The organism is Tamlana sp. I1, from assembly GCF_015355625.1.
Taxonomy (GTDB): Bacteria; Bacteroidota; Bacteroidia; order Flavobacteriales; family Flavobacteriaceae; genus Pseudotamlana.
On the sequence record NZ_JACLAF010000007.1, the window covers coordinates 173,015 to 230,685 of the forward strand.

Below are 57,671 nucleotides of genomic sequence, written 5' to 3' on the forward strand. Positions count from 1 at the left end.
AAAGCATCTTGAACCCCAGCGTACACCGAATAACTTTTCATGGCGCTTACTGGTAACTCTAAACTATTAAAAATATGAAGTACCGCTACGGTAACAAAAGTGGCAATGTAAAACCAAATAGCAACATATAAATGGCGCTGTCTACGTTTTAAAATCGTCCAAATCATATTGATACCAAAAACCACCCAAATCACAGCGATAGCAATATCGATTGGCCATTCCAGTTCGGCGTATTCTTTAGATGAGGTGTAACCTAACGGAAGTGAAATCGCGGCAGCAACAATAATAAGTTGCCAACCCCAAAAGTTAATGTTGCTAAGTAAATCACTTGCCATACGGGCTTTTAGTAAACGCTGAAGCGAATAATAAATTCCAGCAAACATGGCGTTTCCAACAAAGGCGAAAATTACGGCGTTTGTATGTAAAGGTCTTAACCGACCAAAACTAAGCCATGAAATGCCATCGGTAAGGTTTGGGAATAGAAACAAAAAAGCAAGTAGCAAACCTACTGCCATACCTACCACACCAAAAACTATTGTAGCGTAGATAAATTTGGTAACGATTTTGTTATCGTAATGAAACTGTTGCATCTCCATAGTGTAAATGTTATTCTTTTTTGGTTAGTATTGATTTTTTTGGTTTTTCTTTTACGAGTTCATCTTCAAATAACATGCGTACGGAAGGCGTATAGCTGTCATCGTATTGCCCGCTTTTTACGGCTACAACAAAGGCTATAAAGAAGCCAATGGCTACTATAATGCTGATAGCTAGTAGAATATATATTACGCTCATGCCGAGATGTCGAATTGTAGTTTATTTTTCAAATGTATTTTTATCTAGTACTCTAAAATATGACATTTATCATGTTTTTTCAACCTTCTGTTGAATTTTTTTTCCTACGAAGTTAGTGCTAATTGTTGTAAAAACTACAATACTTATAGAACTAAGTGGCATTAAAATAGCAGCGATAACAGGTGCTAATTGACCAGTAACCGCAAAATATAATCCTATGCAGTTATAGATTAACGATAAAGCAAAACTCCATTTTATAATCTTGATAGCCGATTTTGATGCTTTTATAAAGTTGAATAACTGGTTGAAATTGGAAGCATCTAAAATGGCATCGCAAGCCGGAGAAAAAACATTCACATTTTCTGAAATCGCAATACCTACATCACTTTGTGCCAAAGCGCCAGCATCATTCAACCCGTCACCAATCATTAAAACTTTAGCACCAGAATTTTGATGGTGTTTAATATAGTCTAGTTTATCTTCTGGCTTTTGGTTAAATAGTAATTTGGTTTTTGCGGGTAATAATTTGGTTAGATTTTCTTGTTCTCCAGAATTGTCGCCCGATAAAATCACCAAATCGTAATCTTTTTTCAACTGATTAAAAAGTTTTGAAAGTCCTTTGCGATAGCGGTTATAAAAAGTAAATTTCCCTCTGTACGTATTGTTTGTGCTTACATGCACCGCTGTATTTAAGGTTTCGGTTTCTTGGGAATAACCAACAAAAGGTGCAGAGCCAATTTTTATAGAATCTTGATGGTATTTAGCCTCAATCCCTTTGCCTATATGTTCTTCATAGTTTTCAATAGTGACAATATCGTGTTCATTTAACAACGCATATAAAGAACGGCTTAAAGGATGATTGGAATTTCGCAAGGTGCTTTTAAGAAAGGATTCTTCGGCTGTAGAAAGTTTAGAACCTTCATAAGCAATGGTGGTTTCTTTATTTGCTGTAATCGTACCCGTTTTATCGAAAATAATGGTATTTATTTCAGCTAGTTGTTCAATAACTGATGCGTTTTTGGCATAAAATTTCTGTTTTCCAAAAATACGTAGCATGTTTCCTAAAGTGAAAGGCGCAGCCAAAGCAATTGCACAAGGACAGGCAATTATAAGTACTGAAGTAAAAACATTTAGTGCTTTTGAAGCATCTGTAAAAAGCCAAAAGGCAGTCGCTATAAAGGCAATGCTTAAAATGGCAATGGTAAAGCGTTTACTTATCGCGTTTGTTAGGGTGGTAAAAGCATCTTCTTTATTTTTACTAAAAATATCGTTGCTCCAAAGTTGGGTTAAATAACTTTGTTCCACACTTTTTAAAACATCTACTTCGATACTGCCTTGAAGTTGTTTTCCGCCAGCATAAAGTTTATCGCCAGATTGTTTCGAAACCGCTTCAGATTCACCAGTTACAAAACTATAATCTATACGCGCTTTTCCTTTTATTAAAATACAATCAACCGGTATGAGTTCTTCATTTCTAATAAGCAATCGATCACCTTTTTGTATATCGTAAACTTGAATCGATTCCTCGGTTTCTTCCGAAGTTATTTTTGTAATTCCTATAGGAAAATACGATTTGTAATCGCGTTCAAAAGATAAAAAGCTATAGGTTTTTTGCTGAAAAAACTTCCCAAGCAATAAAAAGAAAATTAAACCCGCTAAGCTATCAAAAAAGCCAGTACCGATGTCTAAAATAATTTCGGCAGTACTCCTTATAAATAAAACGGCAGCACCTAAAGCAATAGGTACATCAATATTTAGAATTCGTGATTTTAACCCTTTGTAAGCCGAAATAAAATAATCTTGGGCTGAATAAAACACTACGGGCACCGAAAAACTAAACATCAACCATCTAAAAAGGTGTTTAAATTGTTCGAGCCAATATTCGTTAACTTGAAAATATTCAGGAAACGATAAAAACATAATGTTTCCAAAGGCAAAACCAGCAACACCTAATTTATAAATTAGCGAGCGGTCTACGTTCTTTTTTCCAACCGAATAATCGTCTAAACTAATAAATGGTTCGTAACCAATACTGCTTAGTAGTTTTACTAAATTTTTTAATGAAAGATTTTCAGGGTTATAAGATATACGAACCGTTTTCTTGCCAAAATTTACAATTGATGATGAAATGGAAGCATTTAATTTATTCAAGTTTTCAAGAATCCAAATACAGGAACTACAATGAATATGCGGGATGTAAAGTGTGATGATTTGAGTTTTTTCATCATCAAACTCAAGCAAACTTTCAACAATTTTAGCATTGTCTAAAAAGTTGTATTTGCCTTCAATTTCTTTAGGAGTTGCACCCGGAGCCTGTTGTAAATCGTAATAGGAAGTTAAATCGTTTGCAGAAAAAATCTCGTAAACGGTTTTACATCCCTGACAGCAAAACGATTTTTCATCATAAATAATTTCAACCGAAGAAGAATCTAAACCGCAGTGGAAACAGGTCCTATGTTCCATAAAATAATTGTTTGTTTAGCACGTTAACAAAAATGAAAAATCAGCCAAGCATTAAATATGATATTAGTCATGATTTAATTATTTTTACAAAATACAAAATTATAGGTATGGGCAAGTGTGAACAGTGCATAATTAAACAGTTTAATTCTTTAAAAGCATTAACAAAAGAGGAACTCGTGCGTATTTCGGCATGCAAAACATCACACACTATAAAAAAAGGTGAGGTTATTTTTGAAGAAGGCGAAGTTTTAAACGGTGTTTACTGCATAAAAGATGGTATTTGTAAATTATCTAAACTGAGTGAAAACGGTAAGGATCAAATTGTAAAAATGGTTGTTAAAGGTCAGCTTTTAGGGCAACGCTCGTTAATTAGCGAAGAGAGCTCTAATTTACAAGCAATTGCACTTAACGATATGGAAGTGTGTTTTATTCCTAAAAGTGAAATTATTGCCGATTTACAAAAGAATCCGAAATTTTCATTTGAAGTGCTTAAAGATATGGCACACGATTTAAGAGATTCTGATGACATTATTGTTAATATGGCTCAAAAATCGGTTCGTCAACGTTTGGCTGAAACCTTAATTTATATTCAAGATAATTTTGGCACCAATCCCGATGATACTTTAAGTGTATTGCTTTCTCGTGAAGATTATGCTGGCATCGTAGGAACCGCTACCGAATCTGCTATTCGTGTACTTTCACAATTCAAAAAAGAAGGTTTAATCGAATCGGTAGGTAAATATATTAGAATAATTGACTTGCCTGGTTTAGAGCGTGTAGAGTAAGGCTATAATTATTTTCTTCAAAGCTATATTCAAATCTAATTGCATCATTTTCATTATTCTATAAAAATATAGTATTTTTATAGGGCTATGAATGATAAAAAAACACCTAGAAAAGGTTTCGTATTTAAAGAATATGAAGCACCTTTTCAATCGCCATTCGATAAACTTTTTGATATCTTCAAAGAATTAATCACGCATACTTCGGGCGATTTTGATGAAGCCATAAGTTGGCTACGCGAATTGGATGTGGAATACAAATTAACAACTCCAGAATATACAGTTGATGATTTTATTGAAGACCTAAAAAAGAAAGGGTATATCAAAGAAGAAATCGATCCCGACGGAAAAAGCGGTGGTGTAAACATCACGGCAAAAACCGAACGCGCCATTAGGCAACAAGCCCTCGATCATATTTTTGGAAAAATAAAACGCAGCGGACAAGGCAATCATAAAAGTAAAAGCCCTGGCGTTGGTGACGAGCATACAGGCGATTTTCGAAACTATCAATTTGGTGATGCTTTAGATAAAGTGTCCATGACCGAAAGTTTAAAAAATGCGCAAATTAGTCACGGTATTGGTGATTTTACCTTATCGGAAGACGATTTAGTTGTTGAAGACACATTGCATAAATCGCAAATGAGCACCGTACTCATGATCGATATTAGCCACAGTATGATTTTATACGGTGAAGATCGTATTACTCCAGCCAAAAAAGTAGCGATGGCATTAGCCGAACTAATTACTACACGCTACCCAAAAGACACTTTGGATATTTTGGTTTTTGGAAACGATGCTTGGCAAATCGAAATTAAAGATTTACCCTATCTTAAAGTAGGACCGTATCACACCAACACTGTCGCCGGACTACAACTTGCTATGGATTTGTTACGACGAAAACGAAATACAAACAAACAAATTTTTATGATAACCGATGGGAAACCAAGTTGTTTAAGACTTCCCGATGGCGAGTATTATAAAAACAGCATGGGGTTAGATGGATATATTGTTAATAAATGTTACGCCATGGCGCAGCAAGCCAGACGTTTGCATATTCCCATAACCACTTTTATGATTGCTCAAGACCCGTATTTAATGCAATTTGTTAGAGAGTTTACCCATGCCAACCAAGGCAAAGCTTTTTATACAGGCATTAAAGGATTGGGGGAAATGATTTTTGAAGATTATGAAACGAATAGAAAGAAACGGATAAGGGGATAAGTTAGAAGTTAAAAGTTAGAAGTTGAAAGTTAAAAGTAGGCGATAGGCTTTAAGTTTTATGCTGTAAGCAATATTCGAAACCAAAAAAACAAAAACCAAAAACTAAATTGAACTTGTTCCTTCCTTATTTTAAGGGAGGTAGGTTCTGATGACAATCAGAAATCGGAGGGATAAAAGAAAACCGAAGGAATAAAAAACATATTAAATAAAACACCTCTTTCTTTTGATTTTTTGTTAAAATCAAAATTCATTCTCCTCTTAAATTTAAGAGGAGAGCAAGTAGAATAAAAAGAGTCAAATCTAAAGAGAATTATCGAAGGTAAACTATAATACAAATTGAACTTGTTCCTCCCTTATTTTAAGGGAGGTGGGTTCTGATGATAATCAGAATTCGGAGGGATAAAAGAAAATCGAAGGAATAAAAAACATATTAAATAAAACACCTCTTTCTTCTGATTTTTTGTAAAAATCAAAATTCATTCTCCTCTTAAATTTAAGAGGAGAGCAAGTAGAATCAAAAGAGAAAAAGCAAAAGAGAATTATCGAAGTTAAACTAAAATACAAATTGAACTTGTTCCTTCTTTATTTTATGTGAGGTGGATTCTGATGACAATCAGAATTCGGAGGGTTAAAACAGAATATATGAAGCAAAAAATACACACTTTAAAACATCTCAAAGAGAAACGTTCTGATTTAAGACAATCATTAACTCCAGCCGAAGCATATTTATGGAAACACTTAAAATCAAGACAGTTTGAAGGAAGAAGATTTAACCGGCAGCATAGTATAAAAAATTACATAGTTGATTTTTATTGTTCAAAAGAAAAATTAATAATAGAGTTAGACGGTGAAGTTCATAATAATGCGTTAGCTCTAGAAAAAGATAATGAGCGAACAAGGTTTTTAGAAGGGCTAGGATTTACAGTAATTAGATTTGAAAATAAAATGGTGTTTGAAAATTTAGCATCTGTTTTTATGGAGATAAAAGATAATTTTAAATAAAACACCTCTTTCTTTTGATTTTTTAGTTAAAATCAAAATTCATTCTCCTCTTAAATTTAAGAGGAGAGCGAGTAGAATCAAAAGAGTAAAATCAAAAGAGAAATACCGAAGTTAAACTAAAATACAAATTGAACTTGTTCCTCCCTTATTTTAAGGGAGGTGGATTCTGATGATAATCAGAATTCGGAGGGATAAAATAATATAAATGGTGTAAAACACACAAGAGTAAGCACTAAAGGCTAAAAGCAAACAGCCAAAAGCAAAAAAGAAAAACATGAAAATAGAAACTATAAAAACACTTGGGGATTTAAAAAAGTCAGGCTATCAGTCGAAGTCGATAAAGGACGAATTGAGGACTAATCTTATTCAGAAAATAAAAAACAAAGAAACCACTTTTGAAGGTGTTCACGGTTATGAAAACACCGTGATTCCTGAGTTGGAACGCGCTATTTTATCGCGACATAATATTAATTTATTAGGATTACGTGGTCAGGCAAAAACCAGATTGGCGCGTTTAATGTTAAATTTGTTAGACGAATACATTCCGTATGTTTCAGGTTCCGAAATTAATGACGACCCTCTAAAACCCATTTCCAGATTTGCTATAGAATTGATTAAAGAAAAAGGAGATGATACGCCCATTTCATGGTTGCATCGCAGTGAACGTTTTGCTGAAAAATTAGCCACTCCAGATGTTACTGTAGCCGATATTATTGGCGATGTAGACCCAATAAAGGCTGCCAATTTAAAATTGAGTTACGCCGATGATCGTGTGATTCATTACGGCATGATTCCTAGGGCGAACCGCTGCATATTTGTTATTAATGAGTTACCCGATTTACAAGCTAGAATTCAAGTGGCTTTATTTAATATTTTGCAAGAAGGCGATATTCAAATTCGCGGTTTTAAACTGCGATTGCCTTTAGATATTCAGTTTTTGTTTACCGCAAACCCTGAAGATTACACCAACAGAGGCAGTATTGTAACACCATTAAAAGATAGAATAGGTTCGCAAATTTTAACGCATTATCCTATAAATATTGAAACAGCAAGACAAATTACAGAGCAGGAAGCCAGGGTGGTTGAGAGTCAGAAATCCATGGTTGTTGTGCCAGATTTAGCAAGAGATTTGTTAGAGCAAATTGTTTTTGAGGCTAGAGAAAGCGAGTATATAGATGCTAAAAGCGGTGTAAGTGCACGTTTAAGTATTACAGCCTTAGAAAATTTATTAAGTACTGCCGAACGTCGGGCTTTAATGACTGAAGAAACACATACCACGGTGCGTTTATCAGATTTTGTAGGCATCATACCTTCAATTACAGGAAAGGTTGAATTGGTTTACGAAGGCGAGCAAGAAGGAGCAGCTTTGGTGGCTTATAATTTAATAGGAGAAGCTGTTAAAAGTTTGTTTCCAGAGTTTTTCCCTAATATAGAGAAACTTCAAAAACAAGAAGAAGAAGGCGAGTATGACGATATTGTGTCTTGGTTTTTCAATTTGAAGGAAGGTTTTGAATTGCTTGACGATTTAAGAGATAAAGAATACATGCGTTTACTCGATTCGGTTTCGCCTTTAGATGATTTATTAGCGAAATATCAACCTAATTTATCAAAAGAAGACAGCTATTTTGTGAAAGAATTTGTGCTTTGGGCTTTAGTTGAATTTAAACAATTAAGCAAACACAGATTTACCGAAGGACTTCAATTTAAAGATCCGTATGGAAGTTTTATTAGTGGAATTTAAGATGTTTTTCAATTTTCATATTCATGATGTTCTGGACTTAAATTTTTAAATACATATTTTCAAGTCTGTTATTTTTTTATTCTGATAAAATAAATTCAGAATTCCATATCATATTCCGTTTTGGGTGGTTTTTGGTGATTTTTTACGTAAATTAAGCAAATAACCTTGTTTTTTTGGTTGTTTTTAGTGAAAATCAATCAAAATCACTCAAAATGTTTTTTTGATATATGGATACAAATCGTATTAAAAAGAGTCCTATCAAGCTCTTGTCTTTCGATATTGATAACACTTTAATAGACTTCCATACCTATAAAAGTAATTTTCGGAAAATATGGAAAAAATATAAGCCGTCAGACCAAGTTATACTTACCTACAACACAGGACGCTTAATAAATGATGTTTTAAACCTTATTGAAACTCGTGTATTGCCAAAGCCAGATTATATTATTTCTGGGGTAGGCACACATATTTACAACTATAAAACCAAAAGTGTTGTAAAAGAATTTAGCGACGTTTTAGACGATGGGTGGAATTTAGATGCTGTAGAGGCTATTATAAAAGGCATAAAGCACCCAATAAGCGACCAACCAACAAAATTTCAGCACGCTTACAAAAGAAGTTACTTTTTACATGATGCTTCGCCAGTACTTATTGAAAGTATAGAACAGGATTTTATCACTGCGAAAATGGACATCAATGTGGTGTATTCTGGAGATAAATTCTTGGATATTCTGCCAAAATGGGCCAATAAAGGCAATGCTTTGCAATGGCTTTTACGAACGTTAAATATAAGCCCTTGTGATGTTATTGTGGCAGGCGATAGTGGTAACGATTCCGCCATGTTCGATTTAAAAGATGTTAAAGGCATTGTTGTTGCCAATGCTCACGAAGAACTTTATCATTATACAAAACACCGCCAGGTTTATCACGCCGAAAAATGTCAGGGTGATGGTATTATTGAAGGCTTAATTTTTTACGAGGTGTTGCCTAAGGAAGCTGAGATTGATAGTAATATTGATCATAAAGATGATTTTTTTATTCAGCAAGAATTAAATCATATTGCTTCAGAAGATGAAGATGAAAAAATCGCATTAATCCGCGAAGGCTATGAGAAAGCTGTTGAGGCCCTCAAAAAAAATATAACGCCGTTAGGGTTTTCAGCGTGTTCGATTGCAGATAATGTTGCGCATGGTACCGACGAGAATTATTATAGTGTTTGGGCAAGAGACGGAGCCATCACTGTAATTGGTTCATTGCCGCTAATACACGATGAAGAAATTCATAAATGCCAGCGTCAAACGCTTTTAACCTTATTTGAACACATTTCAAGAAACGGGCAAATTCCTTCAAACGTTCGCATAAAAGATAATGTTCCCGATTATTCAGGTGTTGGTGGTATTTGCTCTATTGATAGTGGTATTTGGGTGGTTATCGCATTTTACGAATATGTAAATGTGACAAAAGATATCGAGTTTCTTAGAACACACATCGACGACATTAAGAAAACCATGGTTTGGCTAGGTGCGCACGATAGTAACAACGATGCTTTATTGGAAATTCCAGAAGCGGGCGATTGGACCGATTTATTTGGAAGAAGTTATAATATTCTGTACGACGAAATTTTATGGTACCGTGCTAATGTCTGTTTTGGTCGTATGCTAGAAATGTTAGGAGACTCCGAGCAAGCAGGCGAGTATATTCGTTGGTCGCAGGTTATTAAAAAAGAAATCGTTCAAAATTTTTGGCCGTCAACAAAACAACAAATGTTTAACGCCATTTCGTTTGCCGAAAAACAATTTACGCTAGGCGATACCTCCTATTTAATCGCACAAATTACGCCTTTCGATTTTAGTTGGCGCTGCGATACTTTAGGTAATATTTTAGCTTTTTTACATGGTACTATCGATGCCGAAAAGGCACACCAAACCTTCCGTTTTATGCTGGGGGTTGGGGTAAACGATCCTTTTCCGGTGGCCAATGTGTACCCTGTAGTTACTCCTGGCGATCCCGATTGGCGCCCCTATTATACCGTGAATCTATTAAACCTACCTAACCATTATCACAACGGAGGTATTTGGCCTTTTGTGGGCGGTTTTTGGGTCAAGTTCGTCAACAAACTAGGGCTTAAAGAAATGGCGATTTCCGAATTGCACAAGCTTGCTTTAATTAATAAAGAAGGGATAAACGATGCTTGGGAATTTACCGAATGGGCACACGGAACCACAGGAAAACCCATGGGGAAAGCATATCAAGCCTGGTCGGCAGCACAGTACATTTCAGCTTGTCATGATTTAAAAATTATTAAAAAGTAACTAAAAATTTAAAAGGATGAATTGATAAATCAACATTAATAGAAATCACTTAATATTTAACCTAAAAATACAAACAGATGAAATCAATACTAATGATCTCGCTACATGGTTATGTAGCAGCAAACCCAGAACTAGGTAAACCCGATACAGGCGGACAAGTTGTTTATGTGTTAGAACTTGCCGATCGTTTTAGCCGATTAGGTAGAACGGTAGACTTGGTAACACGGCAATTTGAAGATCAGCCAGAATATGATCATGTAGATGAAAATTTTAGCGTTTGGCGCATCCCTTTTGGTGGTAAAAAGTTTATTAGAAAGGAAGATATGCACGATCATCTAAAAAAGTTTGTAACCAATACTTTAGCCGCTATAAAAAAAGAGCGCAAAAAATACGATATCGTTTATTCTCATTACTGGGATGCGGGTTGGGCAGGGCAGAAAATTGCCGAAGAACTTGGTATTTCTCATGTCCATACACCACATTCTTTAGGCTGGTGGAAGCAGCATTCTATGGGTAGCGATATGGATGAAAAGGAAATGGAGAAAACCTATCGTTTTAAAGAACGTATCAGGAAAGAGTATTTTGTGTATCAAATGTGTAATTATGTAATTGCTACAACATTGCCTCAAGTCGATTTGTTGGTGCAGCAATATGATATGCTAACGCGTAATTGTGGTATGATTCCTCCGGGGATTGATGAAAACCGTTTTTTTCCTGTACCGACTAAAGAAAATGATAAAATACGACAGAAATACGACATTCATCCCACAGATATTTTGGCCTTAGGACGTATGGCGCATAATAAGGGCTACGATTTGTTAATTCAGGCTTTGCCTACCGTTTTTGAACTTTGTCCAGAGGCTCGATTAGTTGCCGCAGTTGGTGGTGAATCTAAACAAGATGAACAGGGCATTGAAAAATTACAAAAGTTAGCGAATGAGTTAGGGGTAGCCGATAAAATTAAGTGGAAAAATTATATTGCAGATGAAGATTTAGCCAACGTGTACCGCTCGGCAAATATTTTCGCAATGCCTTCAAGATACGAGCCTTTTGGAATGGTTGCCATTGAGGCTATGGCCTGTGGAACGCCTAGTGTGGTAACGGTTCATGGTGGTTTATATGATTTGATAGATTTTGGAAATCAAGCGCTTTTTGCCGATCCACATCGTCCTATTGAGTTTGGTGCCATGCTATCTATGCCTTTGCTTTATCCGAATTTAAGAAATGAATTGTCGGTTGAAGGTGCGCGTTTTGCGCGTCGAAATTTTGGTTGGACAGGTATTGCAAAACGAATTTTGGAAATTTTTAAAAACTCTATAAATCAGCGTACTATGGAGTCGAATATCTATTAAAAAGGATTAATTTTATATGAAATTAGTATTCTAAAAATTAAAACTATGTCGCATATTGTTTGTTTTGGTGAAGTGCTTTGGGATGTTTTTCCGAAGCATAAAAAAATAGGAGGCGCTCCGTTAAATGTGGCGCTTCGGTTGGCTGCATTTGAACATAAAGTTGCAATGATTAGTGCTGTAGGAACTGATGAGTTAGGCGAAGTTTTGTTGAAGTATGTATCGGAAAATAATATCAACACGACTTACATTCAAAAGTTGGAAAGTTATAAAACAGGCGAGGTACAAGTCGTTTTAAACGCTAAAGGATCGGCAAGTTATAGCATAGAATATCCACGGGCATGGGATAAAATTAATTTAAAACAAGATGCTAAGTTAGCGGTTGAAGCTTCAGATGCTTTTGTTTTTGGAAGTTTAGTAACTCGCGATGAACTTTCAAAACAAACCTTATTTGACCTGATTGAAGTAGCCAAATTTAGAGTGTTCGACCTTAATTTAAGACCGCCTTTTTACAATAAAGAACTTTTAATTTATTTAATGAATAAGGCCAATTTTATAAAATTTAATGATGATGAACTCTATGAAGTTTGCCATTATTTAGGGTCTAAATATCATGGCTTAGAACAAAATTTAAGGTTTATAGCTCAAGAAACAAACACGAATCAAATTTGTGTTACTAAAGGGCAACATGGTGCCGTTTTATTGTATGAAAATCGTTTGTATTATAACAGTGGTTATCAAATTCAAGTTCAGGATACGGTAGGTGCTGGCGATTCTTTTTTAGCTTCATTACTTAGTAAATTATTGAATAAAGTAGCGCCACAAGACGCTGTAGATTTTGCTTGTGCGGTAGGGGCATTGGTTGCTCAGCGTGAAGGTGCAAACCCGCCATTATCTACTTTTGATATTGAAACTTTTATAAACCCAGAGTGAATTACCGCATTTTTTTATTGGCGGCACAAAGGTTTATAATCTCTGCGATTCTTTTTATTTGGGTTTCCTCACGTTTGGCACTTTGCAAATAGGTTAAATACGATTTTTGATACCCTTTTGCGAAGTTTTTAAAGTTTTCAAACGCTTGTTCATTTTCATTAAAAGCTTTTTGTAGCGCATCTGGAATGATGCCTTTTTCAACGGCATCCATGGCAGTCCATGTGCCTGTTTTTTTAGCAAAATTTACCATTTTTAAACCAGCTTCTTGCATTAAATTTTCAGCAATCAAGGTTTTAACATAGGTTTTGTTTAAGGCACTCCAATTGCTTTTTGGATTTCTCGGGCAGAAATATTGCCTGCGTTTACCATGGCCTAAACTTTTTACTGTAGAATCAATCCATCCAAAGCATAACGCTACTTTTACAGCTTCTTCCCAACGCATGGTTGGCATGTTTGTTTCTAGTTTGTAAAAAATCAAATAAACCCCGTTTACTTTATTGTGGTTTTTTAATAGCCAATCATACCAATCGGTATCGCGTTCAAAATATATTTCAGGATAGTCTTCCAAAGCCTATATTTTTTTTGATTTCACATAAAAGTTCTTATCTATTTTAAAAGTAGACATGTTGTTTTTTACTTTTAAAGTCTGCCATTCTTGTTTTGGATAAAGCCATTGTTCGGAAGCGTTTATTGCAATTTTTATAGGCATATCAAAATTCGAAACCGTATTAGTCCAACGGTATCTTAAAATATTGTTTTTAATAGAATATTCTAAAACTGGAATTTTGATAGTTCTTAGATATTGATTGAAAAATGCACTTAAATCAATTCCAGATTGTTTACTCAAATAATCTTCAATTTGCTGTGTGGTAACCGTTTGGTGGTAAAACGTTTTGTTTAGTCCTACTAGAATGTTGCGCCATTTTTCATCATCTTCAATAAGTTGTCTTAAAGTATGTAACATGTTGGCGCCTTTGTAATACATATCGCCAGAACCTTCATTGTTTACATCGTATTTTCCTATTATAGGTATGTCGTTTTTAATGGATTTTCTTGTGCCAATCACGTATTCCGAAGCTGCTTTTTTTCCATAGTAATAATCTAAAAATAAACTTTCTGAATATGCGGTAAAACTTTCATGAATCCACATATCAGCAATGTCTTTATTGGTAATGCTGTTTGCAAACCATTCGTGTCCAGATTCATGAATAATTAAAAAATCAAATTTCAAACCCCAGCCAGTTCCAGACAAATCGCTCCCTAAATACCCCTGTTTGTATTGGTTGCCATAAGTTACCGAGCTTTGGTGTTCCATACCTAAATAAGGAACTTCAACAAGTTTATAGCCGTCTTCATAAAAAGGATAAGGGCCAAACCAATGTTCGAAGGCTTTCATCATTTTTGATGCATCTTTAAAATGAATTTTGGCTTTTTCAAGATTGTCTTTAAGCACATAATAATCCATATCCAATTTTCCATTTAGACCGTTATAAACTTCCGAAAAGTGTACATAGTCGCCAATATTCACATTAACTCCGTAATTGTTAATGGGGTTTTTTACAAACCATGAATAGGTTTTTGTGTCGTCGTAATCTTTTACACTCCTCAGTCTGCCATTTGAAACATCCATAAGGTTTTTAGGAACATTTACGCTTACAAGCATGCTGTCTACTTCATCGTACATGTGGTCTTTGCAGGGCCACCAAACGCTCGCACCCAAACCTTGGCAGGATGTGGCTACAAAATCATTACCGTTTTTATCTTTTTTCCATGAAAATCCGCCATCCCATGGGGCGTTAACAGCTTCTTTTGGATGCCCACTGTAAAACACGTCTAAACTTTTAATACTTCCTGGTTTTTGCTTGTTTTTTAATGTAATGAAATGTGCATTGCCTTCCTTTTTAACTTGTAATTTTTCACCATTTTGAAGGGCTTTCGTAATTTTTAAAGGGGCTTGTAAATCAATTTGTAAGACTTTGTTACTTTTTAAAACTTTATATTGAATTGTGTTTTTTCCTGAAATAAATTTAGTTTCAGGATTAACCTTTATATCTAAATGGTAATAGGTTAAATCCCACCATACACGCTCTGGAGTAATGCTTCCTCGTAATGAATCTTGTCGGGTGAAGTTTGTGTTTTTAGAAAATACACCTTGCGCTTCCGCGGAAGAAAACGCTATTAGTATTGAAAAAATACAGATGAAGTATACACGTTTTATCATGTCTTAAAATTGATTCAAAATTATCGTAATAAATGGATTCTTTTAGTTTTTAATAATGCTATTAGGAAATGTAACCACGCTTTCAAAACCCTGATCATCAACTGAAGCAACGCCAAAATAAAAATTATCTATAACGATACCTTGAAGCATGAATTCTGAAACATCACCAACATATCGACTATAATCCCAGGTAGGCGAGGTGGTATCCCGCCAATATGTTTTATAACCTTTGGCGCCTTTAACTTTATCCCATTTTAATTTTACCGAGGCTTCTACAATACCGCCAATGGCAACCAATTTTGGTTCGGGTGGTGCAGTTGCTAAGCTTGCTAGGTTTATGGCGTTTACTGCAGTTAGTTTTTTTGCATATCCAAAATTAACGTGTTCAATAACATCTCCATATTTAATGCCATTTTCTTCTCTTATATCTTGATGCTGTTGGGTGTAGTTTTCATGAGCTTCCATAATTCTGATGCCCGGAAACCCTAAGTCGTTAAACGGACGATGGTGACCGCCACGACCAAACCGATCGAGTCTGTAAACCATCATCGGGTTCATTTCAGGCATGTATGTTTTGGTGGTTTTATAAATGTAACGTGCTAACTGGCGTGAAATACCATCTACTTCGCCACCGTAAAATCTTCGTAAGGTTCTTTCACGCTCTGTTTCAGTAGGAGGAACGGGTTCAGAAAATATTCTAAAAGTTCTGTTGTCTATGACGCCATCAACCCCTTTAATATTTCCAATCATGTCGTTATTTAAAACGCCAATAATTTCCCAATCTTTGTCTTTTGCATATTGCGCTAAACCTGCGCCACCAAATAAACCTTGCTCTTCGCCAGATAAACCAACATAAATAATGCTGCTTTCAAATTTATACTGACTTAAAACTCTGGCAGCTTCAATAGTTCCAGCCATTCCAGAAGCATTGTCGTTAGCACCAGGCGCATCAGTAGTAAAATCCATAGTATCGCTTGCTCGCGAGTCGATATCGCCACTCATTATAATATAGCGGTTAGGATATTTTGTGCCTTTTTGTATGGTGACAACATTTACAACCCAAGCATCATGAGGCACGCGGTTATTTCCTTTTTTGGTTACAAAATCTTTTTGATAGAAAACCTCTAAACAATTGTTGCAGGATTGCGAAATGTTTTCAAATTCAGATTTAATCCATCGTCTGGCAGCACCTATACCTCGTGTTTTAGAAATGGTATCGCTAAATGTATTTCGGGTGCCAAAATTAACAAGCGTTTGAATGTCTTTTTTAATGCGTTCTTCTGAAACTGCATCAATTATTTCATATATTTTTTCCGAAGTTTGAGAAAAACTTAGGTTTAAAATACAAAAGAAGGCTATGGATAGGAGTTGTTTCATTTTTCTTTAAAAATAATGAAAAAAAGCGCTCCGAAATAATTCGAAGCGCTTTTCATAATTGAGTTAGTCACTCTTCAACATTAATAAATTTTAAAAACAGTATTTGTTTTCGTTAATTACTTTTTCAGCGATAATATTTCGTAATTCGATAATGTTAGGCATGTTTACATATTTTATGTAGCGCTTTAAGCCCATAAGCATCATACGCTGTTCGTCGCCTGTCGAAAATGAAATAATTGAATGTTTTCCGGCGGTTTCAATCACATCTATGGCGTGAAATAAATTTAATTTAGCCATAGCAATTTGTTCTTTAACTTGTTCTTCACCTTGTTTTTTAGCCATTTTCTCAGCACGTAGAATAGCCGATTCTGCAAGGTAAATTTGAATTAAAATATCGGAAGCCGCCAACATAAGTTGCTGTTGTTGCTCTATTTTTTCACCATATTTTTGAAGCGTGGCACCAGCAACCATTAAAAATAATTTTTTAAGGTTTTTGATGATGTTTTTTTCTTCCGAAAACAATTCTGAATAATCTGGTGTTTCAAATGAAGGTATGCCCATTAATTCATCTTTAACAGCCATTGCAGGGGTTAATACATCTACATGGCCTTTCATGGCTTTTTTGATAAGCATGCCAATAGATAACATACGGTTTATCTCGTTAGTCCCTTCATATATACGCGAAATTCGAGCGTCTCTCCAAGCCGATTCAATAGGTGTTTCTTCCGAAAAGCCCATGCCTCCAAATATTTGTATGCCTTCATCTGTACATTTTTGGATGAATTCTGAAACTGCCACTTTCAAGATCGAACATTCGATAGCATACTCTTCAACGCCTTTTAATTCGGCTTCTTGATGGGTGTCCTTTCCGTTGTTTTTTCTAAGCTCAATGCGGTCTTCAATGTCTTTTGCAGCTCTATAACTTGCTGCTTCACCTACCCAACAGTTGGTTGCCATTTCGGCAATTTTCTGACGAATAGCTCCAAAACTAGAAATAGGGGTTTTAAATTGAACGCGTTCGTTAGCGTATTTTACAGATTCTGTAATCACACGGCGTTGCGCATCTAAACAGGCAGCTGCTAGTTTTATACGACCTACATTTAAAGCATTCATCGCGATTTTAAAACCATTACCTCGTGTAGAAAGCATGTTTTCAACAGGGACAACAGTATCATTAAAAAACACCTGTCTGGTTGAAGAAGCTCGAATACCGAGCTTGTGTTCTTCTTCGCCCATGGTAATGCCATTCGGATTTTCTGGGTCGTATTCTACAATAAAACCTGTAATGTTTTTATCGTCTTCAATACGCGCAAAAACAATCATTAAACTACAGAATCCCGCATTGGAAATCCACATTTTCTGCCCCGTAATTTTATAGGTTTTACCATCTTCCGATAGTACAGCTTTTGTTTTTCCAGAATTAGCATCACTTCCTGCACTAGGTTCTGTTAAACAATAGGCTCCAAACCATTGGCCAGAGGCTAATTTAGGCACATATTTTTGTTTTTGTTCTTCGGTGCCGTAAAGGGTGATTGGCATGGTTCCAATGCCTGTGTGGGCACCAAAAGCCGTGCTAAACGAGCCAGTTGCTCCCGAAATATAATCGCAAACCAACATGGTGTCTACAAAACCCATACCCATACCGCCGTATTCTTCTGGAACCGATATGCTTAAAAATCCAAGTTCGGCAGCTTTTCGCATGCAGGATTCTGTTAGGGCATAATCCTTTTTTTCAAATTGTGCCTTTTTTGGCCAAACTTCACGATCTATAAATTCGGTTACAGCCTCTTTCATCATCAGCTGGTCTTCATTAAAATCTTCTGGTGTGAATATGTCTTCGCAGTTAATCTCTTTTACTAGAAATTGTCCGCCACGTAAAATGTCTTTTTCTGTTCCTTCCATTTGTTTATTAGATTTATAGATTCAAGAATCAAGATGCTTGCAGCCTAGATTTAAAACTTGAGATCATTTTTTGTATTTCCTTTATTTTTTGTTCTAGTTCTTTAAATTTTTCTTCTGAAATATAATTTTCATTAAAAGCGACATTCAACTGAGTTTCCCATTCGAAAGCAGAACCTAAACTATGTTCTAAAAAATTAGCAAAATGTTTATTTGAACTTTTACTTGTTCCTTCTGAAATATTTGAAGGTATTGAAACAGCACATCTATTCATCTGGCTCATTAATCCATAAGTTTCAAACTTTGGAAATGTTCTCGTTATTTTATAAGATTCTGAAACGAGCATCATACTTTCATTCCAGATTTTTAATTTCTTGAAATTATGCATCGTCTTGTTTCTTGGTTCTTTCAGTCTGTTTTCTTACTTCAAAAACTCAAAAATCCCACAAGCACCTTGGCCTGTACCTACGCACATGGTAACGGCACCGTATTTTCCTGTCATATTTCTTTTGCGCATTTCATCAAATAACTGAACGGAAAGCTTAGCACCTGTACAGCCTAATGGATGTCCTAATGCAATGGCGCCACCATTAACATTTACCAAATCTGGGTTAAGGTCTAGTTCGCGAATTACAGCTATAGATTGCGATGCGAAAGCTTCGTTTAGCTCGATAAGTTCTAAATCCGATTGCTTTAATCCTGCTTGTTTTAAGGCTTTTGGAACAGCTTTTACAGGACCTATACCCATAATGCGTGGTTCAACACCAGCAGCGGCATAATTCACTAGTCTTGCAATGGGTTCAAGATTAAGTTCTTTTACCATGTCTTCACTCATAATCATAACAAAAGCAGCACCATCACTCATTTGCGACGAGTTTCCAGCTGTTACACTTCCGCCTTGAGCGAAAACAGGACGAAGTTTAGCAAGTGCTTCTAGACTGGTTCCTGCACGAGGTCCTTCATCTTTAGTAACTGTATATGATTTATTTGCTTTTTTTCCGTTGGCATCAATATATGTTTCATTAACTTCAATAGGCACAATTTGATCTTGAAAACGGTTTTCAGCTTGGGCTTTTAAGGCTTTCATATGTGAATTATAGGCAAACTCATCTTGGTCTTCACGAGAGACTTTAAACTGATTTGCTACGGCTTCAGCAGTATTTCCCATGCCCCAATAATAATCTTCGTGACCAGCTTTTACAATGTCGTAATTCAGTTCAGGTTTGTATCCTGTCATAGGAACGGCACTCATGCTTTCGGCCCCACCAGCAATAATACAATCGGCCATTCCGGATTGAATTTTAGCCGTTGCAATACCAATGGTTTCGATGCCTGAGGAACAAAAACGATTGACTGTAACACCAGGAACTTCAACAGAATTTAAACCCATAAGTGAAATTAAACGCGCCATATTTAGGCCTTGCGAACCTTCTGGCATGGCGTTACCAACAATAACATCGTCGATACGGTTTTTATCCAATTCAGGTAATTCCTTCATCATATACTGAATGGTTTCGGCAGCCAACTCATCGGTTCTTTTAAAACGAAAAACACCCTTTGGCGCTTTACCAACAGCAGTTCTGTATGCTTTTACTATATATGCTTGTTTCATCTGTTTTGCTTTTAGCTATTAGCTCTTGGCTTCTAGCATTTTAAATTATTGTCTGAAATTAACCAATAGCCAATGGCTAAAGGCAAATAGCTTCATGTTTTTAATTTCTAAGAGGTTTCCCTGTTTTTAGCATGTGTTGAATGCGTTCTAAGGTTTTACGTTCGGTACATAAACTTAAAAAGGCTTCACGTTCTAAATCCAATAAATATTGTTCGGTCACTAAAGTAGGTTCCGATAAATCGCCACCCGCCATTACATAGGCTAATTTATTGGCGATTTTTTGGTCGTGTTCACTTATAAAATTCGCAGCTTCCATTGAATCTGTGCCCACTAAAAACATACCAAGTGCTTGTTTGCCAAGTACTTTTACATCGCTGCGTTTTACTGGCATGGTGTATCCTGCATCGGCCATGAGTCTGGCATGTGCTTTTGCAGTTGCGATTTGGCGGTCTTTATTTGGAATTATGATGTCCTTTCCTTTTTGGAGTATGCCTAAATCGAAGGCTTCGTAAGCTGAGGTTGAGACTTTTGCCATACCAATGGTAAGGAAATATTCTTGTAAAATATTTAATTCTACATCACCTTTTCTAAAGGTGTCGGAAGCACGTAAGGCCATTTCTTTCGAGCCTGCACCGCCAGGAATGACGCCAACACCAAATTCGACTAAACCAATATAGGTTTCGGCGGCAGCCACGACTTTATCGGCGTGCATGGATAATTCGCAAGCCCCTCCCAAAGCCATGCCGTGTGGGGCAGAAACTGTTGGGATTGATGAGTAACGCATACGCATCATCGTGTCTTGAAAATATTTTATTGCCGCGTTTAATTCTTCATATTCTTGTTCGACAGCCATCATGAAAATCATACCAATATTGGCTCCTACAGAGAAATTAGCACCTTGGTTTCCAATAACGAGTCCGTCGAAATCTTTTTCAGCTAAATCCACAGCTTTATTGAGTCCTGCCAAAACATCGCCGCCAATGGTATTCATTTTAGATTGGAATTCACAATTTAGAATACCGTCGCCTAAATCTTCAATAACAACGCCTGAATTTTTAAAGACTTCATTAGATTTTCGGATGTTATCTAAAATAATAAAGGCATCTTGACCAGGGATTTTTTCTTGTGATTTCGTTGGAATATCATAAAAATAAGAAGCCCCTTCTTTTACGGTATAAAATGAAGTACTTCCTGAAGCGATCATGTCTTCCACCCAACTAGAAGGTTTTAAGCCTTCGGCTTTCATGAGTTCTATGCCTTTTTCAACGCCAATAGCATCCCAGATTTGAAAAGGACCATGTTCCCATCCGAAACCAGCCTTCATGGCGTCGTCTATTTTATATAATTCATCTGAAATTTCAGGGATTCTATACGATACATAAGCAAATAATGCCGCAAAAGTTTTTCTGTAAAATTCGCCTGCTTTGTCTTTTCCTGAAACCAAAACTTTAAAACGATCGACCACCTTATCGATGGTTTTAGTCAATTCTAAAGTTGCGAATTTCGCACGTTTTGCCGAGCGGTATTCTAAGGTGTTTAAGTCTAATGATAAAATTTCTTTTGATCCATCGGCTGCAACTTGTTTTTTGTAAAACCCTTGACCTGTTTTGCTTCCCAACCATTTGTTTTCCATCATGGTATCGATGAAATTTGGCAATTTGAACAATTCTAAACGTTCATCGTCTTTGCAGTTTTCGGCAATGCCATTTGCTACATGAACTAAAGTGTCTAAACCAACCACATCAACGGTTCTAAAAGTTGCCGATTTCGGTCTGCCAATTACGGGGCCTGTTAGTTTATCAACTTCTTCAATGGTTAAATCCATGTCTTTAACCGTATGAAATAAACTCATAATGCTAAAAATACCAATGCGGTTTCCAATAAAAGCTGGCGTATCTTTTGCGATTACCGATGTTTTTCCAAGAAATTGTTCGCCGTAACCGTTTAAAAAGTCTAAAACTGAAGCATCTGTTTTAGGGCCTGGAATAATTTCAAATAATTTAAGGTAACGCGCCGGATTGAAAAAGTGGGTTCCGCAGAAATGTTTCTGGAAATCTTCACTTCGGCCTTCGCTCATAAATTTTATAGGAATTCCGGAGGTGTTACTGGTAATAAGCGTTCCGGGTGTTCTGTATTTTTCAAGATTCTCAAAAACTTGTTTTTTAATATCAAGCCTTTCAATAACCACTTCCATAATCCAATCAACTTGCGCCACTTTAGCGATGTCATCTTCAATATTTCCAGTGGTAATTCTTTTAGCAAAATCTTTATGGTAAATGGGTGAGGGTTTCGATTTTAACGAAGCCGCTAAAGCCTCGTTAACCAATCTGTTTCTCACTACTTTATCATCAAGGCTTAGGCCTTGGGCTTTTTCTTTGGCATTTAGTTCTCTAGGAATAATGTCTAATAAAAGCACGTCAACGCCAATATTGGCAAAATGACACGCAATGTCACTTCCCATGATTCCAGAGCCTATTATGGCTACTTTTTTAATTCTTCGCTTGCTCATTTTAGTTTAGCTATTGGATTGATTGTAGATTTTTTTATTACAAACCATGTCGTTAATTACTTCGGACACTTCATAAAAGTGTTTTAATTGTTCCTCGGAGACATTTTTTTTAATGGCTTCATTAAAAAGGAGTACTTTTTCTTTTGAATAGTCTCTTTTTTCTCTTCCATTTTCGGTGAGTGAAATAATAACACCGCGACCATCTTCTGGATTTGGCTTTCGGTTTATTAGTCCTTTTATTTCCATGGATTTTAAAATTCGTGATAAACTTGTGGCTTCCATGCCCATTTTAGGCCCTAATGCGGTTGATGGTGTTCCTTTTTCTGGGTCGATACTAAGTAGGGTAAAACCAGTCGCCATGGTGCTGTCAAATTTGGCAGCTTCTTCGTTATACATTTTTTGAACCGCTAACCAGGTTGTCCTTAATATATAATCGATGGTTTTGTCTTTCATTTTTATATTTGGTTGGTTTTCCCAAATATATGAAATTTTATTATGCATGCATAATAAAGGCATGTGAAATTTATGCTGTTTTTTTATTAAAAAGTAAAGGTGTTAAGGATAGTTGTAGGTTTTGTTTGTTTTATGATCATACGTATTAAAAAGAGATTAGTTGTCCTTCATTTTAGTAAAATCTAAATCAGGGTAATTGTTGCTAGGGACTGTTATAGGTGAAATACCTTTCATTTTAAAACCTATAGCTTTACCTTCTTCATCCAATTGAAACATGACGAAGGCATCGGTGTCTGGCATACCAAAATCAGTCCATTTTACAGCAAAGGTGTTTGCTTTATAGAAGTACATGGGGCCAGATAATTTCGGAGAACGTAAGGATTCAAACCAGAGTTTATTTTCTTTATTTGAGATTTCTACGGTGCCTAGCCAAGGGTCCTTGTAGGAACCTATATAGTTTTTTAAATCGAGATGTTTGGTATCGGTTGTTTTAACCGTAGCCCATACTTTATCGACCACAGCATCAGCTTCAGTATTATCGAAATTTAGCCTGTCTTTATAAGTCTTTATCCAATCAAATTCATTCAAACCTAAATATTTATCTAAAATAGTTTGGGTAACGGCATTGATTAAGCCATAACCATCAAAGGCGGTGTTTGTTAGCACCATAATACCAAGGTTTAAGTCTGGAATTAAGGTAATTCTATTCTCCATAAAACCGCCTATATGTGAAGCCTGTAAATGACCGTTAATATCCTTTAATCCCCAGCCTAATCCAACTCCTGAGAAATTTGAATGGTATCTTGGGTTTTTAGATTGAGTTATTACCGTGTGGATTTTCCATATTTCTTGAAGATTTTTTTCAGAAAAAAGTTGCTGCTTCAAATCTGGGCCATATTTTCCTTTATTAAGATGAAGAAGCATCCAACTCATCATATCATGGGCATTAGAGTAAACGAAGTCAAGTTCAAGAGCATCTTTTACCTTTTTATTATCCCAATTAGGAGTTTCTTCAATGTTTAATTTGTTTTCCTTGCTGATATGAAATTTTGAGACATTGGGTTTATTTAAAGTTTTGGAATAGCCATAACAGGAATTGTTCATTTTAAGTGGTTCTAAAATTCGTTTCTGAATAAATGCTCCGTAAGAAATACCACTAATTCTGGTAATAATTTCCCTTGCTACCAAAAAGAGAACGGTATTGTAAGCGGCCTCTGTTCTAAAAGCTGATACAGGTTTAAAGTATTGGTAGTTCGTTAGAACATCATTCATTGTAAAATCTGAGCCTGTAGGCATCAGCACCAAGTCTCCAGCACCTTCTGCTAAACCACTACGATGCGTGATGAGGTCGATAATGTTGAAGTTGTTTGTAACGTAAGCATTATACATTTTAAATTCTGGAATATGCTTAATTACGGGGTCATTCCATGTTAGTTTACCTTCATCAACAAGAATAGCTAGGGCTGCTGCGGTAAATGCTTTTGTGTTTGAAGAGATGCCAAAATTGGTGTTTTCATCTACCTTCTTATGAGTTTCTATAGAGGTTACGCCGTATCCTTTTTGAATAATAACTTTGCCGTCTTTTACTACGGCAATAGCCGCACCAGCTACTGTGAAGTTATCCATGGATTTTTTAACAATGGCATCAATTTCCTTGGCAGAAACTTGTGAAAAAGAAAGCTGTGAAAAAAGCCCAAGCAAAAGTAATCGTACTAAAATTGTGTATTTTTTACTCATAGTCCTTAGTATTAAAGGTTTATGTAATAAATATACGAAAAATTAGTCCTGTTAATATGAAAAATAAAGTCTAGCTATTCCTGGTATTAAGGCCTATAAATTTTTTCAATAAGATCATGGTACATGTCTTTAATTACTGCTCTTCGCATTTTCATAGTAGGGGTAAGGTGTCCAGTTTTTATAGACCACACATCTGGGGTTAATCTAAAGGTTTTAATTTGTTCCCACTTACCAAATTTTTTGTTACAATGGTCTATTTCCTTTTGAATGCGTTTTTGAATAATTTCAGAGCTAGAAATAGCTTCATTTGTGTTTTCTAGGTTAAGCTTTTTTCTATTGGCCCATTCACGAATAAATTCAAAATTAGGTTGAATAAGTGCTGCTGGCATCTTTTCACCTTCACCAATCACCATAATTTGTTCAATAAATCGCGATTGTTTTAAATCGTTTTCAAGTAATGTAGGAATTACATATTTCCCTCCAGAAGTCTTAAACATTTCCTTTTTTCGGCCTGTAATTTTTAAAAAGCCATCACCATCAATTTCGCCTTTATCGCCTGTGTGAAAATAGTCGCCCGTCATAACACTGGCTGTTTTTTCAGGATCTTTATAGTAGCCCATCATTACATTTGGTCCCTTAATAAGGATTTCACCATCTTCGGCAATTTTTACTTCCACATTAGGGATAGGTTTTCCAACAGTACCTATTTTAAACATGTTATCGGCATATTTCCCAACGGAAACAACTGGCGAAGTTTCTGTTAGTCCGTAACCTTCCATAACTTGCATGCCAGCTGCTGAGAATATTCTAGCCAATCTGGGTTGTAAAGCAGCACTACCAGAAACCATGGTGTACAGTTCGCCCCCTAAAGCTTCGCGCCATTTGCTAAAAATAAGTTTATTGGCAAGGCTCAATTTTAATTCGTACCAAGCTCCGTTTTGTTTATAGGGTTCCCAAATTTCGCCTAAACCCACAGCCCAAAAGAAAAGCGCCTTTTTTATGCCAGTAAGTTCAGTGCCTTTTTCCATGATTTTATCGTAAACCTTTTCTAAAAGTCGCGGTACTACGCTCATGAGATTTGGGTTGATTTCTTTAGCGTTATCGGCTATTTTATCAAGACTTTCAGCATAATAAATCGAAGTTCCTGCGTGTTGGTAGATGTAAATTAAAACGCGTTCGAAAATATGACAAATGGGTAAAAAGCTTAAAACTTTGGTTTTTTCACCTCTTAAAGGTAATCTTGACATACTGCCTAATACATTGCTTGTAATGTTCCAATGTGAAAGCATAACGCCTTTAGGTTTTCCGGTGGTTCCAGAAGTGTAAATGATGGTTGCTAAATCGGATGGTTTTACAGCTGCTTTTCTAGCTTCTACATCGTTTTGATTTGAGGTGTCTGCACCAAGTTCTAACAATTCAGAATAGTGTTTGCAGCCTTTTATATGATTAAAGGAATAGATCTCCTTTAGTTTTGTTTGATCTTTAACTTGATTGACTTTTTCATAAACTTCTTCATCTGAAACAAAGCAATATGTCGATTCACTATGAATAAGGACATAGGCATAATCTTCAGCAGAAATAGTAGGGTAAATAGGAATGTTTTGTGCTCCAACTTGAAGCACCCCTATATCTACAATATTCCATTCGGTACGGTTAGAAGAGGAAATAACGGCAATTTTATCGTCCTTATTAACGCCAAGTTTTAATAATGCGCGACTCATCGCATTGGCTTTATCTACATAGTCTTGAGTAGAGGTTTTAACCCATTCGCCATCATATTTTGTTACAAAAGCGGCGTCTGTAGGCTTATTTTCAAGCTGATAATAAGGAAAATCAAATAGTCTAGTTATCTCAGTCATAATCTGTGTTATCGTGTGGTGTATTGCAAAGTATGAAATTAAATAAGATTTTCAAATAGGCGATAAAATATTAAATAAACATTTGTTAATTGTTCTTGAATGGTTCACACTGTAAAAAGCTCATTTTTATGAGTTTGCTAATGTTTAGTCTGTAAATCAATTAATTTATAATGTTTGGAATATTAATGATGCTTTTTATGAAGAAAAATGATGATAATTTTAGATAAAATGAGATTGATTTAGTCAATTTCAAACGTTTTCGTAAGTAGGAATATTTTTATTTAAATGGAAACTGATTTTTGTCAGTTTATTACTTTAATCGTGGTCATACCTTTGTATACATCAATCAAAACAAAGAATTTTTTTTCAAAAGATTAATATAAAACACATGGAAGTAAAACAGTTTAAAAACGGAATTTGGACGGAGAAGATTAATGTTAGAGATTTTGTATTTCAGAATATTACTCCTTACCATGGAACTCATGAATTTTTAGTTGGACCAAGCGAGAAAACTAACAAATTATGGGAAGTTTGTAAAGTTGCGACCCAAGAAGAGAGACAAAGAAACGGTGTACGTGCCGTAGATACAGAGGTAATTTCTTCAGTAAACGCTTTTGAAGCGGGATATATAGATAAAGACAATGAAGTTATTGTTGGTTTACAAACAGATGAGTTATTAAAGCGTGCTATGAAACCTTTTGGAGGTTTTAAAGTGGTTCAAAAAGCTTTACAGGAACAAGGTGTAAAACCTAATGATAATTTAACCGAATTATTTTCTAAATACGTTAAAACCCATAACGATGGTGTTTTTGATGCATATAATGCTGAAATTAGAAAATTCCGTTCTTTAGGATTTTTAACAGGGTTGCCAGATAATTATGCTAGAGGTAGAATAATTGGAGATTATCGTCGTGTGGCTCTTTACGGAATTAACGCTTTAATTGAAGCTAAAAAAGTAGACTTAAGCAACATCACTGGACCAATGACAGAAGCTGTTATTCGTTTACGTGAAGAAGTATCATCACAAATAAAAGCATTAAATGAAATGCTTGAGTTAGGTGCTAAATACGATTTAGATTTAGGTCGCCCAGCTGAAAACGCTCAAGAAGCGGTACAATGGACATACATGGCATATTTAGCAGCTGTAAAAGAGCAAGATGGTGCTGCGATGTCTTTAGGAAATGTATCAACGTTCTTAGATATTTATATCGAGAATGATTTACAAGAAGGTTTAATTACTGAGGAACAAGCTCAAGAATACATCGATCAATTCGTTATGAAATTACGTATGGTACGTCACTTAAGAATGGCGACTTACGATGAAATTTTTGCAGGCGATCCTACTTGGGTAACCGAGGCTATTGGTGGTATGTTTGAAGATGGCAGAACAAAAGTTACAAAAACATCGTTCCGTTTCTTAAATACCTTATATAATTTAGGGCCTTCACCAGAACCGAATATGACGATTTTATGGTCTCAAGAGTTACCACAAAATTTTAAAGATTATTGTGCTAAAGTATCGATTGATACTTCTTCAATTCAGTTTGAAAATGACAATTTAATGCGTGCACAACGTGGATCTGATGATTACGGAATTGCATGTTGTGTGTCTTACCAAAGCTTAGGGAAATCTATTCAGTTTTTTGGAGCACGTACCAACTTAGCTAAAACATTATTGTTGGCTGTTAATGGCGGACGTTGTGAAAATACTGGAAAACCTATGGTTGATGGTATTAAGGAATTGGATGGTGAGTATTTAGATTTTGATACTGTAATGACGAACTTTAAAATCGCTATGAAAGAAGTGGCTCGTGTGTATAACGATTCGATGAATATTATTCACTACATGCACGATAAGTACTATTACGAAAAAGCACAAATGGCTTTAATCGATACTAACCCAGGCATCAATATTGCCTATGGTATTGCGGGATTGTCTATTGTAGCCGATTCACTTTCAGCTATTAAATATGCGAAAGTAAAACCGATTAGAAATGAAGATGGTTTAACGGTTGATTTTAAAATTGAAGGTGAATTTCCAAAATACGGAAATGATGACGACCGCGTAGATACTTTAGCTGCTAATGCTGTAGCAGATTTTAATAACGAGTTAAAACAATTGCCAGTTTATAAAGATGCTGAGCCAACAATGTCTGTGTTAACCATCACATCAAACGTGTCTTACGGTAAGAAAACCGGAGCTACGCCAGATGGTAGACCAAGTGGTATTGCTTTTGCTCCTGGAGCAAATCCAATGCACGGTCGTGATTGTAACGGTGCTATTGCCTCTTTAAATTCAGTTTCAAAAATTGATTATAAAGATTCATTAGACGGTATTTCAAACACATTCTCAATGGTGCCAAAATCTTTAGGATCTTCAGAAACAGATCGTATCGACAATTTAGCAACTATTATAGATGGCTATTTCAGTAGAAATGCGCAGCACTTAAATGTGAATGTTTTAGACAGAGATATGTTAATGGATGCTATGGAGCACCCAGAGCAATATCCGCAATTAACTATTCGTGTATCTGGTTACGCTGTTAACTTTGTAAGATTAACAAGAGAGCAGCAATTGGAAGTGATTACACGTTCTTTCCACGAATCCATGTAGAGTTTTTTATATTTTGAGGAGCATCTGGAGGATAAGTTTAATAGCTTTGTCTTTCAGATGCTTATTTTTAATTTAAAACTTTAAGGTTATCAAAAATCAAGACAACATATTAAATGTCCATTCAATTGAGTCCTTCGGAACACATGATGGGCCCGGTATTCGTTTTGTAGTTTTTTTACAAGGCTGTAAGTTGAAGTGTCTATATTGTCATAATCCAGATACTATAGAAACGTCGGGAGGTCAACCATACGAGATTGAAGAACTGGTTGAAAAGGTATTAAAAGTGAAGCCTTACTTCGGAAAAAAAGGAGGTGTTACCGTTTCTGGCGGAGAACCTTTACTGCAATCGAAAGCCCTTGTTCCTTTTTTCAAAAGATTAAAAGAAGAGGGGATACATACTAATATTGATACTAACGGCCGATTATTAAACAACTTCGCAACAACCTTGTTAGACGATTATGCCGATTTAATCATGTTAGATATTAAGCACATGACCGAAGAAGGTTACGAAGCCTTAACTGGGCAACGTAATATGGAAACGGCTTTAACTTTCGCTAAACATCGTGAGGAATCTGGAAAAGCGATGTGGTTGCGATATGTTTTAATTCCTGGCATTACAAACAAACCCGAATTGCTTCATGCTCTTGGCGAACATTTTAAGGATTATAAAACCATTGAGAAAATTGAAATTCAGCCGTATCATAAATTAGGTATTCACAAATGGGAAGCCTTAGGATGGGAATATGAGTTGAAAGATGCTCGTGAAAATACGAAGGAGGAAATCGATGCTGCTGTGGAAATTTTAAATCAATATTTTAAAGAAGTTAAGGTGAACTAAAATTTTTATTTTCGTATAACTTTTGAATAAAAATTAACTTAAAGTTTACAATTAAAAAAGAATATGCACACCCCTAAAGAAGGTATAAAAATAGTGAATGAAATAGCCTTGAATAAAGAAGGTTATAAAGTTAGTAAAACATTAATTCTTGCATTTTTAGCGGGAGCTTACGTCGCTTTTGGAGGTTTATTAGCCATTATTATATCTGGTGGCTCTCCTGGAATAGCAGCAAATAATCCTGGGTTTGCAAAATTTTTGTTTGGCGCGGCGTTCCCACTCGGACTTATTTTGGTGGTTATTGTAGGCGCCGAACTTTTTACAGGAAATAATGCCTATTTCATTCCTAATATTTTAACCAAAAGACAGCGTGCATACGCCATGTTAAGAAATTGGGGGTTAGTGTACATAGGAAATTTTGTTGGGGCTTTGTTTGTGGCTTATGTCATCACTTATTTAACGCATCTTGTTACAGATGCACCGTATATTGATATGGTTCATAAAATAGCCAAAAGCAAAACAAGCAATACGTTTCTAGTGACTTTTATAAAAGGGATCGGAGCCAACTGGTTGGTGTGTTTAGCAATTTGGCAAGGTATTGCCGCTAAAAACACGATTGGAAAAATAGTAGCCATTTGGATTCCCGTTATGGCTTTCGTAACGATGGGATTTGAACACAGTATTGCCAATATGTACTTTATTCCGCTATCTATTTTTGAAGGTGCCGATATTACTTGGAGTACTTTCTTTATTAAAAATTTAATTCCTGCCACTTTAGGAAATATTGTTGGAGGCGCCTTATTTGTAGGGATGCCATATGGGTATTTGTTTGGGAAAGAAGATAATTAAGAGTTTTAAGCTTTAGTTAATATCTGAAATTATTATAATAAAAAAGGGTGTCTTTCATGTATTGAAAAACACCCTTTTTAGTTTCCTAACTTTAAGGGTTATTCTCGAATAACTCTAAAGGTTTCACTTTTATCCTTATGGATTATTTTAATAATATAAACGCCACTTGGTAATTCAGATAAATTAATGCCTGTATTCTTTTTGCCTTGTTTTACTTGTTTTCCGGCGTAATCAAACACCAAAAAAACATAATCTTCAAACAGCAGATTTTTAATGTTTACTTCACCTTTTGTTGGGTTAGGATATGCATATGGTTTTTCTGCGAGTTTTGGAGTTGTAAAAGTTTCAGTTATTGTTTCAGTTATTGTTTCAGTTGTTGTTTCTACTATTTGGTTTTCATCAACAACATGTTCACATGAATAATTAAGATAGTCTTGTAAATCGTCACGGTCGAATGTTTTTTCGTAGCCCAGTGTTTTAGCTTTGGTTAATAATTCACAAGCTTTATTGTAATTGCTTAGGTCGAAGTAAACTTCCCCTAAATTCCTATAGGCAAAAGAATTGTTGTTATTTATAATTAAGGCTTCTTCTAAATCGGCTATGCCTTTATCCGAATCGCCTAATTTATGATATAATAAACCTCGAATGGTTCTTAGGTCTCTTTCTGCATTTTTTTCACCTCGCTTATATAAATTCGCTTTATTCTTAAAAGCGGTATTTACACAAACCATGGCTTTATCGTATTCACCTAAATCGGTATAAGCAGCCGATAGTGCCCAATTGGCGAACGCATGGTTTGGCACCATCTCTATAGCTTTGTTTAAATATACTATGCCTAGTCGGTAAGATTTAATTGTTATAAGGTAAGACCCCAGATTATGGTAAAGCCTACTTTCTTTAGGCGAAGCTTTTATGGCTTTCAATTTGTATTGAATGCAGTAGTCGTGCATTTCATAATCGGCATAAATATTAGCCAAATTGTCGTAAAGACTTCCTAATATTTTCTCAGGAACTTTTTTGGTTTTTGAAATCTTTAATATGTGTTTTTCTGCTGTTTTAAAATCATTAAGAGCTAATGTGTTGTTGTCAAGATATTTTCTTATGCTTGCTCTTTGAAATCTTAATTTTAGACTTTTAGGTTCTTCCTTTATTTCAAGATTCAGTTCTTTAAGTCTAGCATGTGCTTTTAGTACTTTTTCTTCTGTTTTTTTATTGAATTCAATGATATGATCTGTTCTACTAATAAGTTCCCCATTGTCAAATTCCCAAGTGGTTATTTTTTCTCCAGAAGGGTTGTATTTAAATGATTTTCCTTGGTATCTGCCATTATGAAAATAAAAGCATTCGTCAAGTTTTCCAGATTTGTAATATGTTTTCAGGCTGTCTATTTTTTTGTTATCCCCATACCATTTTTCTATGGCTACAACTTGATCACGGTACAAATAGCGTTTCGTGGTATTCGATTTTTCAGATTGCGCAAATAAATTTACAAATGAAGCTAAAAGCAGCAGACCCGTTAGTAGTTTTTTCATAGCTTGAAAAGTACATCTTTTTTTAAACATAAAAAAAGCTCCAACTAACGTTAGAGCTTTTTAAATATATTAGAATCGATTTATTTCTTCTCTATCCAAAGTCTAGCATTCACAAATGCTTCCAGCCATGGCGTTACTTCGTCTTTTCTGTTGTCTGGATAGTTTGCCCAGTTCCATTGGAATGTAGAACGCTCAATATGTGGCATGGTTACTAAATGGCGGCCTGTTTTATCGCATAACATTGCGGTGTTAAAATCAGAGCCGTTCGGGTTATTAGGATACCCTTCATAACCGTATTTAGCAACAATTTGGTATTTGTCTTCAGAATAAGGTAAATTAAATTTTCCTTCACCATGCGAAATCCAAACCCCTAAAGTACTGCCTGCTAAAGTAGAAAGCATTACCGAATTATTCTCTTGAATGTTTACCGAAGTAAATGAACTTTCGTGTTTTTGCGAATCGTTATGCCCCATTTTTCCGTGAATCTCATGTTCTGGATTAATAAGATCTAATTCCATCCATAATTGGCAACCATTACAAATACCAACCGATAAAGTGTCTTCTCTAGCGAAGAAATCTTTAATTACTTTATTGGCTTTTTCGTTGTATTTAATAGCACCTGCCCAACCTTTTGCAGAGCCTAAAACATCTGAATTTGAGAAACCACCAACGGCACCTAAAAACTGAATATCTTCTAAGGTTTCACGACCAGAAATTAAATCGGTCATGTGTACATCTTTCACATCAAAACCAGCTAAATACATGGCGTTTGCCATTTCACGCTCTGAGTTAGATCCTTTTTCACGTAGAATAGCAGCTTTAGGCTTCTCGGTACGATTCGCTTTTGACGAATCACTCGAAGTGACATCTTTTAGTTTCCCTGTGAAATGTTTTGGGAAAGTATAGTGTAAAGGCTGATTTTTAAAATTATTAAATCGTGCTTCAGCTAAATTATTTGCCGTTTGCTTTTTATCTAATAAATAGGAAGTTTTGTACCAAACATCACGCATTTTAGAAACATCAAAAGTGAAACTATCCTCGTTATTTTTGATGGTTATTGTTGCTGAATCATTTACTGTTCCTATGTTGAAAAATTCAATGTTGTTTTCAGTTAAAATGGTTTCAACTGAAGCATCACCTTGGAAAACAAGTCCTGCATTTTCAGCAAATAAAACTTTAATAGAATCTTCTTCGTTTAAAGCAGATAAATCGAAATCGGCTCCCAAATTCACATCAGCAAAACACAGTTCTAATAAAGTGGTAATTAAACCTCCTGAAGCCACATCGTGACCCGAAGTAATTTTATCGGCCTTAATTAAGTTTTGAATGGTATTAAACGTGTTTTTTACAAAGGCCGTGTTTTTTACATCTGGTGCTTCGTTTCCAATGGTGTTTAAAACTTGGTTGAAAGAACTTCCACCTAATTTAAAAGCGTCTTGAGAAACATTAATATAATAGATGTTTTGACCATTTTGCTTTAAAACTGGCTCTACAACTTTAGAGATTTCGTTACAATTTCCAGCTGCCGAAATAATAACCGTTCCCGGAGAAATAACATCGCCATCAGGATACTTTTGCTTCATGGAAAGCGAATCTTTTCCTGTTGGAACATTAATGCCTAAATCGATAGCAAATTCTGAAACCGCCTGTACTGCTTTGTATAAACGCGCGTCTTCACCTTCGTTTTTACAAGGCCACATCCAGTTTGCAGAGAGTGAAACCGAAGTTAAATTATCTTTTAAAGGCGCCCAAACGATATTGGTTAATGCCTCTGTAATTGAATTTCGGCTACCAGCTTCTGGATGAATTAATCCAGAAATTGGTGAGTGGCCAATTGAGGTCGCTACTCCTTCCTTACCGTTAAAATCTAACGCCATAACGCCAACGTTATTTAAAGGAATTTGTAAAGGCCCCACACATTGTTGTTTGGCTACTTTACCACCCACACAACGGTCTACTTTATTTGTTAACCAATCTTTACAAGCTACTGCTTCCAGTTGTAAAACTTGCTCTAAATAGATTTGTAAATTTTTGGTTTTATATCTAGAGTTTTTATAATTTCTTGTAATCGTATTATCGGTTAACACGGTTTTTGGAGAACTTCCAAACATGTCTTCCATAGCTAAATCCATTGGTTTGTGGCCGTTGGTTTTAGATTCGAATGTAAAACGATTATCGCCTGTAACATTACCAACGGTGTACATTGGCGAACGTTCACGATCTGCAATTTTATGTAAGGTTTCAATATGCTTTTCAGCAATAACCAATCCCATACGTTCTTGAGATTCGTTACCAATAATTTCTTTATCAGACAAGGTTGGGTCGCCAACAGGAAGGGCATCTAAATCGATTTTTCCTCCTGTATCTTCTACCAATTCTGAAAGGCAGTTTAAATGACCACCAGCACCGTGATCGTGAATAGAAACGATGAAGTTTTCATCAGATTCAACCATACCACGAACGGCATTTGCTGCACGTTTTTGCATTTCAGGGTTTGAACGTTGCACGGCATTTAACTCGATGCCTGAAGCAAACTCTCCTGTATCGGCCGATGATACCGCAGCACCCCCCATTCCAATGCGGTAGTTTTCACCACCAAGAATTACAATTTTATCGCCTGTTTTTGGCGTGTCTTTTAATGCTTGCTCTTTTTTACCATAACCAATACCACCAGCTTGCATAATCACTTTATCAAAGCCAAGCTTTCTAGGTGCTGAGGTGCTAGTTTTTGTATTTTCTTCGTGTTCGAAGGTTAAAACCGAACCACAGATTAACGGTTGCCCGAATTTATTACCAAAATCAGACGCACCGTTTGATGCTTTTATTAAAATATCCATGGGTGTTTGGTACAACCAATCTCTGGCTTCAAACTTTTGTTCCCAAGGTCTGTTTTCTTCTAAACGTGAATATGAGGTCATGTAAACCGCAGTTCCAGCTAAAGGTAAAGAACCTTTTCCGCCTGCCAATCTATCGCGAATTTCACCACCAGCACCAGTTGCAGAACCGTTAAAAGGCTCGACCGTAGTAGGGAAGTTGTGAGTTTCCGCTTTAAGCGAAATTACAGATTCAAACTCCTTAGTGGTATAGTAATCAGGAATATCGGCACGTTTTGGCGCGAATTGTTCCACTTTTGGCCCTTTTACAAAAGCCACATTATCTTTATATGCCGAAACAATATCGTTAGGATGGGCTTCGGATGTTTTTCTAATCATTTTGAAAAGCGACACAGGCTTTTCTTCGCCATCAATCACAAACGTTCCGTTGAAAATTTTATGACGACAGTGTTCTGAGTTTACTTGTGAAAATCCGAAAACTTCAGAATCCGTTAACGGACGCCCAATTTTTTTAGCCACACCTTCCAAATACGCAACCTCTTCATCGCTTAATGATAAGCCTTCTTGGATGTTGTAAGCTGCAATATCTTCAATATTTAAAATAGGTTCTGGCTTAATATTTATAGTAAATGATTCTTGATTTAAACCCTTAAATTTTTCAGAAATCATTGGGTCAAAATCTTTGAAATCTTCAGCAACAGCTTGAAATTCTTCAATTCTAATAATGTCTGAAATCCCCATGTTTTGAGTAATTTCAACAGCATTGGTACTCCAAGGCGTTATCATGGCAGCACGCGGTCCAACAAAAAAAGCATCCAATGATGCTTGCTCTATTTTTGGCTGGTTGCCAAATAACCACACTAATTTTGATATGGTTTCGGTTGATAATTCTTTTGTTGTTTGAACAGCAAATACTTTACTGGTTACGTTTCCAAAGAAATGAATCATTATAGATGTATTAGGTATGAGTTTTAAAAATGCAAAAATACACATTTTTAATGATTTGAGAGGGCTTTTTATTTGAAAGCGATTATGGTTATTAACAGTATTTTTAACAATGAAATGTTATTACGTGTTGATGAAATTTTTTTACAGAATCTTAAACATTACAGTGCTAACTTTTCGTAAAAAAAAATCCCAGATTAAAAATAATCTGAGATTTTAATATATATACAGTTTATGAAAAACTGTTATAAGAAAACTATTTTATTACTCTTTGTCTCCAAAGTAAGATACACCCCCACCAGTTAAGAAATCTTCTCTTACAGGGCTAAATGTGTCGATTAGCATGCCTTCTTCTAAACAAACGGCACTGTGTAATAAATTTGGTTCGATATAAACACCATCTCCGGCCTCAACGATTTGTTTTACACCATCAATTTCAAATTCAAATTTACCAGAAACACAAAAAGTAGCTTGGGTGTGAAAGTGTTGATGCGGAGAACCTAAAGCACCTTTCTCAAATTTTACTTTTACCATCATGATTTGGTTATCGTAACCTAAAAATTTTCTTGATACGCCGCCACCAAGTTCTTCCCATTCTAAATCTTTTGAGATGATGTATTTTTCACTAAATCTTTCCATTTTTTATGTTTTATTATTATAATTATAAATGACGCCAGCAAGGTAAGGCATTTTTGAAAAATAGAGAAGGAAGTGTTAAGATTTTATGATAATATTTGCGTCATAAAGTCTTTTTGTAGTGGTGGTTAACCACTTATCTGGGTGGATTCAAGAGCTTTGTGTTTAATTATAAAGTTCTAAAATCGTGTCGTTTTTAAATCATGAAATCTTAAAATATCGCTTAGATTTAAACCAAAAAAAATCCTAATACTTTGGTATCAGGATTTTTAGGTTTTTATAATAAACTAAAGAGAACTATAAATACTTTTTTAGAGAACGTATTTCACGGAAACTAATTCGAATTTATTAGGTGTTCCTAAGTTTGGGTCTATAGGAGTTTCTTTATTATATACTAAAACACAACTGGAGTTAGCTTGAATTTCATGGCAGGCTTCTGTAGCATCGGCAGAATAACTTGTTGAAAATTGTATATTATCACTGTTTATAGTTAATATTGGAGTTCCTCTAACTATAAAATTATTCGGATTATTAAGTTTTATTTCAAACTGTATTCTACTCGTGTTATTTCCTGTGTCAGGTGTATATTCAAAACTCAGTACATCATAACTAAAGTTGGTTAATACATTGCCTTCTATAATCGGTTTTACAGGATCAGGTTCTGGAGAATCACAAGGGATTTCTTGTTTAATTTCAGGAATTAAAGTTGTACCCTGCGGACCTATAATTTCGTATTCAGGTTGTACTATAATTGTTTTCGTGCAATCTTTGTCGTCGGAGGACGAACACCCCAAAATAATCAATAATATATTTAAAAAATATATAGGCTTAAATAGTTTTGCCATGTGCAACTAACTTTTCCTTTCTAATTGCGCCATATAAAATCCGTCGAATCCAGATTTATGTGCCGATACTTTTTTGTCTTTTATTAAAGTAAAATTTGCTCCAGCCTCAGATTTTAAGAAAATAGCTACTTGTTCTTGGTTTTCGGAAGGTAAAACCGAACAAGTTGCGTAAACTAATTGTCCGCCAGCTTTAACCATTTTAGAATATTGCTGTAAAATTTCCTGTTGCGTTTTCTTTATTTTTTCAACAAAATCTGGTTGAAGTTTCCATTTGGCATCAGGATTTCTACGTAATACACCAAGTCCTGAACAAGGTGCATCAATTAAAACACGGTCGGCCTTATCGTAAAGTTTTTTAATCACTTTAGTCGAATCTATGGCGCGTGGTTCTATATTGTGAGCGCCATTACGTTTGGCACGACGTTTTAATTCATGTAATTTATTGGCATAAATATCCATGGCAATAATTTGCCCTTTATTTTCCATTAAAGAGGCAATGTGCAAGGTTTTACCGCCTGCACCAGCACAAGTGTCTACAACGCGCATACCTGGTTTAACATCTAAAAACTCGGCAACCAGTTGAGATGAAGCATCTTGAACCTCAAAATGACCATTTTTAAAAGCTTCGGTGCTAAAAACATTAGCACGTTCTTTTAGTTTTAAAGCATTTGGATAGCCTTCTATAAAATCAGTTTCAATATCCAAATCAAATAATTCGGTTTGTAACTTCTCTTTGGTGGTTTTTAGGGTGTTTACTCTTAAAATCACATCGGCTTGCTCGTTAAGTGCAGCCATTTCTAGGGTCCAGAATGCTTTGCCTAGTTCTTTAACACCAAGTTCATCCAGCCAATCTGGAATCGATTCTTTGAATTTTCTAATTTTAGAAAGTTCATCAAAACGCCCTTTTATTTTTCGTAATGGCACATTTTCAAAATATTTCCAATCGGGTAATTTTATACCTCTTAAAGTCGCCCAAACAGCAAACATGCGCCAAATATTATCTCTGTCGAAAGGTGCTTTAACTTCAGCAATTTCAGCATATAGGCGTTTCCAGCGTACAATATCGTAAGTGGTCTCGGCAACAAAACCTCTGTCGCGAGCGCCCCAACGTTTATCACGTTTTAAAAGTTGTTGTATCACTTTATCGGCGTACTTGCCTTCATTAAATATTAAGGTTAAGCCATCAACAACGGCAAAGCATAAATTTCTGTGTAATCGCATCTTGTATAAATAAAGCTGCAAAGTTACGTTAATTGCTACGATTTCTCGAATGTTTTAAATGTATCTCTATTTATTTTATAAAAAGCTTGCCTTTAGTTGGCTGTGCTTTTCTATTTTTATAAAAAATTTATTTTCTAGATGAAACATTTTGCTTGGATTGCCTTAGTAACATTATTTTTTAATTGTAAAAATGAATCTAAAACTGTTGAAGAAACCCCTGTTGTGGTTGAAACTCCTATTGTTGATGAAACCCCAGTTGAAGAAGAAGTTCGGGTGATTCTTGAAAAACCAATTGTGGTGCGCGATGTGGCTTCGGTTGCTATAGAAGGTATTTTTAGAGATGCTGCGGTAAGTGTGAGAACTTTAGAAATTCTAAATGATAAAAGTTTGGCTTTTGCAGCAAACAATGGTCTTTTTGGTTTAAACGATCCTAAAACAGGCATGTGGCAAACCTCTACAAAAAAGCAAGATGATTTGAATTTGAATTTTAGAGCGACTGGGCATACGGCTCAAGATTTTTTCATGTTAACTATTGAAAGTCCTGCGTTGCTTTACAAAACAGGCTCGAATGGCAGAATGACTTTAGTGTATAAAGAAGAAGGTGAAGGTGTTTTTTATGATGCTATGACCTTTTGGGATGATAAAGACGGTATTGCGATTGGCGATAGTGTAAATGGTTGTATGTCTGTTATTATTACACGCGATGGTGGGGCTACTTGGAAGAAATTAGATTGTTCCCAATTACCACAGGCTGAAGCTGGAGAAGGTGCCTTTGCAGCGAGTAATACCAATATTAAAGTTTTAGGTAATAAGGTATGGTTTGGTACTACACATGGCAATATATACAGTTCTGAAGATCGTGGATTAACTTGGAGTCGTGTTAAAACGCCAATAGCAAAAGGCAGTGATACCGAAGGGATTTATTCCATTGATTTTTACGATGCTAAACATGGTTTTGCAATAGGTGGCGATTTTAAGAATCCGGAGCAAAATGTTGCGAATAAAATAAGAACTTCCAATGGTGGTAAAACTTGGGAGCTTGTCGCCGAAAATCAATTACCTGGTTACAGCAGTTGTGTGCAATATGTGCCAAATAATGGCGGAAAAGCTCTAATTGCAACCAGTTTTAATGGTATAGATTTTAGTAAGGATTCTGGTGATACTTGGACGCATTTAAGTGATGCTGGCTTTTATACGTTTCGTTTTTTAAACGATTCGATAGCCTATGCTGCGGGTGATGGAAAAATATCTAAACTAACTTTTAGAGAAGAAGACTACTAGAAGTTTTAGCGTTTTTCACCTCTTCTTTTTTTAAATTCATCAAACATTTTTCTTCTAAAGTCTTCTTCTGAAGCTTTTAGTAGAATGATTTTTTTTGATGGTAATATTTTTGAAAGATCTTTAGAAAAATCAACACGTAGTTTGTGTAGTTGAATTTCTGCTTTATTTAATTTTTTGATTAATTCATCTGCTTTTTCATCAGACATACTGTCGTAACCAGTTCGAATGTCGCTACGAATTTCTCTTAATTCTTGATGCTTAATTTGGTTGGTGTTATCTTCGTATGCATTGTAAACAGGCCAGAATTCTTGGGCTTCTTTAGGCGTTAAATCCAATCTTTCGGTAATAAAAGCAACTTTTAGGGCTTTAATACGGTCTTTATCGTTTTTTTGAGCGACTATTTGTAGCGATGTGAATAGAAATAATATGAGGAATATGTTTTTCATGTTTTGTTTATTCTGTAATTAAGGTTTCAATATCAGCATGATTTATGAGGTATTCTTCTAAGTTTTCGTCATCAAAATTATGCTCGGAAAATAGATTCTCATTCAATTCTTCATCTGTAAAAAGCGATGCTATTTCTGATGTGCTGATGTTTTCATTTAAAATATAGTTTTCCATTGTTTGAGCGTCTAAAGCATCAAAAGAAGGTTTGGAATCAAAAATAGACAAACCAAAGAAAAGAGCAATGGCTGCTGCAATAGTTGATGCGTACAGGATTGTTTTTTTGCTGAAAAGCGGAATTACTTTTGTTGTTTTTTTAGAATCTTCGACAGCCTGTAAGATGTTGGTATCTAAAGTTTCAAAGTAATTTTTTGGTGCTTTAAAGCCACTTTGTACTTTTTCATTTAAAACCGCTTCATTTTTTAACTTATCGAAAAGTTTGTCTTCGAAAGTTTCAAAATAATCTTTTGGGGTATTAAACCCAGCCGATTTTATAGTATGTAATTTATTTGTTTTCATCTTATTTATAAGACTTCAATTTTTTGTAATGGTTTAATCTTGGGTTAAATAAGCTTCAATTTTTTTTACAGCAATATGGTATGAGGCTTTTAAAGAGCCTTCACTTGTGTTTAAAATCTCTGCCATGTCTTTATATTTCAAATCTTCAAAATACTTCATATTAAAAACCAATTGTTGCTTTTCCGGAAGTGTTGCAATGGCTTGTTGTAATTTTAATTGAATGGCGTTCCCTTCAAAATAAACATCGGATCTTAAATTGTTAATGGTGCTATTTTGAAGTTCCTCGTTGGTGATGTGTAATTTTTTCGATTTTTTGCTTAAAAAAGTTAGCGATTCGTTGGTAGCAATGCGGTACATCCATGAAAATAATTTACTATCTCCTTTAAAGTTATGGATGTTTTTATAAATTTTTATAAAAGTGTTTTGTAGTACATCGTCGGTATCGTCGTGCGATTTTACGATGTTTCGAATATGCCAATACAGACGTTCTTTGTAAAGCGCAAGCAATTCTTTAAAGGCTTGTTCTTTTTGGTGATCAGATTTTAGTTGTTCTATAAGTTTTGTTTCGTCCGTCACTAATAATCGTTTACTTTTTTAGATGCCTAAAATTACTAAAAGTTTAATTGATATGATTTCAGTTTAACCTTTAATTGTAATCTTTATAAAATCAGAGGGTTTTTGTCTTTTATTCGGTAAACTGTAAAAAAATCACGATTAAGTACATTTTTTCTTGTAGGATAAGTTTTTATATCCTATTTTTGATTCGAAATTTAACTGTGTTGTTAGTCGTCCCCAAGTCTAACACGAACAAAAAAAGGATAGCAAGTATAACTTCTATCCTTTTTTAATTTTAAGACCATTCCCGTCCTAAATAAATAATCTTGTTGTTCATTTTTTCCATTGATGAAAAAACGAACCAAAAAAATCTAGGCTTACGAACTTTTATCTAAATTTTTCGTTCGACACCTAAATTTCACGAACTCGCTATGATAATTTGAGGTGAATTTAAAAACTCGTTTAGCTCAGACAGCCTGAAATTTCACGGTGTTTTCACTTCAAATTTCACGATAAATTTTCGATAGGCCGTAAAAACCTCGTTGTAAAAAATAATCAATAATTCAGAAGAGTTTCTATTGAATATAAACCCTAATGATGTTTTATAAAAAAAAAAACTTTTTCGACTCTATCTTTTTAAGACCTTTAAGTTTATTCTGAAAATATATCGATTTTACTCAAAGCTTTGCATAGCAACAAGTTTTTGATACACGCCTTTTTGGTCTAAAAGGGCACTGTGTTTTCCTTGTTCAACAATTTCGCCTTTGTTTAAAACCACAATTTCATCGGCATTTTGAATGGTTGAAAGTCTATGCGCAATCACAATAGACGTTCGGTTTTTCATCATGTTCTCTAAAGCCACTTGAACCAAGCGTTCGCTTTCGGTATCTAAAGCCGAGGTTGCTTCGTCTAAAACCATAACAGGAGGACTTTTAAGTACGGCACGTGCAATACTTAATCGTTGTTTTTGTCCGCCAGAAAGTTTATTTCCAGCATCGCCAATATTGGTTTCAATGGTTTCAGGAAGAGCTTCAACAAATTCCCATGCGTTTGCTATTTTTAAAGCTTCAATAACATCTGCATCGCTAGCTTTATCATTTCCTAATTTAAGGTTGTTTTTAATAGTGTCGTTAAACAAAATAGCGTCTTGAGTAACAATACCCAATTGACTTCGTAAGGATTTTGTGTCTAAATCCTTAATGTTTATGCCATCCATTAAAATTTCGCCTTCATTTACATCGTAAAAACGTGTTATTAGGTTGGCGATGGTAGATTTTCCACTACCAGATTGTCCAACCAGCGCGACTGTTTTTCCTTTTGGAATGGTTAAGCTGAAATTCTTCAAAACATAATCATCTTTATATTTAAAAGAGACATTTTTGAAGACGATTTCAGAATCGAAACCTTGCTTAATTATGGCATTATCAATATCCTCTAAAGGATTGGGTGTATCGATAATTTCCTGAATTCTTTCCGCGGAAGCGCTACCTTGTTTCACGTTGTAAATACCACGAGAAATTGCTTTGGCAGGTACCATAATATTGTAGGCTAGACCCATAAATGCGATGAAGGAACTGCCGTCTAAAGTTTGATCGATTAATACCAATTTACCACCATACCATAGTAAAATAGCAATCACCAAAATACCTAAAAATTCACTGGTAGGCGATGCTAAATTTTGACGATTTAATAGTTTGTTTGAAAAATGGTAAGAACGATCAGATGAATCTTCAAACTTTTTATTGAATTTATCTTCAGCATTAAAACCTTTAATAATTCGAAGTCCTGTAAGGGTTTCTTCTAAAATAGAAAGAATATTACCTTGTTCCTTTTGAACCCGATCCGATTTTCGTTTTAAACTTTTACCAATTCTAGAGATGATAATTCCAGATATGGGGATGAAAATAAAGACGAACAGGGTTAATTGCGGACTTAAAATAAACATGGTTCCAACGGTGAAAATAATCATTAGCGGTTCTCTGGCAATGAGTTCTAACACGGGAAGCATGGAGTATTGTAAGGTAGAAACATCGGAAGTGACACGCGACATGATATCGCCTTTTTTCTGATCGGAAAAATAGGAGAGCGGTAAACTTACTGTTTTTTTGTATACCGCAGTTCTTAAGTCACGAACCACACCGTTTCTTAGGAAAACCATGAAATAGTTGGCTAAATAGCCAAAAATATTCTTTAAAAGGAATAAAACGATAATTAGCCCAACCACCATAAGCAATGCTTTTTGGGGATCGTTGGCCGAATAGCGACTCACTTCATAGGCTAAGAAATCTTTGCCATAATCGTCTATTGTAGAAATGCCTTCGTAAACAGGTTTAACTAATGGCGCTGCATTTAACTCCTTTGGTTTAAACAAAATATCCAACATAGGTATTAAGGCCACAAAAGAAAGTGTTCCGAATAAGGCATAAAATATATTGGATATAATATGCCCGATTGCAAATTTTTTATAAGGTATTGCGTACCTTAATAAGTTTAAAAAATGATTCATTAAATAAGATTCATATCTTTTAAAATGGCTTCCGCTTTAGCGTCAAGCTGTGCTTCAGTAGATTTAAAATCGTTTACAGTATTTAAAGCGGTGTTTACGCTAACGTAGAATTTTATTTTTGGTTCGGTACCACTTGGTCTTAAAGCTACCTGGCTACCGTCTTCAGTGTAATAAATTAATACATTTGATTTAGGTACTGTAATAGCGCTTTCTTCACCCGTTAGCATGTTTTTAGCGATAGATAAATCGTAGTCTTCAATTTTTACAACTTTAGAACCGTTGATGATTTTTAGTGGATTTTCTCTAGCATCCACCATCATTTGTTTAATTTCTTCGGCACCTTCAATCCCTTTTTTAGTTAAAGAAACTAACTTCTCTTTATAAAAATCGTGTTCTACATAAAGGTTTATTAATTCGTTGAAAAATGAGCTGCCTTTCGATTTTGAAATGGCTGCAATTTCGCAAGCTAATAGGGTAGAGGTTACAGCATCTTTATCGCGAACAAAATCGCCCACCATAAAACCGAAACTTTCCTCGCCACCACCAATGAAATCCAATTCTGGGAAATCGTGTATTAGTTTAGCAATCCATTTAAAACCAGTTAAAACAATTTTGCTGTCAACTTGGTAAGCTTCAGCTAATTTGCTTAAAATAGGAGTCGATACAATGGTTGAAGCAATAAATTCTTTACCTTTTATTTTACCTTCAGCTTTCCATTGTTTCAGTAAGAAATCAGTCATCATTAACATGGTTTGATTTCCGTTAAGCAGTTGTAATTCATTGTCTGAATTTCGAACAGCAACCCCTAAACGATCGCAATCTGGATCGGTGCCAATAACAATATCTGCATTAACTTTTTCAGCAAGCTCTAAAGCCATTTTTAAAGCAGCAGGCTCTTCTGGGTTTGGAGATTTAACCGTTGGAAAATCACCATTAGGTACTTCTTGTTCCTTTACAATATGAACGTTTTTATAACCAGCACGTTTTAAGGTTTCTGGCACAGCAGTAATGGATGTACCGTGAAGCGAAGTAAAAACAATAGTTAAATCATCTTTGGCTGCTTGCGTGGCACCAACGCTTCCGTTTTTTACTGAAGCATCTATGAACACATTATCAACTTCTTCACCAATAAAATGAATCAGGCTGTCGTTAGCTTCAAATTTAATATTGGCATAATCTACCGTGTTAATTTGGTCGATAACGCCATTGTCATGCGGTGGTACTAATTGGCCACCGTCTTGCCAATACACTTTATAGCCATTGTATTCTGGTGGGTTGTGCGATGCGGTTAACACAATACCACAGTGGCAGTTTAAATGTTTTACGGCAAACGATAATTCTGGGGTTGGACGTAAATCTTCAAATAAATAAACTTCAATACCATTTGCAGAAAACACATCGGCAACCACTTTGGCTAATGACTTACTATTGTGTCTGCAATCGTAAGCAATAACAGCTTTTGGTGTTTCGTTAGGGAATTGTTTGTGTAAATAATCGCTTAAACCTTGTGTGCTTTTTCCAAGGGTATATTTGTTAATACGGTTTGTGCCAACACCCATAATGCCTCGCATACCGCCGGTTCCAAATTCTAAGTCTTTGTAAAAACTTTCTTGAATATCTTTAGGATTATGCGCAATGCTATCTTTAATGGTGTTTTGCGTCTCCGTATCAAAAGCTGGCGTTAACCAGGTGTTTATTCTTTCTAAAATTTTTGGTTCAATGTGTATCATAAGTGTTGTTAAATAAAGGAATACAAAAATAAGTAATTCCGTTTTTTATTTAATTGTTTATTAAAGAAAACATATACAAAATGCGAGGTTGATTTTTATATGTGTTCTTGAAAAATAGATTAATTTAAATTAATTTCTTTTTTAATGGTATAGCGTTTTTTATCCTGTTTGGTTCTTAAAATTAATTCGGCGACGAAACCTGCAACAAAAAATTGGGTTCCAATAATCATGGTTACAAGCGAAATATAAAATTGCGGACGCTGGGTTAGCAATCGTCCAGTAGGATTTAAAATTAGTTTATCTAGCCCCAGATAAAAAGCAAAAGCAAAACCAATGGTAATCATGGTAGCGCCTAAAGCACCAAATAAATGCATGGGGCGTTTGCCAAATCGCGATAAAAACCAAATGGTAATTAAATCGAGAAACCCATGAAGAAAACGGTCTATACCAAATTTGGTAACGCCATATTTTCTAGCTTGATGTTGCACCACTTTTTCGCCAATTTTAGTAAAACCAGCATTTTTAGAAAGCACAGGAATGTAGCGATGCATTTCGCCATGTACATCAATATGCTTTACAACATCGTGTTTGTAGGCTTTTAAACCGCAATTAAAATCGTTTAATTTAACGCCAGAAGTTTTTCTAGCTGCCCAATTAAAGAGTTTTGAAGGTAGATTTTTTGAAAGTACCGAATCGTAACGTTTCTTTTTCCAGCCCGAAACCAAATCAAAACCATCGGTTTTAATCATTTCGTAAAGTTCTGGAATTTCATCAGGGTTGTCTTGCAAATCAGCATCCATGGTAATAACCACTTTGCCTTGAGCTTTTTCAAAACCCGCATGAAGTGCTTGCGATTTTCCGTAATTTTTTAAAAAACGAATGCCTTTAACATGCGGATTTTGAGTAGATAATTTTGAAATGGTTTGCCAAGAATCATCGGTACTACCGTCGTCAATAAAGATGATTTCGTACGAATATTGATGGGCTTGCATTACTTTTACAATCCAATCGTGTAATTCTGGTAAGGATTCTTGTTCGTTAAGTAGTGGTATAACTACAGATATGTTCATTTGAGTATTTTCGAAAATATTATTCAAAAATACAGAATTTATTCCGCCTCTGGCTTATTTTTTTTAATAGCCGCAGCAACAATTAATCCGATAACACTAAAACCTAACAGTTGCCACACAATAGATTGGGCTACATTAGAAATAGAATACATATTCCCTTGAGCTTCTAATTTCTCAACGGTTTCTTCTATAGCTTCAGCAGGGACATTAAATCCTTTTAATCGATCAATTTGTGTGTTTACTATTTTTTCTTGTAATTCATTTGAAGCTTCAGGGTCTACAAAATTGAAAACAATAATACTAACAATAGCACTTATTACAATACCTATTAACACCGTTATAAAATAAGCCGTAAAGGTGTTTTTAAAAGATAAAAAACCACCGTTAGCTTTTTTAGCCTTTACAGCAGAGACGATTCCTGCAACTATAATGATGCCTAAAATGGTTAATCCAAACCATATTTGGGTGTATAAATCTAAGTTTATGGCGTAGGCCAAAACAGTAATTAAAGCTAATGTGATGCCTAAATAAAGCCCAAAATTAACTGCGACAGATTTTAAAGATTTTTCCATTATTTTTAATATTTTTGGTGGGTTATTTTCTGTTAGTATTCAAATATAGTAAATCGTTACATTTGAAATCGAAATAAAAAATAAAAAAAGTATTGTACAGTTGTAAAAAATAACTAAATTTGCACTCCAAAATTGAAAGTAATAAAAGCATTTTAGCGATGAGAAAAGGTATACACCCAGAAAATTATAGATTAGTAGCGTTTAAAGATATGTCTAATGATGACGTTTTTTTAACAAAGTCTACAGCAGATACTAACGAAACTCTTGAAGTTGATGGCGTTGAATATCCATTAGTAAAAATGGAGATTTCTAGAACATCGCACCCTTTCTATACAGGTAAATCTAAATTAGTAGATACAGCTGGTAGAATTGATAAATTCAAAACTAAATACGCTAAATTTAAAAAATAATTTTAGCCTAAAATATATTTCAAAAAAAGCCTTTCTATAATTGTAGAGAGGCTTTTTTATTTTATTCAATTACCCTACTTTTGATATCGAAATAATCAAAATCTAAAAAGTTAGAGCGAAACCCTTTAACTTTTAAATTTAACTTTTGCTGAATAATGAATTATATCCTTTTTGATGGTCCTTCGCGTAATAGTTTATTACCTTTTACTTTTACACGACCTGTTGCCGATATTCGTGTTGGAATTTTAACCATCAGAGAAAAGTGGGAATCTTTTTTAGATTGTACTACAACAACAGTAACCGAAGATTATTTAGCAGACAAATATCCCATGGTAGAAATGGAAGAAAACGTGATGATTAATGCATCCTACCTTCCTAATCTAGAATTGGTGGAGATGATTAAAGATCTTCAAGAAAATCAAGCCATTTTTAATGGTGATGATGTGATTGCATTTTTTACAAAAGAAGCCCAAGAAGATATCGATTTCGATGCTTATGAAGCTATCGAATTTAAAGAAGACACCATCCAAATAAACAACACTTGGGATATCTTCTCAAAAAATGGAGAAGCCATTCAAGAAGATTTCGATTTAATTACAGATGGCAGAAAATCGCAACCTATCCCATCCAGTAATAATGTTATTGCTGCCGAAAATATCTTTTTGGAACCTGGCGCAACTCTAGAGTTTACAACCCTAAACGCAAGTAAAGGTCCTATATATATTGGTAGAAATGCCGAAATTATGGAAGGTTCGATTATTCGTGGGCCTTTTGCCTTATGCGAAGGTTCTATTGTAAAAATGGGGGCTAAAATTTACGGACCAACAACCGTAGGACCATTTAGTAAAATTGGTGGCGAGGTTAATAATTCGGTTTTATTTGGTTTCTCAAACAAAGGGCACGATGGCTTTTTAGGAAATTCGGTGCTTGGCGAATGGTGTAATTTGGGTGCAGACACCAACAATTCCAATTTAAAAAACAACTACGCCGAAGTACGTTTATGGGACTACCAAACCGAAGGTTTTGCCAAAACAGGCTTGCAATTTTGTGGCCTTATGATGGGCGATCATAGTAAATGTGGCATCAATACCATGTTTAATACGGGTACCGTTATTGGGGTTAGTGCCAATATTTTTGGCAGTGGTTTTCCAAGAAATTTTGTGCCTAGTTTTAGTTGGGGTGGTAGCAGCGGTTTTACAACATATTTAACCAAAAAAGCCTTCGAAGTTGCCAAAGTAGTTATGTCTAGGCGCGATCTAAAGATTACAGAGCAAGATAAAGCCATTCTCGAGCATGTTTTCGAAGACACTAAAAAGTTCAGACGCGATTAGCATGATATTTTGGGCGTTACCTAAAGGTCGGGCGTTCGGCAGTCGCTTTTTTTGAGAAAAACAAAAAAGAGCTTCAACAAATGCCTCAATCCCTAACGCGACATCCGTTGTGGTATGTTGTATCTAAATAGATTTAATAATAACCTACTATAGCAGTGCAAATTATTGTTATGTTTGGTGTTTTGTGTGCAGACATCGAAATTGATTTCTTTTTTTAATTGAGTTAGTAAAATTTTTGTAATTTGTGCAGGAATGAAATTGTAAGCAGTAATTAAATGCATTCAAAATTATTTCCAAATCTTATGATATGCTAACCATTATTAAGGATAAAAAAAAGTTTGCTATACTTTTTTTTATAATGCTGCTTATAGATACTATTGTTAAAACAAATCTGCCTTGGCCTTATCGTTTTATTTCTAAGCCGCCAACCATATTTCTAATCATTTTATTCTATTATTACAACCATACGGCTACAGAGGGACGTAATTATTTTTGGGTCATGCTTGCTTTATTTAGCTTTTTTGTAGCAGATTTATTAATTATTAATAGAGCGAATGTTACGCTTTTAATATCAAGTTTTGTTGTTTATACTATAGCAAAAGTGTTTTTATGTTTTCGTTTTTCGCACACCTCCGATTTTAAAGTAAGTCGATTAATACCATTTTCAATTGTTATTTTTATTTATACCGTTGTATTGGTTTTATATATACATGATGGTTTGGGAAGCTATTTTCTGTTTGCGCTTTTTAGTTATTTTATTTCCCTGCTTTTATGTCAGTTTGCTTATCTCAGAAAAGAGGTGGTCGATAAAAAAAGTTATCTTTTTGTGTTAGCAGGGGTGTTATGCTATATGGTTTCAGAAGGGATAACTATTATAAACACCTTTAAAGGCGATGTACTTTATCAAGACTTTTTTATTATGTTTTTTTACGGTACGGGTATTTATTTAATGGTATATGGTATGATTACCGAAAAAAGAATAGAGCCTAAAAATTATTTTTAAAGGTGTTTTTGGAACTATATTTTATAGTTACTCGAAATTATAGCAAGTAGAATTTATCAAGCTGTCATATTCATATTACATCCAGTTGGTGATTTTCACTATTTTTTTTATTTTAAATACGCTATTTTTTTTTCGTAATTTGCTCGAAATTGTAATAAGCCTTAAGGGGTTTATTATCGGTTTTTTTGCCCTTCTAAAACCACTTGTATGTTGCGCATTTTTAAAGATAAAAAGAAGTTTGCAATCCTTTTTTTTATTGTATTACTTATAGATATTATGGTCAAAATTTATTGTCCAGTAGTACCGTATCGGTATATATCCAAACCACCTGTTTTAATTCTGTTAATTCTCTACTATTACTTTAATAATAAAGCATTGTATAAAAGTAATTTTTCTTGGGTTATGCTTAGCTTGTTTTGTTTTCTAGTAGGCGATATTTTGGTAATAACCCATACCAATATTTATTTTTTGGGAGCCAGTTTGGTGTTTTATACGTTTGCTAAATTATTTATAAGTTTTCGCTTTTCTCATAAATCCGATTTTAATGTTGGTCGGTTAATTCCTTTTTCAATCGTTATATTTATTTATACTGTAATTTTAATAAGTTACGTGTACGATACATTAGGAAACTTTTTTGTGCCTATTATTATAAGCTATTTTATTTCATTATTGCTTTGCCAGTTTACTTACCTCAGAAAAGGGGTGGTAGATAGAAAAAGTTACTTATCTGCATTTTATGGTATGGTTATTTATATGCTTTCCGAAGGTATTATGGTTATAAAAACATTTAAAGCCGATGTGCCACTTCAAGATTTTTGCATTATGTTTTTCTACGGTACAGGGGTATATTTAATTGTAAATGGAATTATTATCGAAAAAAGAATTGAACCTAAAACTGTTTTTTAACCCGTTTTAAATCCAATAAATTAATTGGATTAACGCCTAGACCTTTTACATTTTTTCTTGTAAACCTAACCACTTCATCGTAATATAAAGGCACCATAAGTGCTTTTTGCATGACTAACGAATCCATGGTAGTGTATAAATGTTTACGTTTTTCAATATCGGTTATTGTAAATGATTTGTTGTACAAACTATCGAAAGTGGTGTTTTTGTAATGGAAATAATTAGAACCGTTAGGTGCGAAATTTTTACTGTAAAATATAGATAAATAGTTTTCTGCATCTAAATAATCGGCAATCCAAGAACTTCTAAACATATCCACTTTACCGTTTGAACGCGCCGAACGTAAAGATGCTTCGGGCATGACATCTACATGAAGCATGAGGCCTGTTTTTTCAAGTTCCCGTTGAATAAATTCACAAAAACTAAGGTAATTGCTGGTGGTCACTAAAGTAATTGTAGGGTTTGAAATGCCTGTTTCTGCTTTAAATTGTGCCACAAGTTCTTTGGCTTTTTCGGGTTGATAGGTGTAGCCAATCGATTTATCGTAGCCCGGTAGTCCAATTGGGATAAAACCCCCATTTGCAGGATTTCCAATACCATTTCTTAAATAAACAATCATTTTCTTGCGATCAAAACCATAATTAATGGCTTTCCGAAGTAATTCCGATTGTATTTCTGGAGATTCAGAATCTAAATAAAACCCCAAATATTCAGTGTTTAAGTAGGGGCCACGAATCATATTTACGCTTTTAGCATAATTCTCTTGAAGTTTTCCGCTTGCGGTTAATAATTCATCTTTATAAGACGCATCTAGACCTGATACATAGTCGATGTTTCCTTGTGCAAATTGCAAAAACTCACTCTGTTTATCGGGAAGAAAAGTAATAGCTACCGCTTCCAGATAGGGTAAAGCATTACCGTGTTTGTCTTCTTCAAAATACAAAGGGTTTTTTCTAAAAACCAGTTTAATGTTTTCTTCCCAACGTTTAAATTTAAAAGGACCAGTACCAATGGGATGATTTCTAAAGTCGGAACCATAATGCTCTACAATTTCTTTAGGAACTACCGAGCAGTATTTCATAGTTAAAAGACCAATAAAAGCCGGGAAAGATTGCTTGAGTTTTATTTCGAAAAGGGTATCATTTATCGCATAAAAATCATCTACTTTATTTAAAACCCAACTGCCAGGAGAGGCTAGTTTTTCATCTCTTAAACGGTTTAAACTGTATTCAAAATCTTTAGCTGTAACGGTTCGCGTAGAGTCTTTTCCAAACAATTTATGGTGATGGAAATAAACATGTTTACGTAGTTTAAATTGATAGGTTAGTCCGTCTTCAGAAATTGTCCAATCTTTCGCAATACACGGTAAAATATTCAATTCATCATCCAATTGTACTAAACCATTAAATAACTGATTACAAACCGAATTGTCTTGTAATGTTCTCGAAAAAGCAGGGTCTAAAGTATTAATATTAGCATATTCGTTATAGCGAAAAACCAAATGGTCTCTATTGATATCAGAATTATCTTTGCAAGAAAAAAAGAAAAGTGTAATATAACTAATTGATAAATAGAAGATTATTTGATTGTAATTAGGTTTTATCATATAACTTATTAGTTGTAAATTTGCAGGCTCATTGTTTTTTGAACCTGATATCTGTTTTTCAGAAAGAAATCCTTCAATTTGTTCATAGTAATGAGAAAAGGTAAAGATAAATTTTAAAAAATCCTGATACAAATTCAGGATAACAAAATAGCATGAATAAAAAAGTCGCATTTTATACTTTAGGTTGTAAGCTTAATTTTTCGGAGACCTCTACAATTGCAAGAGATTTTAGTAATGAAGGCTTTGATCGCGTAGATTTTTCTGAAAAAGCCGATATTTATGTCATTAATACCTGCTCGGTAACCGAAAACGCAGATAAACGTTTCAAAACCATTGTAAAGCAAGCGCAAAAAGCAAATTCGGATGCTTTTGTGGCTGCCGTTGGTTGTTATGCGCAATTAAAACCACAAGAATTGGCCGATGTGGATGGGGTGGATTTGGTGCTCGGTGCTACCGAAAAATTTAAAATTACCGATTACCTAAACGATTTGTCTAAAAACGATTTTGGCGAAGTGCATTCTTGCGAAATCGAAGAAGCCGATTTTTATGTGGGCTCTTATTCCATTGGTGATCGAACACGTGCTTTTTTAAAGGTGCAAGATGGCTGCGATTATAAATGTACTTATTGTACAATCCCTTTAGCTAGGGGGATTTCGCGTAGCGATACTATGAAAAATGTTTTGAAGAATGCTGAAGAAATTTCAAAACAAAATATTAAAGAAATAGTTTTAACAGGCGTTAATATTGGCGACTATGGAAAAGGGGAGTTTGGTAATAAAAAACACGAACATACTTTTTTAGACTTGGTAACCGAATTGGATAAAGTAGAAGGGATAGAACGTTTAAGAATTTCGTCGATTGAGCCGAATTTACTTAAAAACGAAACCATAGATTTGGTTTCGAAATCTAGAGCATTTGTACCGCATTTTCATGTGCCTTTGCAATCGGGAACTAACGAGATTTTAAAGAAAATGAAGCGTCGTTACATGCGTGAATTGTATGTAGATCGAGTTTCAAAAATTAAAGAAGTCATGCCAGATGCTTGTATTGGTGTTGATGTTATTGTAGGTTTTCCTGGTGAAACAGACGATCACTTTTTAGAAACTTACAATTTTTTAAACGAACTGGATATTTCATATTTACATGTTTTTACCTATTCGGAGCGTGATAATACAGAAGCAGCAAATATGGATGGTGTGGTGCCTAATAAGGTACGAACTAAACGTAGTAAGATGCTTAGAGGTTTGTCGGTTAAAAAGCGTCGTGCCTTTTACGAAAGTCAGTTAGGAACCCATAGAACCGTTTTGTTTGAAAGTGAAAATAAAGAAGGTTACATCCATGGTTTTACAGAGAATTATGTGAAAGTTAAAACCCCTTGGAATCCAGAATTGGTAAATACTTTACACGATATTGAACTTACTGAAATTGATGATGATGGTTTGGTGCGTTTTAATTTTGTAAACATACTTTCAGCTTAGTGCAAAAAAAAATCTGAAGCCTAAACTTCAGATTTTTAATGCTTTTTGGAGAAATAATTTATATTCTCACGCCAACAGGCAGCATACGTTTGTATTTTCTGTTGCTTCTTACAAATTTTGCTATTTCTGGACTTGTTGGTACCACGCTTAAATTGCGTTCTTCAATTTGTTCAAATACAAGGGTTAAAAAATCTTTTTCAAAACCTTCGTTTGTTATTCCTTCTGGAATAATTAACTTAGTTAGGAAAATTTTTCGTTCTTGTAAAGAGTATTCGATAATCGCTAATTGATCATCAATTTTAATCTCGTATTGACGTAAAAAATCATTGTCAATTAATTCTGCAGCTTCAACCATTTTCTAATGTTTTTATTTTACGAGGAATGCTAAATAGTGAATACTATTTATTCTAACTTTGTGCAAAAGTACGAAAAAATTTGTTATCAAAAAGCAAAATAATTCATAATGCCTTATGATTCAGCAACTAGTGCCCGTATACTTTATGCCTGGAATGGCTGCCAGTCCTAAAATTTTCGAATACATCGAACTGCCTCAAGATACCTTTGAAGTCTTTTTTTTAGAATGGATGATGCCATTAAATAATGAAAAGGTATCGGATTACGCTTTACGAATGACGAAAAAGATTAAGCACGAAAATGTGGTTTTAATAGGGGTGTCTTTTGGTGGTGTGTTGGTTCAGGAAATGAGCAAGCATATTGCGGTTAAAAAACTCATTATAATTTCAAGTGTAAAAAGTAAATTCGAGCTGTCTAAAAAAATGCAATTGGCAAAATCTACAGGCGCTTATAAAATAATTCCTACACAATTAGCTAGCAAAATTGATGTTTTTGAAAAGTATGCTTTTGGAAAGAAGATAGCAAAACGCTTAGAGCTTTATAAAAAGTACCTTTCGGTAAACGATTCTAAATATTTAAGCTGGGCAATTAAAGAAATGCTATGTTGGAATCAGGAAACTTACCGTTCGGATATTGTGCATATTCATGGTGATAACGATCCTGTTTTTCCTATCGAGTACATCTCAAATTGCATTACTGTTTCTAAGGGCACACACATCATGATTATTAATAAATACAAGTGGTTTAACACCAACTTGCCAAAAATTATATTAGCAGAGTAGGTGATTTTTTCATACCTTTAATCTAAAATTAATTCATATGAAAACAATACAAAAAGCCTTGGCATTTTTAGGTTTGCTAAGTTTATGTGCTTTATTTATTTATGCCCTCCAAGACCCTCCAACCGATGAGAATTTCGAAAAGAAAATTATAAACGATTACAATGTTTATGCCCTGCAAGTTCCTCAAAATTTGAATTTTGCAGGCGAACCCTTACCATTGGAAGATCCGGATATTTACGAGCGTATGGATCGTGAATTATTGGTAAACACCTATTGGCAATCTAACGGTTTATTAATGTTTAAACGTGCACACAAGTACTTTCCAATTATAGAGCCTATCTTAAAAAAGAATGGTATTCCAGACGATTTTAAATACCTAGCAGTGATTGAAAGTGGTTTGGTAAATGTGGTTTCTCCTGCAGGCGCTCGTGGCATTTGGCAAATTATGCCTGCAACAGCAAAAGAAAATGGTTTAGAGGTTAATGATAATGTTGATGAACGTTATAACCTTGAAAAATCAACTGAAGTGGCTTGTCAGTACCTACTAAAATCCAAACAACAATTAGGGAGTTGGACATTAGCAGCAGCAGCTTATAATGCGGGGAATGCTGGTGTATCAAGACGTTTGAATGATCAAATGGTAACTGATTATTACGATTTATTATTAGGTGAAGAAACTGGGCGTTACATTTTTAGAATCGTTGCTTTAAAAGAAATTCTATCGCACCCGACTAAATATGGTTTCAATTTTAGAGAAAAAGATTTATACAATACGGTACCAACATATAAAGTAGGCGTGGATACAGCAGTAGCCGATTTCGCTAAATTCGCGAAACATTTTAATATTAATTATAAAATATTAAAAATTCATAACCCTTGGTTACGCGAGCCGTTTTTAAATAATGCGAGTAGAAAACAATATTATATAGAAATCCCTAAAAAGGGAGCCTATCCTAAATATTAAGTTTAAAAAATAAATTCAAAAAAAGAAGGCTAAAATATCAAGTGATATTTTAGCCTTCTTTTTTATATAAGGTTTTGTTTCTGTAAAAACCGATTAACCTCTGCGTTTTTGAGCTCTTATCGAACCACCTGTACCGTAATGTTGGTTTGGCATTTGCGCGCGTTTCATGTTGTCTTTCATCATTTTTATTTGATCGGTTAACATGCCTTGCTTGTCAAGTTTAGAAGCTTCATTAAGTAATTTAGTAGCTTCTTGTTTTCTGCGTTTTGAAAAAGCAATGCCTGCTAAATTTAATTTTGCCATGGCTAAATCATGATCCATAGATAATCCTAAGTCAATGGCTTTTTTGAAATATTTTTCAGCTTCGTTCATATTACTTTGCGAAACCATAATACCATTTAAATAGTTGTAGTATCCTTGTTGCTTTCTAACCAAAGCTGCTTCAGGGTTTTTAATTTTCTTCAACCATTTTTGTGCACCTTCAAAATCTTGTTTACGCAATTTTAAAAATGCTAAAAGAATAAATTCATTCTTAAAATAAAGAAATATAAAAATTAAAGATAATAGGATAAGCATGATGCCATTTCCTATATTGCTTTCAGTAAATTGATACACCGCATAAGCTATAATGCCTGCCGCAATAATTAGTTTTATAATTTTATTAAACATAATGTGTAATTCGAATAAGTTTAACGTACGGTTTCAATTAAAAACGCATACTTTTGTTGATTTAAGACTGCAAAGAAACTAAATTTTTATGAATTTTAATATACAGTACTAAAACAAAAACAAAGGCTTATCCCAAATAAAACAAGGTCTCGCGTGGTTTTTTGTGTAAATTGAAATTTATTGAAATATTTTTTAATAAAGTTTTGTCAAAGTAATAAAGGCTTTGTATATTTGCCCTCGGTTTTGAAGAAAGCCCGACGATTATAAAAAATACATTTTCAGAATTAAAGATACAAGATAATGAGTAAAAGAACATTTCAGCCTTCGAAAAGAAAGAGAAGAAACAAACACGGTTTCAGAGAAAGAATGGCTTCTGCTAACGGTAGAAAGGTATTAGCACGTAGAAGAGCTAAAGGAAGAAAAAAATTGTCTGTATCATCTGAAACTAGACATAAAAAATAATTGATGAACAATTGTTTATAATATAAAAGGTGTTACTTAAGTGTAACGCCTTTTTTTATATCATCTTATTATTATTTTTGTAAATCATTAACATTCAATATTATAACTAGATCATAAAATGCCTAAAAATCCAAAACTAAAATCGATACTTATTATAGGGTCTGGGCCAATTGTAATTGGACAAGCGTGTGAGTTTGACTATTCAGGTTCACAATCTTTGAGATCTTTAAGAGAAGATGGAATTGAAACCGTTTTAATTAATTCGAACCCTGCAACTATCATGACCGATCCTTCTATGGCCGATCATGTGTACTTGTTACCTTTAACTACAAAGTCGATTATTAAAATTTTAGAAGAACACCCTCAAATTGATGCTGTTTTACCAACTATGGGAGGACAAACGGCATTAAATTTATGTATTGAAGCTGATGAAAAAGGGATTTGGAAAGATTTTGG

48 protein-coding genes (2 of these 48 running past the window's edge) are annotated in these 57,671 nt (G+C 34.7%); 20 read left to right on the top strand and 28 right to left on the bottom strand.

The features are described 5' to 3' along the window. From ccoN to H6X70_RS08030, 3 genes are all read right to left on the bottom strand, one after another. On the bottom strand, positions 1-596 hold the 5' end (the start) of the coding sequence (ccoN, locus tag H6X70_RS08020; protein ID WP_194767161.1) for a cytochrome-c oxidase, cbb3-type subunit I. Its footprint begins 1,594 nt before the window's first position; only the first 596 of its 2,190 coding nucleotides appear in the window; the start codon lies at positions 594-596; its stop codon lies off the left edge, out of view. A 10-nt stretch (positions 597-606) separates the two neighbouring features. After that, positions 607-792 carry a cbb3-type cytochrome oxidase assembly protein CcoS gene (ccoS, locus tag H6X70_RS08025; RefSeq protein WP_194767162.1) on the bottom strand — a complete coding sequence of 62 codons (186 nt, stop codon included), beginning with the start codon at positions 790-792 and terminating at the stop codon, positions 607-609. Positions 793-861: 69 nt separating this feature from the next. Then, positions 862-3,255 carry a heavy metal translocating P-type ATPase gene (locus H6X70_RS08030; RefSeq protein WP_194767163.1) on the bottom strand — a complete coding sequence of 798 codons (2,394 nt, stop codon included), beginning with the start codon at positions 3,253-3,255 and terminating at the stop codon, positions 862-864. Positions 3,256-3,362: 107 nt separating this feature from the next. On the opposite strand from H6X70_RS08030, the gene H6X70_RS08035 reads away from it, so the two are divergent. The 7 genes from H6X70_RS08035 to H6X70_RS08065 all read left to right on the top strand — a co-directional run bounded on the left by H6X70_RS08035 (position 3,363) and on the right by H6X70_RS08065 (position 12,595). Then, positions 3,363-4,040, top strand: a complete 678-nt coding sequence (locus H6X70_RS08035; RefSeq protein WP_194767207.1) for a Crp/Fnr family transcriptional regulator — start codon at positions 3,363-3,365, stop codon at positions 4,038-4,040. A gap of 87 nt (positions 4,041-4,127) precedes the next feature. Further along, on the top strand, positions 4,128-5,258 hold the full coding sequence (locus H6X70_RS08040) for a vWA domain-containing protein (RefSeq protein WP_194767164.1): 1,131 nt from the start codon (positions 4,128-4,130) through the stop codon (positions 5,256-5,258). Between the two features lie 642 nt (positions 5,259-5,900). Continuing rightward, on the top strand, positions 5,901-6,260 hold the full coding sequence (locus tag H6X70_RS08045; protein ID WP_194767165.1) for an endonuclease domain-containing protein: 360 nt from the start codon (positions 5,901-5,903) through the stop codon (positions 6,258-6,260). A gap of 274 nt (positions 6,261-6,534) precedes the next feature. Beyond that, the gene (locus tag H6X70_RS08050) at positions 6,535-8,001 is read left to right on the top strand and encodes a magnesium chelatase (protein ID WP_194767166.1); all 1,467 of its coding nucleotides are present in this window, start codon (positions 6,535-6,537) and stop codon (positions 7,999-8,001) included. Between the two features lie 227 nt (positions 8,002-8,228). Continuing rightward, entirely contained in the window at positions 8,229-10,313 is a 2,085-nt protein-coding gene (locus H6X70_RS08055) for an HAD-IIB family hydrolase (protein ID WP_194767167.1), read from the top strand. A 77-nt stretch (positions 10,314-10,390) separates the two neighbouring features. After that, a complete protein-coding gene (locus H6X70_RS08060; RefSeq protein ID WP_194767168.1) occupies positions 10,391-11,665 on the top strand; it encodes a glycosyltransferase in 1,275 nt (424 codons plus the stop codon). 45 nt (positions 11,666-11,710) lie between these two features. Next, positions 11,711-12,595: a carbohydrate kinase family protein gene (locus H6X70_RS08065; protein ID WP_194767169.1), complete on the top strand. Its 885-nt coding sequence runs from the start codon at positions 11,711-11,713 to the stop codon at positions 12,593-12,595. Between the two features lies 1 nt (position 12,596). On the opposite strand, the gene H6X70_RS08070 is transcribed toward H6X70_RS08065, so the two are convergent. The 10 genes from H6X70_RS08070 to H6X70_RS08115 all read right to left on the bottom strand — a co-directional run bounded on the left by H6X70_RS08070 (position 12,597) and on the right by H6X70_RS08115 (position 26,262). Beyond that, positions 12,597-13,163, bottom strand: a complete 567-nt coding sequence (locus H6X70_RS08070) for a YdeI/OmpD-associated family protein (RefSeq protein WP_194767170.1) — start codon at positions 13,161-13,163, stop codon at positions 12,597-12,599. A 3-nt stretch (positions 13,164-13,166) separates the two neighbouring features. Then, positions 13,167-14,816 (bottom strand): M1 family metallopeptidase, encoded by a 1,650-nt coding sequence (locus tag H6X70_RS08075; protein WP_194767171.1) that lies wholly within the window; start codon positions 14,814-14,816, stop codon positions 13,167-13,169. A 42-nt stretch (positions 14,817-14,858) separates the two neighbouring features. Next, a complete protein-coding gene (locus H6X70_RS08080) occupies positions 14,859-16,193 on the bottom strand; it encodes a M28 family peptidase (RefSeq protein ID WP_194767172.1) in 1,335 nt (444 codons plus the stop codon). Positions 16,194-16,283: 90 nt separating this feature from the next. Continuing rightward, complete coding sequence (locus H6X70_RS08085; RefSeq protein ID WP_194767173.1) at positions 16,284-18,095, bottom strand: acyl-CoA dehydrogenase family protein; 1,812 nt, start codon at positions 18,093-18,095, stop codon at positions 16,284-16,286. A 28-nt stretch (positions 18,096-18,123) separates the two neighbouring features. Continuing rightward, positions 18,124-18,480 (bottom strand): four helix bundle protein, encoded by a 357-nt coding sequence (locus H6X70_RS08090; RefSeq protein WP_194767174.1) that lies wholly within the window; start codon positions 18,478-18,480, stop codon positions 18,124-18,126. A gap of 33 nt (positions 18,481-18,513) precedes the next feature. Next, positions 18,514-19,704 carry an acetyl-CoA C-acyltransferase gene (locus tag H6X70_RS08095; RefSeq protein WP_194767175.1) on the bottom strand — a complete coding sequence of 397 codons (1,191 nt, stop codon included), beginning with the start codon at positions 19,702-19,704 and terminating at the stop codon, positions 18,514-18,516. Between the two features lie 100 nt (positions 19,705-19,804). Next, positions 19,805-22,213: a 3-hydroxyacyl-CoA dehydrogenase/enoyl-CoA hydratase family protein gene (locus tag H6X70_RS08100; protein ID WP_194767176.1), complete on the bottom strand. Its 2,409-nt coding sequence runs from the start codon at positions 22,211-22,213 to the stop codon at positions 19,805-19,807. 6 nt (positions 22,214-22,219) lie between these two features. Further along, positions 22,220-22,666, bottom strand: coding sequence for a MarR family winged helix-turn-helix transcriptional regulator (locus tag H6X70_RS08105; RefSeq protein WP_194767177.1), 447 nt, complete (start codon positions 22,664-22,666; stop codon positions 22,220-22,222). A 156-nt stretch (positions 22,667-22,822) separates the two neighbouring features. Further along, entirely contained in the window at positions 22,823-24,403 is a 1,581-nt protein-coding gene (locus H6X70_RS08110) for a serine hydrolase (RefSeq protein WP_194767178.1), read from the bottom strand. 86 nt (positions 24,404-24,489) lie between these two features. Beyond that, positions 24,490-26,262, bottom strand: coding sequence for an AMP-dependent synthetase/ligase (locus H6X70_RS08115; RefSeq protein ID WP_194767179.1), 1,773 nt, complete (start codon positions 26,260-26,262; stop codon positions 24,490-24,492). Positions 26,263-26,650: 388 nt separating this feature from the next. Here H6X70_RS08115 and pflB point away from each other — a divergent pair, with 388 nt between their 5' ends. From pflB to H6X70_RS08130, 3 genes are all read left to right on the top strand, one after another. Continuing rightward, positions 26,651-28,876: a formate C-acetyltransferase gene (gene pflB, locus H6X70_RS08120; protein ID WP_194767180.1), complete on the top strand. Its 2,226-nt coding sequence runs from the start codon at positions 26,651-26,653 to the stop codon at positions 28,874-28,876. Positions 28,877-29,000: 124 nt separating this feature from the next. After that, positions 29,001-29,714, top strand: coding sequence for a pyruvate formate-lyase-activating protein (gene pflA / locus H6X70_RS08125; RefSeq protein WP_317171461.1), 714 nt, complete (start codon positions 29,001-29,003; stop codon positions 29,712-29,714). 63 nt (positions 29,715-29,777) lie between these two features. Next, positions 29,778-30,560 carry a formate/nitrite transporter family protein gene (locus tag H6X70_RS08130; protein ID WP_194767181.1) on the top strand — a complete coding sequence of 261 codons (783 nt, stop codon included), beginning with the start codon at positions 29,778-29,780 and terminating at the stop codon, positions 30,558-30,560. A gap of 98 nt (positions 30,561-30,658) precedes the next feature. Here the strand turns inward: H6X70_RS08130 and H6X70_RS08135 are convergent, their stop codons facing one another. The 5 genes from H6X70_RS08135 to H6X70_RS08155 all read right to left on the bottom strand — a co-directional run bounded on the left by H6X70_RS08135 (position 30,659) and on the right by H6X70_RS08155 (position 38,573). Then, entirely contained in the window at positions 30,659-32,092 is a 1,434-nt protein-coding gene (locus H6X70_RS08135; RefSeq protein WP_194767182.1) for a T9SS type A sorting domain-containing protein, read from the bottom strand. Between the two features lie 80 nt (positions 32,093-32,172). Then, the gene (gene purL / locus H6X70_RS08140) at positions 32,173-35,874 is read right to left on the bottom strand and encodes a phosphoribosylformylglycinamidine synthase (protein WP_194767183.1); all 3,702 of its coding nucleotides are present in this window, start codon (positions 35,872-35,874) and stop codon (positions 32,173-32,175) included. Positions 35,875-36,135: 261 nt separating this feature from the next. Beyond that, entirely contained in the window at positions 36,136-36,510 is a 375-nt protein-coding gene (locus tag H6X70_RS08145) for a cupin domain-containing protein (RefSeq protein ID WP_194767184.1), read from the bottom strand. Between the two features lie 308 nt (positions 36,511-36,818). Next, on the bottom strand, positions 36,819-37,352 hold the full coding sequence (locus H6X70_RS08150) for a hypothetical protein (protein WP_194767185.1): 534 nt from the start codon (positions 37,350-37,352) through the stop codon (positions 36,819-36,821). Positions 37,353-37,358: 6 nt separating this feature from the next. Then, a complete protein-coding gene (locus H6X70_RS08155) occupies positions 37,359-38,573 on the bottom strand; it encodes an RsmB/NOP family class I SAM-dependent RNA methyltransferase (RefSeq protein ID WP_194767186.1) in 1,215 nt (404 codons plus the stop codon). Between the two features lie 138 nt (positions 38,574-38,711). Here H6X70_RS08155 and H6X70_RS08160 point away from each other — a divergent pair, with 138 nt between their 5' ends. Then, on the top strand, positions 38,712-39,854 hold the full coding sequence (locus H6X70_RS08160; protein WP_194767187.1) for a WD40/YVTN/BNR-like repeat-containing protein: 1,143 nt from the start codon (positions 38,712-38,714) through the stop codon (positions 39,852-39,854). A 5-nt stretch (positions 39,855-39,859) separates the two neighbouring features. Here the strand turns inward: H6X70_RS08160 and H6X70_RS08165 are convergent, their stop codons facing one another. The 7 genes from H6X70_RS08165 to H6X70_RS08195 all read right to left on the bottom strand — a co-directional run bounded on the left by H6X70_RS08165 (position 39,860) and on the right by H6X70_RS08195 (position 47,250). Continuing rightward, positions 39,860-40,300 carry a sensor of ECF-type sigma factor gene (locus tag H6X70_RS08165; RefSeq protein WP_194767188.1) on the bottom strand — a complete coding sequence of 147 codons (441 nt, stop codon included), beginning with the start codon at positions 40,298-40,300 and terminating at the stop codon, positions 39,860-39,862. A gap of 7 nt (positions 40,301-40,307) precedes the next feature. Beyond that, positions 40,308-40,817: a hypothetical protein gene (locus tag H6X70_RS08170; RefSeq protein WP_194767189.1), complete on the bottom strand. Its 510-nt coding sequence runs from the start codon at positions 40,815-40,817 to the stop codon at positions 40,308-40,310. Between the two features lie 33 nt (positions 40,818-40,850). Next, on the bottom strand, positions 40,851-41,393 hold the full coding sequence (locus H6X70_RS08175) for an RNA polymerase sigma factor (protein ID WP_194767190.1): 543 nt from the start codon (positions 41,391-41,393) through the stop codon (positions 40,851-40,853). Positions 41,394-42,045: 652 nt separating this feature from the next. Then, positions 42,046-43,878: an ABC transporter ATP-binding protein gene (locus tag H6X70_RS08180; protein WP_194767191.1), complete on the bottom strand. Its 1,833-nt coding sequence runs from the start codon at positions 43,876-43,878 to the stop codon at positions 42,046-42,048. Beyond that, entirely contained in the window at positions 43,878-45,608 is a 1,731-nt protein-coding gene (locus H6X70_RS08185; RefSeq protein WP_194767192.1) for a phospho-sugar mutase, read from the bottom strand. The genes H6X70_RS08180 and H6X70_RS08185 overlap by 1 nt, the downstream gene beginning before the upstream one ends. Positions 45,609-45,727: 119 nt before the next feature. Next, positions 45,728-46,678 (bottom strand): glycosyltransferase family 2 protein, encoded by a 951-nt coding sequence (locus H6X70_RS08190; RefSeq protein ID WP_194767209.1) that lies wholly within the window; start codon positions 46,676-46,678, stop codon positions 45,728-45,730. A gap of 38 nt (positions 46,679-46,716) precedes the next feature. Beyond that, a complete protein-coding gene (locus tag H6X70_RS08195) occupies positions 46,717-47,250 on the bottom strand; it encodes a DUF4199 domain-containing protein (RefSeq protein ID WP_194767193.1) in 534 nt (177 codons plus the stop codon). A gap of 158 nt (positions 47,251-47,408) precedes the next feature. On the opposite strand from H6X70_RS08195, the gene H6X70_RS08200 reads away from it, so the two are divergent. From H6X70_RS08200 to H6X70_RS08215, 4 genes are all read left to right on the top strand, one after another. Continuing rightward, positions 47,409-47,660, top strand: coding sequence for a type B 50S ribosomal protein L31 (locus tag H6X70_RS08200; RefSeq protein ID WP_194767194.1), 252 nt, complete (start codon positions 47,409-47,411; stop codon positions 47,658-47,660). A gap of 155 nt (positions 47,661-47,815) precedes the next feature. Continuing rightward, positions 47,816-48,991: a putative sugar nucleotidyl transferase gene (locus tag H6X70_RS08205; protein WP_194767195.1), complete on the top strand. Its 1,176-nt coding sequence runs from the start codon at positions 47,816-47,818 to the stop codon at positions 48,989-48,991. Positions 48,992-49,298: 307 nt separating this feature from the next. After that, the gene (locus tag H6X70_RS08210; protein WP_194767196.1) at positions 49,299-49,994 is read left to right on the top strand and encodes a lysoplasmalogenase family protein; all 696 of its coding nucleotides are present in this window, start codon (positions 49,299-49,301) and stop codon (positions 49,992-49,994) included. A 207-nt stretch (positions 49,995-50,201) separates the two neighbouring features. After that, positions 50,202-50,900, top strand: a complete 699-nt coding sequence (locus H6X70_RS08215; protein ID WP_194767197.1) for a lysoplasmalogenase family protein — start codon at positions 50,202-50,204, stop codon at positions 50,898-50,900. On the opposite strand, the gene H6X70_RS08220 is transcribed toward H6X70_RS08215, so the two are convergent. Further along, the gene (locus H6X70_RS08220; protein ID WP_194767198.1) at positions 50,884-52,506 is read right to left on the bottom strand and encodes an ABC transporter substrate-binding protein; all 1,623 of its coding nucleotides are present in this window, start codon (positions 52,504-52,506) and stop codon (positions 50,884-50,886) included. The two genes, H6X70_RS08215 and H6X70_RS08220, sit on opposite strands and share 17 nt — an antisense overlap. A 152-nt stretch (positions 52,507-52,658) precedes the next feature. On the opposite strand from H6X70_RS08220, the gene mtaB reads away from it, so the two are divergent. Further along, the gene (gene mtaB, locus H6X70_RS08225) at positions 52,659-53,984 is read left to right on the top strand and encodes a tRNA (N(6)-L-threonylcarbamoyladenosine(37)-C(2))-methylthiotransferase MtaB (protein WP_194767199.1); all 1,326 of its coding nucleotides are present in this window, start codon (positions 52,659-52,661) and stop codon (positions 53,982-53,984) included. Between the two features lie 58 nt (positions 53,985-54,042). Here the strand turns inward: mtaB and H6X70_RS08230 are convergent, their stop codons facing one another. Further along, the gene (locus tag H6X70_RS08230) at positions 54,043-54,339 is read right to left on the bottom strand and encodes an N-acetyltransferase (RefSeq protein ID WP_194767200.1); all 297 of its coding nucleotides are present in this window, start codon (positions 54,337-54,339) and stop codon (positions 54,043-54,045) included. A gap of 115 nt (positions 54,340-54,454) precedes the next feature. On the opposite strand from H6X70_RS08230, the gene H6X70_RS08235 reads away from it, so the two are divergent. Together H6X70_RS08235 and H6X70_RS08240 are read left to right on the top strand one after the other, a co-directional pair. Beyond that, a complete protein-coding gene (locus tag H6X70_RS08235) occupies positions 54,455-55,120 on the top strand; it encodes an alpha/beta hydrolase (RefSeq protein ID WP_194767201.1) in 666 nt (221 codons plus the stop codon). A gap of 37 nt (positions 55,121-55,157) precedes the next feature. After that, positions 55,158-56,084 carry a lytic transglycosylase domain-containing protein gene (locus H6X70_RS08240; RefSeq protein WP_194767202.1) on the top strand — a complete coding sequence of 309 codons (927 nt, stop codon included), beginning with the start codon at positions 55,158-55,160 and terminating at the stop codon, positions 56,082-56,084. A 93-nt stretch (positions 56,085-56,177) separates the two neighbouring features. Here the strand turns inward: H6X70_RS08240 and H6X70_RS08245 are convergent, their stop codons facing one another. After that, positions 56,178-56,753, bottom strand: a complete 576-nt coding sequence (locus H6X70_RS08245) for a DUF2892 domain-containing protein (protein ID WP_194767203.1) — start codon at positions 56,751-56,753, stop codon at positions 56,178-56,180. Positions 56,754-57,053: 300 nt separating this feature from the next. On the opposite strand from H6X70_RS08245, the gene rpmH reads away from it, so the two are divergent. Both rpmH and carB read left to right on the top strand, forming a co-directional pair. After that, a complete protein-coding gene (gene rpmH, locus H6X70_RS08250; RefSeq protein ID WP_027878648.1) occupies positions 57,054-57,215 on the top strand; it encodes a 50S ribosomal protein L34 in 162 nt (53 codons plus the stop codon). Between the two features lie 118 nt (positions 57,216-57,333). Next, positions 57,334-57,671, top strand: the 5' end (the start) of a protein-coding gene (gene carB / locus H6X70_RS08255; protein WP_194767204.1) for a carbamoyl-phosphate synthase large subunit. The gene runs 2,518 nt beyond the window's last position; 338 of the gene's 2,856 nt are visible here — the first part of the coding sequence; it begins with the start codon at positions 57,334-57,336; the stop codon falls past the right edge of the window.

Coding starts and splice junctions, on each gene's coding strand:
- H6X70_RS08220 (WP_194767198.1), bottom strand. CDS start 52,506: ATGATAAAACCTAATTACAATCAAATAATCTTCTATTTATCAATTAGT.
- H6X70_RS08130 (WP_194767181.1), top strand. CDS start 29,778: ATGCACACCCCTAAAGAAGGTATAAAAATAGTGAATGAAATAGCCTTG.
- H6X70_RS08055 (WP_194767167.1), top strand. CDS start 8,229: ATGGATACAAATCGTATTAAAAAGAGTCCTATCAAGCTCTTGTCTTTC.
- H6X70_RS08075 (WP_194767171.1), bottom strand. CDS start 14,816: ATGATAAAACGTGTATACTTCATCTGTATTTTTTCAATACTAATAGCG.
- H6X70_RS08190 (WP_194767209.1), bottom strand. CDS start 46,678: ATGAACATATCTGTAGTTATACCACTACTTAACGAACAAGAATCCTTA.
- mtaB (WP_194767199.1), top strand. CDS start 52,659: ATGAATAAAAAAGTCGCATTTTATACTTTAGGTTGTAAGCTTAATTTT.
- H6X70_RS08230 (WP_194767200.1), bottom strand. CDS start 54,339: ATGGTTGAAGCTGCAGAATTAATTGACAATGATTTTTTACGTCAATAC.
- H6X70_RS08090 (WP_194767174.1), bottom strand. CDS start 18,480: ATGCATAATTTCAAGAAATTAAAAATCTGGAATGAAAGTATGATGCTC.
- H6X70_RS08245 (WP_194767203.1), bottom strand. CDS start 56,753: ATGTTTAATAAAATTATAAAACTAATTATTGCGGCAGGCATTATAGCT.
- H6X70_RS08185 (WP_194767192.1), bottom strand. CDS start 45,608: ATGATACACATTGAACCAAAAATTTTAGAAAGAATAAACACCTGGTTA.
- H6X70_RS08205 (WP_194767195.1), top strand. CDS start 47,816: ATGAATTATATCCTTTTTGATGGTCCTTCGCGTAATAGTTTATTACCT.
- H6X70_RS08160 (WP_194767187.1), top strand. CDS start 38,712: ATGAAACATTTTGCTTGGATTGCCTTAGTAACATTATTTTTTAATTGT.
- H6X70_RS08060 (WP_194767168.1), top strand. CDS start 10,391: ATGAAATCAATACTAATGATCTCGCTACATGGTTATGTAGCAGCAAAC.
- H6X70_RS08080 (WP_194767172.1), bottom strand. CDS start 16,193: ATGAAACAACTCCTATCCATAGCCTTCTTTTGTATTTTAAACCTAAGT.
- H6X70_RS08195 (WP_194767193.1), bottom strand. CDS start 47,250: ATGGAAAAATCTTTAAAATCTGTCGCAGTTAATTTTGGGCTTTATTTA.
- H6X70_RS08135 (WP_194767182.1), bottom strand. CDS start 32,092: ATGAAAAAACTACTAACGGGTCTGCTGCTTTTAGCTTCATTTGTAAAT.
- H6X70_RS08150 (WP_194767185.1), bottom strand. CDS start 37,352: ATGGCAAAACTATTTAAGCCTATATATTTTTTAAATATATTATTGATT.
- rpmH (WP_027878648.1), top strand. CDS start 57,054: ATGAGTAAAAGAACATTTCAGCCTTCGAAAAGAAAGAGAAGAAACAAA.
- H6X70_RS08240 (WP_194767202.1), top strand. CDS start 55,158: ATGAAAACAATACAAAAAGCCTTGGCATTTTTAGGTTTGCTAAGTTTA.
- purL (WP_194767183.1), bottom strand. CDS start 35,874: ATGATTCATTTCTTTGGAAACGTAACCAGTAAAGTATTTGCTGTTCAA.
- H6X70_RS08115 (WP_194767179.1), bottom strand. CDS start 26,262: ATGACTGAGATAACTAGACTATTTGATTTTCCTTATTATCAGCTTGAA.
- H6X70_RS08035 (WP_194767207.1), top strand. CDS start 3,363: ATGGGCAAGTGTGAACAGTGCATAATTAAACAGTTTAATTCTTTAAAA.
- H6X70_RS08155 (WP_194767186.1), bottom strand. CDS start 38,573: ATGCGATTACACAGAAATTTATGCTTTGCCGTTGTTGATGGCTTAACC.
- H6X70_RS08045 (WP_194767165.1), top strand. CDS start 5,901: ATGAAGCAAAAAATACACACTTTAAAACATCTCAAAGAGAAACGTTCT.
- H6X70_RS08200 (WP_194767194.1), top strand. CDS start 47,409: ATGAGAAAAGGTATACACCCAGAAAATTATAGATTAGTAGCGTTTAAA.
- H6X70_RS08215 (WP_194767197.1), top strand. CDS start 50,202: ATGTTGCGCATTTTTAAAGATAAAAAGAAGTTTGCAATCCTTTTTTTT.
- H6X70_RS08065 (WP_194767169.1), top strand. CDS start 11,711: ATGTCGCATATTGTTTGTTTTGGTGAAGTGCTTTGGGATGTTTTTCCG.
- H6X70_RS08145 (WP_194767184.1), bottom strand. CDS start 36,510: ATGGAAAGATTTAGTGAAAAATACATCATCTCAAAAGATTTAGAATGG.
- H6X70_RS08210 (WP_194767196.1), top strand. CDS start 49,299: ATGCTAACCATTATTAAGGATAAAAAAAAGTTTGCTATACTTTTTTTT.
- ccoS (WP_194767162.1), bottom strand. CDS start 792: ATGAGCGTAATATATATTCTACTAGCTATCAGCATTATAGTAGCCATT.
- H6X70_RS08095 (WP_194767175.1), bottom strand. CDS start 19,704: ATGAAACAAGCATATATAGTAAAAGCATACAGAACTGCTGTTGGTAAA.
- H6X70_RS08030 (WP_194767163.1), bottom strand. CDS start 3,255: ATGGAACATAGGACCTGTTTCCACTGCGGTTTAGATTCTTCTTCGGTT.
- H6X70_RS08170 (WP_194767189.1), bottom strand. CDS start 40,817: ATGAAAACAAATAAATTACATACTATAAAATCGGCTGGGTTTAATACC.
- H6X70_RS08100 (WP_194767176.1), bottom strand. CDS start 22,213: ATGAGCAAGCGAAGAATTAAAAAAGTAGCCATAATAGGCTCTGGAATC.
- H6X70_RS08050 (WP_194767166.1), top strand. CDS start 6,535: ATGAAAATAGAAACTATAAAAACACTTGGGGATTTAAAAAAGTCAGGC.
- H6X70_RS08105 (WP_194767177.1), bottom strand. CDS start 22,666: ATGAAAGACAAAACCATCGATTATATATTAAGGACAACCTGGTTAGCG.
- H6X70_RS08085 (WP_194767173.1), bottom strand. CDS start 18,095: ATGGAAGGAACAGAAAAAGACATTTTACGTGGCGGACAATTTCTAGTA.
- H6X70_RS08110 (WP_194767178.1), bottom strand. CDS start 24,403: ATGAGTAAAAAATACACAATTTTAGTACGATTACTTTTGCTTGGGCTT.
- pflB (WP_194767180.1), top strand. CDS start 26,651: ATGGAAGTAAAACAGTTTAAAAACGGAATTTGGACGGAGAAGATTAAT.
- H6X70_RS08040 (WP_194767164.1), top strand. CDS start 4,128: ATGAATGATAAAAAAACACCTAGAAAAGGTTTCGTATTTAAAGAATAT.
- H6X70_RS08180 (WP_194767191.1), bottom strand. CDS start 43,878: ATGAATCATTTTTTAAACTTATTAAGGTACGCAATACCTTATAAAAAA.
- H6X70_RS08235 (WP_194767201.1), top strand. CDS start 54,455: ATGATTCAGCAACTAGTGCCCGTATACTTTATGCCTGGAATGGCTGCC.
- H6X70_RS08165 (WP_194767188.1), bottom strand. CDS start 40,300: ATGAAAAACATATTCCTCATATTATTTCTATTCACATCGCTACAAATA.